Source organism: Pseudomonas glycinis (assembly GCF_054871425.1).
This window is the reverse complement of record NZ_JBTYHF010000007.1, coordinates 1-55,426: the sequence shown is the minus strand read 5'-3', so window position 1 is coordinate 55,426 and position 55,426 is coordinate 1. Positions and strand designations below refer to the sequence as shown.

Below are 55,426 nucleotides of genomic sequence, written 5' to 3'. Positions count from 1 at the left end.
CGCGCAGCAGCCGCTCCGACGCAGTGCTGGCTGGGGCCGAGTGGGACATGACGGCGAAAACCACCGGCAAATTGCGCGTCGGTTACGAGCGCAAGAATTTCGACCAGAGCGGTTCCGACGACCTGAGCAACCCGACCTGGCAAGTGGATCTGGCGTGGAAACCGCGCACCTACTCGACCTTCACCTTTCTCGCCCGCCAGGCCATGGCCGAAGGCGACGACGGGTCCGACGCGGTGAAAGCCACCTTCACCCAGATCGGTTGGCGTCACGGCTGGACCGAACGCATCACCAGCGTTGCCGAAGTCGGCATGGGCCATTACGTCTACGAAGGCCAGGACCGTAGCGACGATCTGCAGGACTACAAACTCGGCGTGAATTACGAAATGCGCCGCTGGCTGGACGTCGAAGTCGCCTACCGCCACCGCGATAACGACTCCGATGCCGACAACGAGAGCTTCACCCGCAATGTTTTCCAGATCACGTTCGACGTCAGTCTGTAGGAGGGTTGGGCCATGCATACGCGCCTGATTTTATTGTTGTTGCTGCTCTGGACAGTGCCCACGGTGGAGGCGGCGGACACCGACACCAATTACCGCCTGGCCGCTGGCGATGTCTTGCGCATCATCGTGTTCGGCGAGCCGGAACTGAGCTTCAAGAAGATCCGCCTCAACGATGCCGGGACCTTCTCCTACCCGTTTCTCGGCGAAATCGTCGCCAAGGGCCTGACGCCCAATCAGGTCGAACAAAAAGTCGTCGACGGCCTCAAGCAAGGCTATCTGGTCGAGCCGAAAGTCAGCCTCAGCCAGATCGAATACCGCCCGTTCTACATCAACGGCGAGGTGCAGAAGCCCGGCAGTTATCCCTTTCAGCCCGGGCTGACCCTGGAAAAAGCCATCGCCCTGGGTGGCGGCCTGACCGAGCGCGCCTCAATGAAACGCGTGACGATTTTGCGCGGCAGTGGCGGCCCGCCGGTCACCGAGAACATCTCGCGCACCACCGTCATCGCCCCCGGCGACACCATTTCCATTGCACAAGGCTTTTTCTGATCATGAACAACAGCCCAAGCACCTACCTCGAACGTCCGCTCCAGGGCCACTTGCCAACGCAAGCCGCCGATGAGTCGGATACCCTTGATCTGCTGCACCTGTGGCGGGTGATCTGGTCGGCGGAGTGGAACATCGCCTGGCTGGTGCTGCTCAGTTGCGCGCTGGCCGTGGCGGCGCTGTCGTTCATCACGCCGCAGTACGTCGGCAGTGCGACATTGCTGATCAAGGACAAGACGCCGCCGGTGTTGAGTTTTCAGCAAGCCGCCGAATCCGGCGGCGCCACCACCACTGATTACTTGCAGACTCAGCAAGCCCTGCTGCAATCGCGGGAGCTGGCCGAGCGCGCCGTGCGCAAACTTGGCCTGACTACCAACCCGATCACCGATCCACGCCAGCAGGCGCAGAGTTGGTTCACCCCGCGCCAATGGCTGGCGGACCTCAATCGTGACCAGTGGCTGCCATGGCTGGATCTGCTGCCGCCGCCGAAGCCGCCAGCGACCGAAGAACAAGTGTTCAACGACGTCACGCAAAACCTGATGCTGCATACCAGCGTCAAGTTTGTCGGCAAAAGTCAGTTGCTGGAAATCGAAGTCGAACTGCCTGACCCCGCGCTCGCTGCGGCGGTGGCCAACGCCCTCGCCCAAGGCTTTATCGACAGCCAGCAGGACACCAGCCTGAAGTCTTCGCAAAACAACACCAGTTGGATGAACACCCGCCTGGTCGAGTTGCGCGACAACCTGCGCGTCGCCGAAAACAAGTTGCAGGCCTATCGCGAAGAACAGGGTCTGGTCGATGTCGACGGCGTCGCCACCATCAGTGCCAACGAGCTGCAGATGACCGGCAACCGCATGATCGATGCGCGCCGCGATCGTGCCGAAGCGGAGAGCCAGTTCCGTCAGGCGCAAGCCTTGAGCAACGGCGACATCAGTCGTTTGTCCAGCGTGCCGGCAGTGCTGAGCAATCCGCTGATTCAGCAGTTCCAGGCCGATCTGGCCAAGGCCCAGGCCAAAGTCGAAGAGTTGTCGGGCCGCTACGGGCCGAAGCACCCGGCGCTGATCTCCGCGCGATCCGAACAACGTACGGCGGCCAACAGCCTGCGCCTGCAAGTGCAGCAAGTGGTTGCCGGTATCGAGCGCCAGTATCAACTGGCAGTGGCCAGCGAAGACGCCTTGCGCAAATCCTTCAACAGCAACAAGGCGCAGATTCAGGACATTTCGCGCAAGGAATTCCAGCTGCGCGAATTCCAGCGTGAAGTCGACAGCACCCGAGCCCTCTACGAAACCTTCGTCACCCGCCTCAAGGAAACCGCCGCCACCTCGGACATGGATTCGGCCAAGGCGCGCATCGTCGACCCGGCGATCGCACCGCTGGAAGCGAGCAAACCGCGCAAGAACCTGATTCTCGCAATTGTCGCGCTGGTCGCAGCGATCGTCGGCATCGCCCTCGCCTTCCTCTTCGATACCCTGAGCAACACGTTCAAGACCGACGACACCGTCGAGAGTCTGCTCAATGTGCCGCTGCTCAGCGTAGTGCCGCTGGTGATGAAAAAGAGCCGGCGGCAGTTGGCGCGGCTGTTCGAGGACAACGACCACCCGCGTTTCTGCGAAACCATCCGCAACCTGCGCACCTGGCTGATGCTGCAAAACAACGAACGCCCGGCGCAGGTGGTGCTGGTCACGTCTTCGGTGTCCGGCGAAGGCAAGAGCACCATCGCCAACAATCTCGCTTCGTCGCTGGCGCCACTGGAACGGGTGCTGCTGATCGATGCCGACATGCGGCAGCCGACGCTGTCGCTGAACTTCGATTTCCCGCCGCAGAGCCCCGGCCTCGCCAACCTCATGGCCGGCAGCGCGCGGCTGGAGGACTGCATCCGCAGCGTCGGCAATCTCGACATGCTCCCGGCCGGCTGCCTGTCGCCATCGGCGCTGGACCCGTTCGAGGCACCGCGTTTGAAAGCCTCGAGCAGTTCAAGCAACGCCGTGGCGCCCGCTCAGGATTTGCTCAGCTCTCCACGCCTCGGTCGGCTGTTGCAGATTCTCAAGTCGCGCTACCGGCACATCATCATCGATTCGCCGCCGGCAGAAATCGTCAGCGACGCACTGTTGCTGGCCCAGCATTCCGATGCGGTGATCTACGTGGTCAAGGCGCAGAGCACGCCGGTCGGCCAGGTGCGCAAAAGCATCGCCGTGTTGCAGCAGAGTCAGGCACCGGTATTCGGCGTGGTGCTCAATCAGGTCGATCTGCGCAAGGCGCGCAAGTACGGCCATGGCCATTCCCGTTCCTTCTACGACTACGACTTCGCCCCGCGCTGATCCTTCGGGCCGTGCCGCCCGGCAACAGCAAATCCTTCCCTGTTCGACGAATCGGAGATCGCGCCGATGACCTCGCAATATTCCGCGCAAATGGCACACCGTCGCGGCCTCACCTTCTGGGTGCAATGGCTGTGCGCAATGACCCTGGTCAACCTGTTGCTGATCGTGCTGGTGCACTGGCGCATCGGCGAGTTGCCCAGTGAATATCGGCTGCTGATCATCCTCACGGTGCTTGGCTCGATGCCGGTCTACGGCCTGGTGCAGGTCTACCACAAGCGCCATGGTCTGCTGGTCGGCCTCGGACGTTTGCTCGCCGGCTGGCTGATTCTGCTCGGGCTGCTGATGAGCATCGCCTTCGTCACCCAGACCAGCGCGTTGTTCTCGCGGCAAGTGGTGATTGTCTGGGCCGTGGTCGGTTTTCTCGCCCAGGCGGCGACGTTTCTGCCGCTGCATCTGTTCGTGCGCATGTACACCAAAATGATTTGCAACGAGCGCCGCGCGGTAATCATCGGCACCTGCCCGACCGCCCATGAACTGGCGCGCAAACTGCTCGACCCGGATCGTGCGCTGCTGCTCGGTTTTGTCGCGGCGAAAGCCGACAGCGGCCCGGCGCCGAGCATCCTGCCGCTGCTCGGTGAGGTTGAGGACATTCGCGAAATCATTACGCGGTTGCAGGCGCGGCGCGTGTACATCGTGCTGCCGATGGCCGAGGCAGCGACCATCGAAGCGCTGTACATCAACCTGCTCGACATGAACGTCGACGTGGTGTGGATTCCCGATCTGGGCAGCATGGTCCTGCTCAATCATTCGATCTCCGAGATCGAGCGGATGCCGGCGATCTATCTCAACGAAAGCCTGCTCACTTCGCACCCCGGCAGCCTGTTCTGCAAGGACCTGTTCGAACGCAGCGTCGCCGCGGTGGCGCTGATTCTGCTCAGCCCGCTGCTGCTCGGCGTGGCCATTGCGGTCAAGCTGACCTCGCCGGGACCGGTGCTGTTCAAGCAGAACCGCCATGGCTGCGACGGCGAAGTGATCCGCGTGTGGAAATTCCGCTCAATGCGCGTGCACGACGATCAGCAAGTACGTCAGGCCACCCGCGACGACGACCGCGTCACACCGCTGGGACGCTTTCTGCGGCGCAGCTCGATCGATGAGCTGCCGCAGCTATTCAACGTGCTGTTCGGCCACATGGCGCTGGTCGGCCCGCGCCCCCACGCGGTCACCCACAACATCTATTACACCGGCAAGGTCCGCGCTTACATGGCGCGGCATCGGCTCAAGCCTGGCATCACCGGGCTGGCACAGATCACCGGGCATCGCGGCGAAACCGAGACCGTGGAAAAGATGCAGCGCCGGGTCGCCCAGGACCTCAATTACATCAATCAATGGTCGCTGTGGCTGGACATCAAGATCCTGCTGAAGACGCCCTTCACCCTCTTCTCGAAAAACATCTACTGACAGCGGCCAGCGCTCTGGCCCACCCCGCCACGCATGAGGTTTTCCCATGAATGTGAGTGTATTCGGTATCGGTTATGTCGGACTGGTCCAGGGCGCCGCGCTGGCCGAGGTCGGCCACAACGTGCTGTGTGTGGATGTCGACGCGGCCAAGGTGCAGGCCTTGAACGACGGCACTCTGCCCATCTACGAGCCGGGTCTGAAGAGCCTGGTGCGGGACAATCATCACAGCGGTCGCCTGCAATTCGGCAGCGATCTGGCCGCCGCCGTAAAGCATGGCGATGTGTTGCTGATCGCCGTCGGCACGCCGCCGGACGAGGACGGCTCGGCGGATCTCAAACATGTGCTCAGCGTCGCCCGCACCATCGGCGAGCACCTGCGCGGCGAGCAGATCATCGTCGACAAATCCACGGTGCCGGTGGGCACGGCGGACCGGGTGCGCGAATGCATCAGCGCCATCCTCGGCGAAAGCGGCCGTGGTGCACTGACCTTCGATGTGGTTTCCAACCCGGAATTTCTCAAGGAAGGTTGCGCGGTCGACGACTGCATGCGCCCCGACCGGATCATCATCGGCACCGATAGCCCGCGCGCCGAAGCGCTGATGCGTGAGCTGTACGAACCGTTCAATCGCAACCGCGAAAAAATCATCGTCATGGATGTGCGCAGCGCCGAGCTGACCAAGTACGCGGCCAACTGCATGCTCGCGACCAAGATCAGCTTCATGAACGAAATGGCCGGGCTCGCGGAAAAGCTTGGCGCCGACATCGAAATGGTCCGCCATGGCATCGGCTCGGATCCGCGCATCGGCTACCAGTTCATCTATCCCGGCATCGGTTATGGCGGTTCGTGTTTCCCCAAGGATGTGCGGGCGTTGATCCATGCCGCCCACGGCGTCGACATCGATGCGCGCCTGCTCCGCGCGGTGGAGTCACGCAACAACGAGCAGAAGAGCACGCTGTTCCACAAGATCGCCGAGCACTTCAACGGCGCGCTGGAAGGCAAAACCTTCGCGCTGTGGGGCCTGAGCTTCAAGCCCAACACTGACGACATGCGCGAAGCCCCCAGCCGCGTGCTGATGGAGGCGTTGTGGCGAGCCGGCGCCAGCGTGCAGGCGTTCGACCCGAAAGCCATGGAACAGGCCCAGCAGCTTTACGGCCCGCGCGATGACCTCTCGTTGGCGGGGACCAAAGAGGCGGCGCTGAAAAATGCCGACGCGCTGGTGATCGTCACCGAATGGCAATCGTTTCGCGCACCAGACTTCGAACTGCTCGCCCGCCAGTTGAAAAATCCGCTGATCTTCGATGGCCGCAACCTGTTCGATCCGCAACGCCTCAGCGCACGCGGCTTCACCTACATCAGCGTCGGCCGGCCAACCTGCGCCGCTGAAGCACAGGATCTCGCATCATGATCCGCCTGGAATTGCTCGACCGTTATTCGCCGGCCCTGCTGGACTCCAACCGGGCCTTCTCCTTTCTCAACTTCGCCTCGATCGGCAGTTTCATCCGCCAGCCGCCGCCGTCGCTGGCGTATTTCTGCGACGGCATGCTGATGTCCGGGTTCATGTCGCGCATCACCGGGCGCGCGGTGCAGCGGGTCAGTTTCGATTTCACCTCGATTGCCGATCCGGTGTTGCGCGAGTCCGAGCAGCGCGGCAAACGCGTCTACGTGGTCGGTGCGCGGCAGGCCGAGCTTGATCGTTTCGTTGACAAGCTCGGTATGCAGTACCCGCGCCTGCAACTGGTCGGCGCGCACAACGGTTACTTCGACGCCGAACAAGGTGCGGCAATTCAAGCTGACATCCGCCGACAGCGCACCAACCTGCTGCTGGTCGGCCTTGGCGCCGGTCTGCAGGAGCGCTTTATCCTCGAAGCACTGCGCGGTGGTTTCAGCGGCGTGGCGTTCACCTGCGGCGGTTTCATTCGTCAGGAGGCCAATGCCAGCAAGCGTTACTACCCCGACGCGATCAATCGCCTGCACCTGCGCGCCTTTTACCGCATGTACCGCGAGCCGCACACGATCAAGCGTTACCTGCTCGACTACCCGAGCAATGCCCTGCGCCTGACCGAACTGATTCTGCGCCAGCAAGTGGCAATCAATGTCACTGCCCCATGAGGATTGTGCCGATGCATATTCTGTTCACGCTCAAGGATTACCAGACTGGCGGCGGCGTCGAGTGCGTGCAGCAACGCCTCGCCGAGCAGTTTCTGGCGGACGGTCGGCGGGTGAGTTTTTTCGTCATGAACGGCGACTCGCCCAACGTCGACGGCGCGCCGAGCATGGCCGGTGGCGGCAGTGGGCTCGCGGGCTGGCTGAAATCGATCGTGCTGCTGCGCCGGCTGATTCGCCGCGAAAGCGTGACGCACCTGATTGGCGCCAAGGAGCAGGCCAATCTCTGCACCTGGTTCGCCACCCTGGGCAGTCCCTGCAAAGTCATCTACACCCGCCACGCCGCGCTGGATTGCGCCGAGCAGAACACCGGGCGCGCCAGCCTGCGGCTGTTGTACGCGCTGTACCTGTGCGGCAGCGGCAAGGTGGTCGCGGTGTCCCACGGTCTGCGCCAGTCGCTTGCCGGGTTGATGCCGTGGGGGCGACCGCGTATTCGTTATTGCCCGAACGCAGTGATCAGCGAACAACTGATGCGTGCGGCACAAGCGCCGTTGCCCGGTGGTGTGCCCCATCATTACTGGCTGGGCATCGGCCGATTGGTGCACACCAAGGGCTTCGATCTGCTGCTCGACGCCTACGCGCTGGCGGCGCAACAACGCCCGCTGCCGTATCTGGTGATTGCCGGCGACGGCCCGTTGCGCGCTCAGCTTGAAGCGCAGGCGCAACGGCTGGGCATCGAACGTCTGGTGCATTTCACCGGGCATCTGCGCAATCCCTATCCGCTGATCCGTCATGCGCAGCTGTTGGTGCTCAGCTCTTTGCACGAAGGCTTGCCGACGGTGCTGGTCGAGGCGCTGGCGCTGGGCACTCCGGTGATCTCCACCGATTGCGGCAGCGGGCCGCGCGAGTTGCTCGATGATGGGCGCCTCGGGCGTTTGGTCAAGGTCAATGATGTGCCGGCCCTGACCGAGGCAATGCTCGACAGTCTGGCCAACCGCAAACCGGCAGCTCCAGCCCGACATTCAGTCAGCGAAGCGATCCTGCCCTATACCAGCCAGTATGCCGCCCAGGCCTATTACCAGGTATGGAACCGATGAAAAAGCTGCTGATCATCCTCCAGGACCTCGGCGCCGGTGGCGCGGAGAAAATGATGGTGCGCCTCGCCGGCGCCTTGGTTGAGGCCGGCAACGAAGTGACGCTGCTGATGCTCACCGGTGCCGGCATCAATCAACCGGCGCTCGACCCACGGGTCAGGCAAGTGTTGCTCGACAGCCCGCGCAGCGCCGCTGCCGTGCCCGCGCTGATGCGCTTTTTGCGCAGCAATCGCTACGACGCGCAACTGGCGGTGCTCACTCATGTCAACGTCGTGGCGATTGCCGCCGCCGCGTTGTCCGGTACCTTGGCGCGGCTGCATGTCAGCGAGCGCAATGCCTTTTCGCGGGACAAGCACGTCAACCCGGCCCTGTCGGTCAAGCTCGCCTACTGGCTGGCGCCGTGGCTGTACCGGCTGATTCCCAACCCGGTGATCTGCGTGTCACAAGGCGTCGCCGAGGATCTGGTCGACACCACCATCGCCCGCCCGCGCGATGTGACCACCGCTGACAACCCGGTGCTCGACAACGATTTTCGCGACAAACCCGCCGCCGCGCCCAGCCATCCCTGGCTGAAGGACAAAACCACTCCGGTGATCGTCGCTGTAGGACGCCTGGCGCAACAAAAAGGCTTCGACACCCTGATCGACGCCTTCGCCCGCCTGCCGCAACGTGATGCGCGGCTGATCATCTTCGGCGAAGGCGCCTTGCGCGGCGAACTGCTGGCCCAGGCGACAGCGCTCGGCGTTGCACAGCGTTGCGATCTGCCGGGCTACGCCAGTGATCCAATCGCCGAGATCGCTCGGGCCGATTGCTTCGTCTTGTCGTCACGCTTCGAAGGCAGCCCCAACGCCCTGGTCGAAGCCCTGTCGACCGGCACGCCGGTCGTGGCGACCCGCTGCCCGTACGGCCCGCAGGAAATTCTCGCCGATGGTGCGGTCGCGCCCTTGGTCGAGGTTGACGATCCCGCCGCGCTCGCCGTCGCGATCAGCCAACAATTGGCCTCGCCGCGAGCCGTGCATCGCCAGCGCCGCATTGATGCTGCCGCGCGTTTTGTCAATGCTCGCGCGGTGCAGACCTACCTCAAGGCGTTACTCGGGAGGCGCTGAGATGAACCGCCTGCAAGTGCGTTACTCGACGCTGGCGGACGCCTTCACCCTGTTCGGTGTGCTGTTTTACACCCAGGTGATCGGCTTCTTTCTGCGCCTGGGCAACGTCAGTACGCTGGACGATGCCCAGCAGGATCTGGAAGGCAATCTGGCCAATCAGGTCTGCGGCTTGCTGACCTTGCTAGTGCCGCTGTTCTTTTTCATCCGGCACAAGGTCTTCCTCAGTAAAAGCTTCTACCGGCAGAACCTGTTCTTGCTGCTGTTTCTCGGCTGCGTGGCGGCGTCGATCAGTTGGTCGAGCGAGCCGATGCTCAGCTTCAAGCGTTTCGTCGCGCTGCTCAGTGTGGTGTTCTTCGCCGGTTTCATTGCTTGGCGCTACAGCCTGGAACGCATTGCGTTTCTGTTCGGCTGTGTGATCGGTGCGGCGGCGTTGGTCGGCTTGATCTTCGCCGTGATTCGCCCGGACATCGCCTTTATTTCCGGCGGCATCCGTGACGGTGCGTTTCGCGGGGTGTTCGCAGAAAAGAATGCCGGTGCACGCCTGAACGCTATTGCGATCCTGTTGCTGCTGCCGATGATCCGCCAGCGCAACCCAATGGCCATGCTCTACGGCCTGTTCGCGCTAATTGCCATTGGCCTGGCGCAGTCGGCCACGGCGATTGCGTTGATCGTCGCCGGCACCGCCAGTTACGCCTACTTCATCACCCTGATCCGCTTGCGCATCAACCGCTCACTGTTGGCGTTCACGGCGGCGACGCTGGTGTTCTTCCTTCTGTGTGGCGTGCTCTACGCCAACTACGCGATGCTGCTGGAACTGGTTGGCCGTGACCCGTCGCTGACCGACCGCACGCTAATCTGGGAACTGTTGCAACCGCTGATCGATGCGCAATTTCTCAAGGGCTACGGTTTCGGCGCGTTCTGGGCCAGTGCCGATGCAGATGCGTTCATTACGCGCTGGGGCTACATCGGCAACGCGCACAGCGGCTACGTCGAAACCCTGCTCAATGGCGGCCTGATTCAGTTGATCGCCCTGCTGCTGATGTTTGCCCAGACCCTGAGCAAGCGCTATCGCGCAATCACCGCAGATCAGTCCGCGCGCTATCAGGCCTGTGCGCTGGTGATCATCGGCCTGTTCGTCGTTACCAATTACGTCGCCTACGTGATCCCCAACTATCGCTCGGGTGAGTTCCTGATTTTCTGCGTGCTCAGCCTGACCTTCCGCCACCACCTCGTCGCCCGTCCGCAGCCGCTGCCAGCGGCGAATGCTCGGCCAATGCGCGGCACTTTCCGGGAACAACGCCCATGCTGAATGATCCCTACGCCGTCACCGTGTGCGTGGTGATTCCGCTGTACAACGCCGCCGCCAGCATCCAACGCACACTGGACTCGGTGTGCGCACAGACCCGCCTGCCGGACAAAGTCATTGTCGTCGATGATGGTTCCAGTGATGCCGGTCCAGAGATCGTCAAGCACTACGCCGCGCCCTTGCCCATCGTCCTGTTGCAGCAGCCCAACCAAGGCCCGGCCAGTGCGCGCAATCGCGGTGTGTTCAGCGCCGAAGAAACCTTTATCGCCTTCCTCGATGCCGATGACCGCTGGCATCCGGAGAAACTGCAAAAACAACTGGCGCTGCACGCGGAGTTGACTCGACAGGGACGCAAAGTCGGCTTGATCGATTGCTTTCAGATGAGTGAATTCAGTGATGGCAAACGTCAATTGGAAGATCGCTGCAAACACGGCGAGCACTTTGCCGATTTCATGCGCGAAAACATCATCAACGGCACCTCCGGCGTATTGGCCGTACGCGAGATCATCGTCGCCATTGGCGGCTTCGATCATAGCCTGCGCTTTGCCGAGGATCGCCTGCTGTGGACGCGTATCGCGGAAATCAGCGAGATCCACAGCGTGCCGCAGATTCTCCACTGGCGCGCCGTCAACGCTGCCAACATCACCGCGCAACCGCACAAGTATTACCCGCACAAGCTGCGCTTCATCCAGCTGTATCTGGCGCGTTACGGCACGCGGCTGAACAAGCAGCAGCGGATCTATTTCGTCCTCGCCAATCACGCGGAGTTTCTTAATGCGTTTTCCCGGCGCGGCGATCACCCACGGGTCATCGAGGTGTTCCGGCAGATGCTCGGACATTCGTGGCAGACGCTGTTGTTCTCCCGGGGCAAACCGACCCTGCGCTACCTCTACGCCTGCTTGAAAAACCTGGGCAACAGCCGCTGAATTCAGGGATCGCGCCATGGCCAACCGTCGCCTGATGACCCTCGTATGGATTTTCACCGAGAAGTTCGGCCTGATCTTTCTGTCGATGATTACCTTTGTCGTCTACGCGCATCTGCTGACGCCGACGGAGCTGGGCATCGGCACGCTGATCATCGCTGTGGTCGAAGTGGTCGGCATTCTGTTTTCGTCAATGTTGGAAGACCCGCTGGTGCGCCTGCAACGTGTCGAGGACAAACACATCAGCAGCGTGTTCTGGTTTGCCGTGCTGGTCAGTCTGCTATCGATTGCTTTGATTTCGCTGGCGGTGGTGCTGTATACGCCGTCCACCGCGCTGCGCTGGATGACCGCCGTGGCCTCGGTAAAAATCCTCTTCACCCTGATGGCGCGGGTGTATGTGGCGCAGATGCGCCGCAGCGGCAATTTCAAGTTGCTGGCCTCGCGTACCTTGCTCGGCAAAGTCGCGGGCGGGGTTGGCGGTGTGGCTGTGGCGATGCTGGGTTTCGGCCCGTGGGCGGTGGTTGCCCAGGCGCTGATCATGGACGGCGTTTCCACACTGGTACTGATGCGCAGCGAGCGTCGGCGCATTCCCTTTCTTATCGACCGCCAGGTGTTGGGGGAAGTGCTGCGCGCCGGCCTCCCGGTCTGTGTCAACGTGATGAGTTCGCAAACCCTGCAACGCGGCGTCAACCTGATTCTCGGCCTGACTGCCGGGGCGCATGCGGTGGGCATGTTCAACCTGGCCATGCGCATCATCGACCTGCCGCGCTCGGCGATCTACAACGGCTTGATGAGCTACGCCTTGCCGGTGTTCGCCCGGCGCAGTGCCGAACCGGCGCGCCTGATCGGCGTGATAGGCGATTCCACGGCGATCAGCGGTTTCGTACTGACACCGCTGTTCTTCGGTATCGCCCTGACCGCCGAAGACATCATCCTGCTGATCTTCGGCGCGAAATGGGCTGACGCGGTTCCCTTGCTGCAAGTGCTCGCCTGCACGGCAGCGCTGGGCAATCTGGCGCTGTATGCGACCACCGCGCTGGTGGCGGTCAATCGCACGCACTTGACCCTCAAGGCGGAAGTCGCCACCACCTTGCTCGCGCTGGCGCTGGTGTATCTGCTCGGGGCGACCTACGGCGGCATGGCGGCGGCGCTGGCATTGCTGCTGCGCATGCTGCTGATCACGCCGCTGCAGGTACGCGGCCTGCACGCCGCCATCGGTTATGACTGGCGCTGCTTCTTTCAGTCCAGTTACCGCAGCCTGTTCGCCTCGCTGCTGATGGTCGTCGTGGTGCTGTGGACGTCGCGGCAAACGAGCCTGTCCGGCTACGCACACCTGGCCGGCGATATTGCCATCGGCACGCTGACCTATGCCTTGGCCTACAGCCTGCTGCATCCGCGCTGGCCGCAAGAATTCAAGTTGGTGTTTACCGCCCGCTGAGCTGCATTTCCTCGCAATGGAGCACGTCGTCATGCGCAAAACCACGTTGATCACGGGCGGTGCCGGCTACATCGGTTCGCACACGGCACTGCAATTGATCGAGTCCGGGCGCTCGGTCCTGATCCTCGACAACCTGTGCAACAGCAGCCGCGAGGCCATCGCACGGCTGGAGCTGTTGAGTCACTCGCACGTCGATTTCATCGAGGGCGATATCCGCGACGCCGCACTGCTGGACGAGATTTTCAGCACCTACGCAATTGATGCAGTGCTGCATTTCGCCGGGCTCAAGGCCGTTGCGCAGAGCGTACGCCGGCCGATGGATTACTACGCCAACAATGTCTTCGGCACACTGAACCTGTGTCAGGCGATGGCCCGCGCGCAGGTGTTCAATCTGGTGTTCAGTTCCTCGGCCACTGTCTATGGCGAGCCGACTGTGATGCCGATCGTGGAATCGCATGGCACCGGCAAACCGGCGAACCCGTACGGGCGCTCGAAGCTGGTGATCGAAGAACTGCTCAGCGACCTCGCCCTCGCGGATGCACGCTGGAACATCGCTGTGCTGCGTTACTTCAACCCGATCGGCGCGCACCAGAGCGGGCTGATCGGCGAAGCGCCAAACGGTCGGCCGAACAATCTGCTGCCGTGCCTGACCGAGGTTGCCAGCGGCCAGCGCGCTGCGTTGACCGTGTACGGCAACGACTATCCAACCGTCGACGGCACCTGTATTCGCGACTACATCCATGTGCTGGATCTGGCCGAAGGTCATCTCAAGGCCCTACAGGTTTTGCAGGGCGATGAGCATGGCCTGCACGTATGGAATCTCGGTACCGGCAGCGGCTATAGCGTGTTGCAGATCATCAGCGCTTTCGAAGACGTCACCGGCCTGCGCATTCCCTACCGCTTCGCCCCGCGCCGCGCCGGTGATGTCGCCGAGTGCCGCGCCGATGCGAGCAAGGCCGGGCGCGAACTGGGCTGGCGCGCGCAACGCGAGCTGACGCAAATGCTCATCGACAGCTGGCGCTGGCAGACCAACAACCCCTGGGGCTACCGCCCGCAACCGGCGCCGCTGCTGGCGGTGGGCACGTAATAACGGGGCAAATCCACGTTAGGGACGACTCATGAACAGATCACCATGCTTGCTGTTGGTTTTGCTGCTGCTGAGCGCTGGCGCCAACGCCAATATTCCACGACCGGTCACCGATGGACTGGTGCTGTGGCTGGACGGCAATGATCCGGCGGCCATGACCCTCGAAGGACAAAATCAGGTCGTGCGCTGGCGGGACAAATCCGGCAAGGGCAATGACGTGGTCGTCGACAATCGCACGGCGACGACATTGCCCACGCGCGTCGATAACGCCCTCAACGGCCACGGCGTGGTGCGCTTCAGCGGCACGGCGGCATTCATGGGCCAGGCGATTCGCACGAGCAAAGGCCCGGTGACGGTGTTCGTCGTCTCGCGGCGCTTGCCCGCGCAGGCCGGCGGCAAGGCCTGGCAGCGCCTGTTCAGCTCGCGACCGCAACTGGCGGATAACGATAACGTCGCGCCGAATTTCGGCATCAGCGTGCAGCAGACCACCGCGTACGAGCCGGCGCTGGCGTTGCTGGAAACCACTGACGTGCCGATCGGCCCGTTCGCGGTGGCGCGCAATGTGGTGGGCACCTCGGAAATCCTCCGCGGTGACATCGCCGAAGTACTGGTTTATGACCGCCCATTCAGCAGCCAGGAAGAACGCCGCAATGTGTTTGAGTATCTGGCGCAAAAGTGGGCGGTCGCCATTCCGCAACAGGTGGATGCGTGGACTCGCGTCGGCCCATTAGGCCCGACCCCGACGCACGTTACGCCCGACCTGCCGTTATCGGACCAGGCCAATGCCGGCGGTTGGAAACGCGATACGCGGCTGTCCGACGAATTCAACGGCAGCACCCTCGATGCCGAACGCTGGCACGTCAACAACGCCACCGGCACCGATTCCCTCGGGCGCAAACCGGCGCTGTTTTTGCCGGAGAACGCCAAGCTCGGCAACGGCAATCTGAACATCACTTTCCGCAAACAGACCCTCCCGGAAAAATACGTCGCCCTGGGCTACAAGGATTACAGCTCGGCGATGGTGCGCACCAACGAACGGGGGATGTACGGCTATTACGAAGCCCGGGCGAAACCGATGAATTCCGCCGGTTCCAGTGCGTTCTGGCTGGCGTGGACCGGGCTGACGGACAATGCCACGGAAATCGATATCTTCGAAATCGGCGGCAAGACCCGCAATGAAGCCTTCGATCGCCTGTACAACATGAACGCGCATGTCTGGGCCAGACCGCAAGATGATCAACACCTGAGTTCCGGCAGTACCTGGATCGCACCGTGGCGGCTGGCCAATACTTTTCATGTCTACGGCTTTGACTGGCAACCCGAGACTTTGCGCTGGTACGTCGACGGCGTGCTGGTGCGAGAGGCGAAAAACAACTACTGGCATTTCCCCATGCAAATCGTCTTCGACAGTGAAGCGATGTGGGACTGGTTCGGCGTGGTCGACGATGCTGATCTGCCGTCGGTGTTTCGCATCGACTACGTCAGGGTCTGGACGCGCTCAGCGCAATAGCAGCGCGTTCAACGGTTGTGCACCATCGCCTGCATCTGCCACAGCGTGCGGAACCGCCCTTGGCTTTCGCGCAGTTCTTCGGGAGTGCCGTCCTGGACGATCTCGCCGTCCTCCAGCACCAGCACCCGATCGAAGTTGGCGATGGTCGAGAGGCGGTGGGCCACGGCGAGTACCGTGCGGCCGCGCATCAGGTTGCTCAATGCGCGCTGGATGATCGCTTCGGAATCGGAATCAAGTGCCGAGGTCGCCTCGTCGAGAATCAGGATCGGTGCGTCTTTCAAAAACGCCCGCGCCAGCCCCAGGCGCTGGCGTTGCCCGCCGGACAACGTCACTCCCCGTTCACCCACCAGGGTGTGATAACCCTGCGGCAACGCCTGGATGAATTCATCGCAAAACGCTTGGCGCGCCGCCTCGATAATCTGCTGCTCGGTGGCGTACGGTTGGCCATAGCCGATGTTTTCCAGAATGCTGCGATTGAACAGCGCCGGTTCCTGCGGCACCACGGCGATCTGCCGGCGCAGGCTGTCCTGGCTGACGGAGCGGATGTCGCGGTCGTCGATCAGGATCACCCCGCTGCGCACATCATCCAGACGTTGCAGCAAACCGAGCAAGGTCGATTTTCCCGAGCCCGAGGTGCCGGCAATGCCGACGCTTTGCCCGGCCGGAATATCGAGAAAGAAATGCTCGAAGACCTTGCGCCCATCCGGGTAGGCGTAACTGACGTCGAGCATTTTGATGTGCCCGCGCGTCGGCGCCAGTTCCTCCAAGGCGTCGCTGAGCTCATGGGGCTGGGCGACGATGCCCAGGGTTTCGCTGATGACGCCCATCTGCTGGCTGGTTTCCACCAGGGCCAGCGCCAGTTCACGCGAACCGTGCAGGATGCGAAAGGTCAACGCGCTGACCATCACCACATCCCCCGCCGTCACCTGTCCCGCTCGCCAGAGCAGAATCGCCCAGCCGAGCATGCCGCCGGCCATAACGGTCAGGCAGATGTCGTGCAGTACCCGGGCCTTTTCCATGTACATCCAGCTGCTGCGGTGTGAATCGGCCTCGATGCCGATCTCGCGCTCCAGGCGCAGGCGCTCGCGTTGGCGTCCAGAGAAGGCCTTGATGGTCCAGACGTTGGAAACCAGATCGACAATCTCGCCACCGACCCGCGCCGACTGCGAAGCGAAAGCGATGTGCCGGCTGCGACCGCGCACGCCGAATATGGTAATCAGCGCGGCGACGACTATCACGCAACCGACCAATGCCAGCGCCATCGCACCGTGCACCGCCAACAGCAAGGCCACGGCACCGATGAAATCCACGCATGGCGGCACGATACGCCAGGTCAGTCCGCCGTAGACCTTGTCGGCAGCGGCACCGATCGCTGAGACGCGATTGGCCAGCGAACCGGAGAAATGCCGCCGGAAATAACGCATCGGGTGGCCGGTCAGATGATGGAACAGGTCGACGCGCAGATCCGCACAACTGCCGACGATGGTGTGGCAACCGACCCAACCGCCGAGGCGCCACAGCAGGTTTTCCATCACGATCAATGCCATGAACAGGCCGAACGCGTGCCAGACCTGTTCCGCCGCCGACCCGGCGGCCATGGCATCGACCAGCAGTTTCATGCCGTATTGAACCACCACCGCACAGCAAGCCGCGCCGATCACCAGTGCGACCATGGCGACGAAGTGCGCCGGGCGAATTCTTATGTAGCGCCATAGAAACGCGGCGGCTGACGCCGGCAACGGTTCATCGCGCCTGCGCTGGAAGTTCATCTCCCCCGCCCCTCAACACGCCGGCCATTGACCCGGCGCAGACTTGCGGCAATCCGCTCGGGCACTTGCGCCAGCTCGACGTGCAGCGGATGAAACGCTGCGCGCTCACCCTCGCCATCGGGATAGCCAAACACACCTGTGGGACAATACCGGCCATTGTCCCACCCCGGATAATCGAGAAACGGGTACCAGCAAATCCCCTGCACCGGCACACCGCGTTCAAGGGCCAGCAGCGTCTGCTCGACGATGTAGGCCAGCCACGGCAGGCGTTCTTCATCTTCGGCACCGGTTTCAGCGATCAGCACTGGCCGCTGATAACGCTGGTGCAGTTCCTTGAGCATGCCCGACAACGGCCGGAAGTCGCGCTCGCCGCGAAGGATCCGTCGGCCGTGGAAATACCACTGGTTATGCGCATAGAAATTGGCGCCGACGATATCCAGGTAATGCTCCTGCCCACCCAGACCCGGCCATTCGCGGCCGGTGAGCAGATCCCACGCCTGAAATTGCGACAGCCGATAGGCCTCAGCGGCTTCGATATCGTCAGTGCGCCGGGAGCCGGCGATCACATGGATCAACGGATCGCACTGGACAAACCGCGCATTCGGGACCTGTTCGCGAATCGCTTCGATCGCAGCAATGCTCGCCCGCACCAGTTGATGCTTGAGCTCCTGCGCGCGCCCGCGTGCGTTCGGATTGAAATACGCCACCTCGCCTCCCGCCCAACTCCAGAAGGAAATCTCGTTGATCGGCGAGTAGAACGGAACGCTCACGCCCTCGTCGGCCATCAGCTTCGCTGCAGCACCGGCGAAGCGGGCGAAACGCTCGACAAATGCCGGGCGCCAGATATCCAGATCATCCGGGTAGCCGTAATGGCACAGATCCCAGACCACCTGCACTTGCTGCGCTTGTGCCGCTTTGAGCATCGGCAGAAAACTGCTCCAGTCATAGCGCCCGGGGCTGCGCTCGATCAGGTGCCAGCGCAAGCCGTCGCGGGCGCAACGAATGTTCAACTCGCTTAGTCGCTGGTAGTCCTTGGCGGCCCAGCGCGCATGCCCGGTGTCGGCCAGCAGATCCAGGCGCCGACCGTCCTGGCGGCGCTGGCTGGAACATTCGAAACCGGCCATGACGAAGCTGCTGAAGATCGAAGACGCATCTGCGCCGGGCTCGTCGCCTTTCGGCTGCGTGGTCATGAAGCATCGATCTCGGTTTCAGCCGTGGTTTCTGCCTGCGCCGCCTCGATATCCCGATACAAGGCCAGCGCCTGGCCCACCACCTGATCCATGTTGTAGTACTTGTAGGTACCCAGTCGCCCGAGAAACGTCACGTTCGGCGTCTGCTCGGCGAGCGCTCGATAGCGTTTGTACAGCTCGGCATTTTCTGCGCGCGGCACCGGGTAATACGGGTCGCCATCGTCACACGGATATTCGTAAGTGATGCTGGTGCACGGGTGCGTTTGCCCGGTCAGGTGTTTGTATTCAGTGATGCGCGTATACGGCACATCCGGGTGCGGATAATTCACTACCGCCACTGGCTGATAGTGTTCCTGCTCGAGGGTCTGGTGTTCGAAGCGCAAGGACCGATACGGCAAACGGCCCAACTGGAAATCGAAGTATTCGTCGATCGGGCCGCAGTAGATCAGATGCGCGTACTGCACCTCGTCGCGCACAGCCTTGAAATCGGTGCCGAGCAGCAGATTGATGTTCGGGTGATCGAGCATGCGTTCGAACATTTGCGTGTAGCCGCCCGAAGGCATGATCTGGAAGGTGTCACCGAAATAGCGGTCGTCTTCGCTGGTCCGCGTCGGAATGCGCGAAGTCACCGATTTATCCAGTGCCGAGGGATCCAGCCCCCACTGCTTGCGCGTGTATCCGCGAAAGAATTTTTCGTAGAGCTCACGGCCGATCTGATTGACCACGACATCTTCGGACGTGCGAATGGTCGCCACCGGTTCGGCGCGTTCGGCGAGAAACACTTCGGCTTCTTCGGAGGACATCGACAGGCCATAGAGCGAATTCAGCGTGGTCAGATTGATCGGAATCGGCACCAGCTTGCCGTCCACCTGCGCGAGCACGCGGTGTTCGTAGGGCCGCCATTCCGTGAAGCGTGACAGATAGTCGACGATCCGTTGCGCATTGGTGTGAAAGATGTGCGGACCATAGCGGTGCACCAGTACCCCGGCCTCATCGTAATGGTCGTAGGCATTGCCGGCGATATGCGGGCGCCGGTCAACCAGCAACACCCGGCGGCCCAATCCTTCGGCCAGACGTTCGGCGATGACACTGCCGGCGAACCCGGCACCGACGATCAGGTAGTCATAGGCGTGGCCGGACTTGGCGCGCTCAAGGCTTATCGTAGGCATTCGATCTGCTCCTGCATGAAGCGGCTGGTGTTGTCCCACGACATGCCGGCGATCGCGGCATCGGCGCGCTGCAGAAATTCGATGGTGCCTTTGAGTGGCAAAGCTTTTTCGATCGCCTCGACGAAGGCCTCGGCAGTGTCGGCAATGAATACCGCGCCGCTCTCGCCGTAGCCGCTGATCACATCGTGAATCGGCGTCGACACCACTGGGCAACCGCCAGCGAGGTATTCGGGAGTCTTGGTCGGGCTGATGTAACGCGTGGAGGCGTTGAGGGCGAACGGCATCAGTGCCACGTCCCAGCCAGCGAGGTAGTCCGGCAGCTCGGCATATTGCTTGCCGCCCAGATAATGAAGGTTCGGCCGTTGCGGCAGCGTCTGCGGATCGATCTTCACCACCGGACCGATCAGCACGATCTGCCAGTCGGGACGCATCGCCGCCAAGCGATCAATCAATTCGATATCGAAGCGTTCATCGATCACGCCGAAAAAGCCCAGGCGTGGCCGCGCTATGGATGCTTGATCGGGCGGTTCCGGCAGTGCCTGCCGCGCCGCCGCGAAATGCGCGATGTCGACGCTGCTCGGTACCGGATAGGCATTACCGTGCTGGCGCTGCTTGACCTCCCACAGACTGAAGCCGCCGGTAAACACCACATCAGCTCGGGCGAGCAGTTGCTGCTCCATGTCGATCAAGCGCGCCGGTGCGCCCATGAACGCCGACAGTTCATCCATGCAGTCATAGACGGTAACCCGAGCGTCGAGGTGCTCGGTAAACAGCAGGCTCATCGGCGTGAAATACCAAAGGAGCAGATCGCCCTGAACGCGCCCGGCGAGATGTTCATCGAGCAATTGCCTCTGCGCCTGCTCGATCGCCTCGCCACTCATGCCGATCGGCAATTGCGGCACCGCCACTTCTATTCCCGCCGCCGGATTCGAAAGCTCGAGTCTGAGCGTGGCGTCTTCGACAAATACCGGCTCTTCGAAAAACACCACGTCGTAGTGTTTGGCCAATCGCGACATGACGTGCTGCGGCCGTTGATAAACAAATCCCCAGCGCAGATGCGACAGGCACACCAACGTGGGTCGCACCTGAAGGGATGCTTCGACAGCATTTTGCGCGCTCGCCAGTGCAAGCGCCTCGGGTTGTTCTGCCAGGTTCATAGCCAGATCCTCATCAAAAAAAACAAGACGACTCAGTGCCGAGCCACCGGGCCGTCACACTTGTCGACACTGCAAGTGCAGGGCATTTCTCGATGAGGCCGTAAGGCTCTTGAAGGTTGGAATCGCGGCGTTCACACGACGTTCAGCCCAACCTTGAACACAGCCGATGAACTGCACATACCGGCTGGCAAACAAGGTTGAACTTGCCGATCAATCCAGCCCCTACCGTCCAGAACAACCATGGTTTTCGCCGCCGCACAGGCGCATCGAAACCATCTACGAAGCCATCGCCGATGGCGTCACTTGTGAGGGCGGGCGCATGATCTTGATTACGGGTGGTGCGGGATACATTGGTGCGCATGTCGCACTGCAATGGCTGGGCAACGGCGAGGATGTGGTGATCCTCGATAATTTGTGCAACAGCCAGCGCGCGGCAATCGAGCGCATCAGTACGCTGGCCGGGAAACGACCGGAGTTCATCCAGGGCGATGTACGCAATCGACGACTGCTCGACAACCTGTTGCGGGACTACCCGATCGACGCCGTGGTGCATTGCGCCGGGTTGAAAGCGGTCGGCGAAAGCGTGCGTGAACCCCTGCGCTATTTCGACACCAATGTCGGCGGCAGCCTGACCTTGTGCCAGGCCATGGCCCAGGCCGGAGTTTTCCATCTGGTGTTCAGTTCATCGGCCACTGTTTATGGCGACTGCGCCACCCTGCCAATCAACGAAAACTGCGCCACTGGCCAGCCGACCAACCCTTACGGCATGTCGAAACTGATGTCGGAAAACATCATGAAGAGTGTCGCCAGTTCCGACCCGCGCTGGTCGATCGGCCTGCTGCGCTATTTCAATCCGATTGGTGCGCACCCTTCCGGCCTGCTCGGCGAGGCACCCACCAGCACGCCCAACAACCTGCTGCCCTATCTGCTGGAAGTTGCCAGTGGCCAGCGCGCGCAGCTGTCAGTGTTCGGCAACGATTACCCGACCCCGGACGGCACCGGCATTCGCGATTATCTGCACGTCGTCGACCTTGCACTCGGGCACGTCTGCGCGCTCGACGCCTTGCGCGATCGCCGTGGTGTGAGCATCTGGAACCTCGGTACCGGGCGCGGCTATTCGGTGCTGGAGGTAGTCAGCGCCTTCGAGCAAGTGACCGGTATCAAGATCCCTTTGCGGATTGAAGCAAGGCGCCCCGGCGACATCGCGCGATGCTGGGCGGACCCGCAAAAAGCCCTCGAAGAACTGGGCTGGCAGGCGAGCCGCTCACTGCACAGCATGCTCGCCGATGCCTGGCGCTGGCAGTGCAATGAACTCGGCCAGGTTGACGTTCGCCAGGCCAATTGAAAGCTGCGCACGGTCACTCATTCTCGTGGCCGTGCGCATCGGCACAGGACAATCGTCCGGACTCGCCGCCGGCAATTCGTTCTGCCTGATCGATGCCACGTTTGAGCGCGTCCTCGACTTCCCATTCCACGCCGGGCAATTTCCTGATGCGTTCGTAAGCGCATTCGCCGGTCGCGGTGTAAACGCTGATGAACATTTCGACGTCGCCATCATCGGCTTCCCGTGCCCGTACCTCGATATGACAGCCGTTTTCAACCTCTTCGGTATGGCACTTTTCCGCCTTTTCCGTCGCCTTCCATTTGTTGTAGGTTTCGCCGCGTTTGAACATGTCGTACTCCTGAACTCAACTCGCTCACGTCAAAGATCTTTCCTTTGGCGGAATAATTCCACGGATTGCCAAGAGGCATTTTCAGCATAGCGCGTTGATTCGCGCCCGCCGTTTCGCTAGTTCAACCGTTCGTCAGCTTGCGTAACATTCTGTAAAACCAACGTCGCAATGCTCATTCAAAAAGTTCGTGGCCCAGGCGAGCTCAAGTACAACTCGTTATTCAGCCCAGCGTGATTAGCCGGTACAGAAACAGGGTTTTCTGTCCATGGCCAACTGTTGCCCGAAGAAAACAAGGATCGATATAAAGAACAGGAGCATGTATGAAGCGAACAATCAGCTATTGCCTGGTCTATCTCGCTACCAGCGTTCTGCTCGCCGGTTGCAATCTGGTGGTGTTCAACCCCAAGGGCGATGTTGCCCGCGATGAACGCGACCTGATCATTCTCGCCACGGGCCTGATGCTGTTGGTGGTGATCCCGGTCATCGTCATGACCTTCCTGTTCGCCTATCGCTACCGCGCGACCAACAAGAAGGCCCGTTATTCGCCGCGTTGGGCCAGTTCGCACAAGATCGAAGCGGTGGTCTGGGGCGTGCCGTTCCTGATTATTTGCGTGCTCGGCTGGGTGACCTGGGAAACCACCCATGCACTCGATCCCTATCGCCCGTTGGACTCCGACGTGCCGCACCTCAATGTGCAAGTGGTGGCAACGGACTGGAAATGGCTGTTCATCTACCCCGATCTGGGCATTGCCTCGGTCAATGAACTGGCGATACCGGTGAATACGCCGGTGAGTTTTACCGTCACTTCCGACGCGGCCATGACTTCATTCTTTATTCCGGCACTCGGTGGGCAGATATATGCCATGGCCGGCATGCAGACCAAGTTGCATTTGATCGCCAATGAAATCGGCCAGTATCGCGGGATTGCCGCGAACTATAACGGCCACGGTTTTTCCGACATGCACTTCAGCACCCTGGCACTCAACGGCGCGGATTACGAAGCGTGGGTCAACAAAGTCAAAGCGGCGCCCGGGCAACTTGATCAAGCCAGTTATGCCGAGTTGGCCAAGCCTTCAGTGGCGCACAAGATCACTTATTACTCGGCTGTGCAGGAGCGACTGTTTCTCGACATCGTCGACAAGTACGAAGGAATGAACAAAGCACCGCGCAAGAAGGAAACCCAAGTGCAACGCAACAGCGACGATGTGCGCGTCAATCAACAACCGAGTCTGCTGGCCGAGGAGCGTTAAATCATGTTCGGGAAACTTTCATGGGACGCGGTTCCATTGCACGAGCCGATTGTCATGTACACCCTGGCTATCGTCGGCCTGATGGGTTTTGCCCTGGTCGGTACCGTCACCTGGAAGCGCAAGTGGGGCTACCTGTGGCGCGAGTGGTTCACTTCGGTGGATCACAAGAAAATCGGCTGCATGTACATCATCGTCGCGTTGGTCATGCTGCTGCGCGGTTTCTCCGACGCGATCATGATGCGCACCCAGCAGGCCATGGCATCCAGTGGCGGGCCGGGTTATCTGCCGCCGGAACACTACGACCAGATCTTCACTGCCCACGGCGTGATCATGATTTTCTTCATGGCCATGCCGTTCGTGGTCGGCCTGATGAACATCGTCGTGCCACTGCAGATCGGCGCCCGCGACGTCGCCTACCCGTTCCTCAACGCGCTGAGTTTCTGGCTGTTCGTGGTTGGCGCGGCACTGGTGAACATCTCGCTGGGCGTCGGTGAATTTGCCCGCACCGGTTGGGTCGCCTACCCGCCCCTGTCCGAACTTGGCTACAGCCCCGGGGTCGGGGTGGATTACTACATCTGGTCATTACAGATATCCGGCATAGGGACGCTGTTAACCGGGGTCAATTTCTTCGTGACCATTCTCAAGATGCGCACCGAAGGCATGACCCTGTTCAAGATGCCGGTGTTCACCTGGAACGCACTGTGCACCTCGATCCTGATTCTTGCTGCATTCCCGATCCTTACCGCCACCCTGTTGATGCTGACCCTCGATCGATATCTGGGCATGCATTTTTTCACCAACGAGGCCGGCGGCAACCCGATGATGTACGTCAACCTCATCTGGGCCTGGGGCCATCCGGAGGTGTACATCCTGATCCTGCCGGCGTTCGGGATCTTCTCGGAGATCGCCGCGACCTTCAGCAGCAAGCGCCTGTTCGGCTATGTCTCGCTGGTGTGGGCGACGATTGCGATCACGATCCTGTCGTTCATCGTCTGGCTGCACCACTTCTTCACCATGGGCGCGGGGGCCAACGTCAATGCGTTCTTCGGCATCATGACGATGATCATTGCAGTGCCGACCGGGGTGAAGATCTTCACCTGGCTGTTCACCATGTATCGCGGCCGCGTGCGCTTCGAAACGCCGATGCTGTGGACGCTGGGCTTTATCGTCACGTTCAGTATCGGCGGCATGACCGGCGTGCTGCTGGCGGTGCCCGGGGCCGACTTCCTGCTGCACAACAGCCTGTTCCTGATCGCGCACTTCCATAACGTGATCATCGGCGGCGCGGTGTTCGGCTACATGGCCGGGCTGACTTACTGGTTCCCCAAGGCGTTCGGTTTCCGCCTCAACGACCGCCTCGGGCGCATTGCGTTCTGGTGCTGGCTGGTCGGTTTCTACTTCGCGTTCATGCCGTCCTACGTGCTCGGTTTCATGGGCATGACCCGGCGCCTGAACCATTTCGACAACCCGGCCTGGCAACCGTGGCTGCTGCTGGAACTGTTTGGCGTCGGCATCATTCTTTGTGGCGTCTCCGCGCAGGCGTTGCAGCTCTACGTGAGCATTCGCAACCGCGCGAAACTGCGCGACCTCACCGGCGACCCGTGGGACGGCCGCACGCTGGAATGGGCCACGGCCTCGCCGCCGCCGTTCTACAACTTCGCCGAGCAACCGAAAGTCAACGATCTCGACGCCTATTGGGGCATGAAGGAGCGCGGCGTCAGCACCCTCAGTCACACCGACTACCGCGCCATCCATATGCCGCGCAACACCTCCGCCGGCCTGGTGATCAGTGTCTTCGCGCTGATCTGCAGCTTCGCCCTGGTGTGGCATATCTGGTGGCTGGCGATCTTCGGCCTGGTCGCTTCGGTGGTGGCAATGGTCGTGCGCAGCTATGACGAAGACATCGACTATTTCGTCCCGGCGCAGGAAGTGGCGCGGATTGAAAAAGCGCGTCTCAAAGACTTGGCGGAGGCTTGAACATGTCCAATATCGTTCTGGATAAAGACATCGCGCACAGCCATGAACATGGCCATGAAGACGCGGGCTCGATGCGCATTTTCGGTTTCTGGATCTACCTGATGACCGACTGCATCCTGTTTGCGACGCTGTTCGCAGGCTATGCCGTACTGCGTGACAGCGTGGCTGGCGGGCCCTCGACCGTCGACATTTTCGAATTGCCCTATGTCCTTGCCGAAACCGCGTTGCTGCTGCTCAGCAGCATCACATACGGCTACGCGATGCTGGCGATGAACCGCAATGACAAAGCCCATGTGCTGCGCTGGCTTGGCGTCACCTTCGTGCTGGGTTGCGGCTTCATCGCCATGGAAATCAACGAATTCCATCATCTGATCGCAGAAGGCTACGGGCCGGATCGCAGCGGTTTCCTCACCGCGTTCTTCACCCTCGTCGGCACCCACGGCGCGCACGTGCTCAGTGGTCTGGTGTGGATGGCGGTGTTGATGCTGCAAGTAAGCAGCCGGGGCCTGACCAACACCAATACGACACGCTTGAGTTGCCTGAGTCTGTTCTGGCACTTCCTCGATGTGGTGTGGATCTGCGTATTTACCGTGGTTTATCTGCTGGGGGTGGTGTGACATGTATAACCAGAGTCCGATTCATAGCAGTGCCGGCACCAGCCATGGCACTAGTCGTTCATACATGGTCGGTTTCATTATTTCAGTGATCCTGACCGTCATTCCCTTTGGCCTGGTCATGTACCCGACGTTGCCACGCAGCGTCACCGCTTGGGTAGTGGTTGCACTTGGCGTGGTGCAGGTCTTCGCCCACCTCAAATATTTCCTGCATCTGGACACCGCCAAGGAGCAACGCTGGAACCTCAGAGCGCTGATCTTCTCGGTGGTGATCATTCTTCTGCTGGTGGGGCTTTCGCTATGGATCATGGACAGCATTCACCACAACATGCTGGCGCACTGAAGCAATGGCGGCTGTCGCTGAATGTCGGGCTGGAACTGACCAAGCCCGGCATCATCGTCGGCAATCTGGCTTCGGTGTTCGGCGGTTATCTGCTTGCCGCCGGTGGCCGCCCGGTGTCCCTGGCGCATTTCTTGGCCGCCCTGCTCGGCACCGCGCTGGTCATCGCTTGCGGTTGCGTGATCAACAACTGCGTCGACCGCGATATCGACCGGCGCATGGTGCGCACCTGTCATCGGGCGCTGGCCGTTCGCGCTGTGTCGTTGCCCAGTGCGTTTTGCTACGCGACGGTGCTGGGTGTGATCGGCTTCGGTTTGCTGTGGCTCGGCACCACAGCATTGGCCTGCGCCATGGCGGCAGTCGGTCTGATCGTTTATGCGGGCGTTTATACCTGCCTGATGAAACGCCGTTCGCACTGGGGCACGCTGGTCGGCAGCCTGTCCGGGGCCATGCCGCCGGTGGTCGGTTATTGCGCCGTGACCGGCAGCTTCGATGCCACGGCGCTGATGCTCATCGTGGTGTTTTGCTGCTGGCAGATGCCCCACTCCCACGCGATCACCGTCATGCGCCATGAAGACTTTCGTGCCGCCGGATTGCCAACCTTGACGCTCAGACAGGCACGACGCGAGATCAACCTGTACATGGTCGCGTTCCTGATCAGCGCGGCGATATTGGGCTGGGTTGCGGCTATCAATGTTTCTTATCCGCTGGTGGTACTTGGCCTGGGCGGCTACTGGTTTTATCTGACGTTGCGACCGGTGCGAACCACCAATCCGAAAGTCTGGGCGCGGCGCATTTTCAGCGTATCGATCCTGCTGATCCTGGCGCTGAATCTTTCCCTCGCGTTGAACGCCTTACTGCCCTCGCCCTCTGCGCTCTACCACTCATCGGGCGTGGGGGAAAATCATCAAACGCAGGTGCGGGGCGGGTTATCAGAATCGGTAACGACTGCCTTTACAGACCACCTGGAGGAAACCCATGGCTAACGATCCTTCAACAATTGATTGCGCCTGCCCGGGCTGCACCTGCAAATGCAGCGGCGAGCAAACCTTCGAGCGTGACGGCAAGCAGTTTTGCAGTCAGGCCTGCGCGGATCTTCACCCGAAGGGCCAACCCTGCCCGTCCTCGACCTGCCATTGCGAGCAGAACCTTGGGGCCGATGAGCGCAATGTCAGTGACTCGAAACTGGATCAGGCAGTCGAGGAAACCTTTCCCGCCAGCGATCCGATTTCCCCGTGATCCGCCAGGGGTGCTCGCCTTCGAGGCACTTTTTTACATCAGCAGGAGACAACGAAATGGACGAGGAAACCATCCGCAAGATCGCCTACAGGCTTTGGGAGGAACAAGGTCGGCCGCACGGAAGTGATTTCGAGCACTGGTTGCAGGCGCGCGCAGAACTGGATGCGTTCGATTCCGATGGCTTGCCAGGTTCGGTCGCCAGCAGCGTAGCGCCGCCGGCACCACGGAAAAAGGCCAAGCCTGGGACCGTTGCTCCCGCGACCAGAACCCGCAAAAAAACCACGTCTGCTGCTAAATGACCGATCTTCAAAGGCGCGCGCTTGCGGGAGGAATGGGCTCGTGAAGCGCGGCATCAATCTGGTGCTGGCGGCCTTCGCGTTGACGGCGTTGTCCTACGGTCTGGCACGCTTCGCCTATGGCCTGCTGCTGCCACAGATTCGTCAGGATCTGGCACTGAGTGTTTCCGCCGCTGGATGGATCGGCGGCAGTGCATTTGCGGCGTATTGCGTGGGCATCGTCGCGACGTTTGTGTGCAACGGCAAAGTGAGTCCGCGTGGGTTGACGGTAATGGCCGGCGCGGCGGCGGCGCTCGGGATGGGTTTGATTGTGCTCGCGTCGTCGGGATTGACGTTGGGTTGCGGCGTGGCCCTGGCGGGATTGAGCACCGGTTTGACCTCGCCGCCATTGGCCAGCGCAGTGGCGGCGCGTCTTGATGATGCGGATCGACCGCGAGCCAATGGTTTCATCAATGCCGGGACGGCGGCCGGGATTGTCTTTTCCGGCGTGGCAGCGATAGTGGCTGCAGGACAATGGCGCCAGCTCTATGCGCTTTTCGCCTTGATCGGCGTCGGCGTAACGGTGTGGCTCTGGTTTGCGGTACCGCGCCGGGAGGTACATGACGTCGCGCAGAATTTTTCTCTGCCAATGTTGCGTCGGCCGGGCGTACTGCCGCTGTGCGTCAGTGCCTTTCTGATGGGGTTGGCGAGCACGGCGATCTGGACATTCGGTGCCGACATTCTGCGCAGCGAGGCTGGATTTTCCGATCAGTCGATTGCCTGGGCCTGGATCGTGTTGGGCGCCGCGGGCATCAGTGGTTGCGCAACCGGTGTGCTTACAGACCGCTTTGGTGTCGCACGCATGCAGCATTTGGCGCTCGCAGGGATCGCGGCCGGCACGCTGGGACTTGTCACCACTGGCGCTTCTGCCATTTACGGCCTCGCCGCGATGAGCCTGTTTGGCGCGGCCTACATCGTTTCTTCAGGCGTTTATCTGTTGCAAGGCATCCGCTTGTTCCCGGATCGCCCGGACTTGGGATTGGGCATTCCGTTTCTGGTGCTGGCACTCGGTCAGACCGCCGGCACACCGATTTTCGGTGCAGTGCTGGAGGCGACGGGTGTGACCGTTGCCCTTTGTGTTTTCGCGGCGGCCGCCTGCGTCGCCATGCTGCTGAGCCCCCGAGGTGGTGAAAGTCCGCGCAGGCAAATGTGCGGATCAGGAATGGCCTGAGGCTTGGAGCGCCAATGATTTTTATCGTCAGGAGTAGAAACCATGGCCGTAAACATCAGCAATCTCACCCTCTCCACTCCGGTTCCCGTCTCGGCGACCAATCCGGTCGCACTGGAGCTCAACGGAGCCCAGGCGATCGCGCAATTCCCCAGTATCGTCACGATCCTGCCGGACGGATCACTGCAACTGTCCGCCCCCACCAAAGGCGCCTCGAGCAAGAGCACTCACCGCACCCGCTGCGAATGGAAGGAAGCGACCTACTGGTCGCTGGCCAGCGCCGCTGACCACCTCAACTATCAGGAGATGAGCGTGACCAAGGTCAACTCAGCGCAGAAAGTGGTGATCTCGCAAATGCATGTGAAAAACGACGACAGCCCGGCCATCAAGGTGTTCTGGCAAAAAGGCAACATCACCATGGGCTTCCGCCAGAGCTTCAATCAGACCACTCCGGTCAACACCACGGTGCTCAAGGGCGTGCCGCTGGGGGCGAAGTTCAAGATCACCATTCGCGCCAACTCTGCCGGCGTAGCTCGAGTCACCGTTGACTACAACGGCGTTGTCGGTACATCAGGTGATTTGCAGCTCGACTCAACCTGGAATTCGCAGGTGTTCAATTTCCACGGCGGGGTCTACAACCAGATCGACTACACCGACGCCACGCCGCCAGAGGATGGCTCGATCTGCATCATCAGTGATTTGTTGATTTCGCATACTTAGGCGCTGAAACGAGCAAGGGCCTGCGTCAGCTTTCGCTGGCAGGCCCTTGTCAGAGCTGAGCTTGATGTTGGGTTTTCAGCCTCCTCTTCGACTTCGAAATTGCCTGCGTCCTAACGTCGCAGCCTTCAGCTATTGGCAAATCCTGCGCAAGCCGTAGAATCCCGCGCGCTCTTGCAAGCGCGCGTCTGGTCACAGACGCGAACTTGCAGGGCTGGCCATGTCGTCCGACGCCACCGCCCTGCCCGATCGGCAGACATTTGCACAACACCTGTTCCAGCCTGGCAACCGCATGCGCAGAGGCGCACGTTGCGCTGTTCGATTTCTTGAGGTTTTTATGTCTCCGCGTTTGCTGGCCATGGCGCTGGCGCCCCTGCTCGGGCTGTTCATTATTGCTCTGGGCAACGGTTTTCTGTCTTCCCTGACCACCCTTCGCCTGGACGCCGCCGGCGCCTCGGCGACGATGATCGGAATTGTTTCGTCGGCCTATTTCATCGGCCTGACGCTGGGCGCGGTGTTCAACGACCGGCTGATTCTGCGCATCGGCCATATTCGTGCCTACGGCAGCTTCGCCTCGCTGATTGCCGTGACGATCCTGTTGCAAGGTCTGTTTTATGACACCTGGGGCTGGCTGGTCCTGCGCCTGATCAACGGCTGGGCGACGGTCGGTGTGTTTCTGGTGATCGAAAGCTGGCTGCTGCTGGCCGGTGACGAGAAGATTCGCGGGCGCTTGCTCGCGCTGTACATGATCGTGCTTTATGGCGCTGGCGTTCTGGGCCAGGCGACGCTGGGGACCATCACCGGCATGAGCGACAGCGCGCCGTTCATGGTCGCTGGCATGCTCGCTGCGTTGTCGGTGCTGCCGATCGTGATCCTGCCGCGCGTCTCGCCGCTGCTCGATCAGGTCGAGCCACTCAAGCCCCGGCAACTGCTGGGCGTGACGCCGACCGGGCTGGTCGGCTGTTTCGGTTCGGGCGTGACCATCGCGGCGATCTACACCTTGTTGCCGCTGTATCTGCAACGCAGAGGTCTGGACGTCGGTGAAGTCGGCAGCATGATGGCCTGGACGATTCTCGGCGCGATGCTGCTGCAGTATCCGGTCGGACGCTGGTCCGACCGCACCGATCGCTTGCAGGTGCTGACGCTGCTGACGGTGGCGTGCACCGCGTTATCACTGGTGATTGTGCTGCTGCCGCTGTCTTCGACAATGCTCGCGGCGATGCTGTTTCTGCTCGGTGGCGGCGTCTTCGCGCTGTACCCGGTGGCCGTCAGCCACGCGGCCGACCGCGCCCCGGCCGAAGCGCTGGTGCCGATGATTCAGGGTTTGCTGCTGATCAACTCGCTGGGCTCGGCCATCAGCCCGATGATGATCTCGCCGGTGATGAACTCGTTCGGCGCCAACGGCCTGTTCTGGGTCTTCGCAGTGGTCAATCTGAGCATGGTCAGCTTTTTCTTCTGGCGCCGCGGCAAACGCCCGGTGCCAGCCAACCCCGCCCCGTTCACGGCGGCAGCCACCTATTCGCCGACGGGTGCGGAGTTGCGGGTCACCGAGGATTTGCGCGTCGCCGCTGAGGAGCACCCGGCGATGATGGATGCGATCAGCGGAGAATTGGTGACGCAACCGCGGTGACCGCTGATCAGCAACTGCCCGGCGGGATGCCGTCCTTGTTGAAGTCCTTCAAGCGCTCGCGCTCTTCCTCGGTGGAATGCGCCGGGGTTGTTTGATCCGGTACTTCTTCCGGCACTTCGGTTTTTTCTTCAGTCATGGCTTTGCCCTCGTTGTCGATGCTATTTCGGCATCGGCGAGGGCTGGCAGTTCCGGATTTTCAGCTCCACCGCAGCCATGCGCTTGAGTTGCGGCGAACATTCCCTTCGACGAACAGCGCAAGATGCCTGCCTCAAGAGCGGGCACGCTCGATCAGCATCCTCTGCAACGTGTTGTCCTTCACCCAGTAATGGTGGAACAGCCCCGCCAGCGCGTGCAGGCCGATCAGCCAGTAGCCGGCACTGCCAATCCATTCGTGCCAGTACTTCAGTTGTTTGGCCAGGTCCGGATCAATAGCCACCGGCGCCGGCACATGGAAGCCGAAGTACGGAAACGGCTTATCGCCCGCCGCGAGCATCAGCCACGCGAGGAGCGGTGTGACAATCATCAATCCATACAGCGCCAGGTGTGTCAGGTGCGCGATTGCGGTCTGCCACGCCGGTGGCTTGGGGATGATCGGCGGACGCGGAGTCAGGCGGCCGATCAGGCGAATCCACACCAAGGCGAAGATGCTGGCGCCAAACAGGCCATGCAGGCCCATCAGCATGCTGCGCCCCTCACTGCCCTTGGGCAGATAGCCCTTGATTTCGACGCACGCATACACCCCGACGAACAACGCCAGCATCAGCCAGTGCAGAATGATTGAGAGTTTTCCATAACGGGTTACAGCGGTGTCGCGGATCATAGGAAACGCCTCGTGTTTGTTGTGGAGCGACGATCATCTCGCTGGCCTACCGTGCTTGCCCAGCCTTAAGACAGTCTGAAGATTGGCGCTGCGCTTAACGGTTTTTCATCTTCAGACTTCGTTAAGAAATGGCTTGGATACTGCGCTCAAACCCATTGAGGGAGGCGCTCTGCCCATGCCCGAATTCGACTGGAACATCCCGCTGCCCTTGCGCTTCGGCGAGGCCGAATCGTTGCCGATGACGCTGAGAAACGCGTTGCCGGTGGACGAGTTGCGCGCGCCCTTCGAAGCCTTTATCCAGCAGCGTTTCCGCACCGCTCACGGTGCCGAAATCCGCCATTTCATGCCCGAGCTGTTCGGCATGCACAACAGCGACGGCCAGTTGTGCGCCGTGGCCGGGGTCCGTCGAGCGCATCAACAGGCACTGTTTCTCGAGCGCTATCTGGATGAACCGATCCAGTCGTTGATCAGTGCCGCCGGTCGTGCAGTGGATCGCAAGGTCATTGTCGAAGTCGGCAACCTCGCCGCCAGCGATACCGGCAGTGCGCGCCTGAGCATCATCGCCATCACCTATCTGCTGGCCATGGGCGGCCTGGAATGGGTGACCTTCACCGGCAACATCGGGCTGGTCAACAGCTTCCATCGCCTGGGTTTGAAGCCCGTGACATTGTGCGCCGCTGATCCACAGCGACTGGGTGACGAGCGTCAACACTGGGGCAGTTATTACGAAAGCAAACCCTGGGTGCACGTCGGCAACATTCGCGCGGGATTTGTTCATCTGCGCAATATTGGCCTGTTCACTCGCCTGGGTTTGCCGACTTCCGTTGAAGGAGCCTGCCATGTCGCTTGAAATGCAGCGCTTCCAGGAAACCCTGCGCGACCATGCCCGGCGCAATGACAACGCCTCAGCCCTGTGGGGCGACACGCTGAGAATAGATTACGCCACGCTGTATGCCGAGGTGTTGTATCGCCAGGAGCGGCTGCGCGATGAGCAGGTGCGGGTGATCGCGCTGGCGCTGGACAACGGCGTCGACGCGATGCTGTGGGATCTGGCTGTGTTGTTCGAAGGCTTGACCTGCGTAACGCTGCCGCCGTTTTTCAGTGCCGCGCAGCGCGCCCATTGTCTGGAGCAGAGCCAGGCCGAACGGGTGATCGCCGAGCCGGAACTGCAAGCCGAGCTGCTGGCGGCGGGCTATGAATTACGAGGTGAATTCTGGTGTCGCTCGTTCAATGGCCCGAGTCGCATGCCGGCGGGCACCGCGAAACTCACGTTTACCTCCGGGACCACCGGCACGCCGAAAGGGGTGTGCCTGAGCGCCGACAGCTTCCTGCGCGTTGCCCGGGAGCTTGATCAGGCAAGCGCAGCCACTGGACCGGAGCACCATCTGGCGCTGTTGCCTTTGGCGATCCTGCTGGAGAACCTGGGCTGTTATGCCGCGCTGTACGCCGGTGCGGTGTTGAGCCTGCCAAGCCAGACAACCCTCGGCATTCAAGGCGCCAGCGGCATCGACGTTGCGCGCCTGCTCGGTTATCTGGCCAAGCGTGCGCCGGAGAGCCTGATACTCGTACCACAGCTTCTGCAAGTTCTGGTCAGCGCCGCTGAACAGAACGCTTTCGATCCGCAAACTTTGCTCTTCGCCGCGGTCGGTGGCGCGCGGGTGTCAGCGGATCTGCTGCACCGCGCGCAACGGGTCGGGTTAGCGGTTTACGAGGGATACGGCTTGTCCGAATGCGCCTCGGTCGTATGCCTCAATCGCCCCGGCGCGCGCCGTCCGGGCAGCGTCGGGCGCCCTCTGCCTCATATTCAGGTTCGGTTGGCCGAAGACGGTGAAGTGCTGATCAAGGGTTCGGTGTTGCTCGGTTATCTGGGGGAGCCGGCGTATACAGATCAATGGTGGCCGAGTGGCGATCTGGGCGAGTTCGATCCGGAAGGCTTTCTTTATCTCAAGGGCCGCAAAAAACACCAATTCGTCACCAGCTACGGGCGAAACGTCAACCCGGAATGGGTCGAGTCGGAACTGACCCAGCGCCGCCACATCGCTCAGGCGTTCGTCTATGGCGAGGCGATGCCGCACAACCACGCCCTGCTCTGGCCGCATCGTCCCGATTGCACCGACAGCGAAATGGCCGCCGCCGTCGCCGAAGCGAACGCGGCCCTGCCCGATTACGCCCAGGTGCACCAATGGACGCGCCTGTCGCAGCCCTTCACTGCGGCCAACGGCCTGCTCACCGCCAATGGCCGGCCGCGCCGTGACGCCATCATCGCGCAGTACCGCACGCAACTGACCGAATCCGCCACTTCCGAGGAATCCGCATAATGAGTTTTTTCGACACCCTGCAAGAAGCCACGCAACGGGAACGCCACGAGCTGTTCAACCTGCCGATCATCGTCGATGCGTTGCAAGGCAAGGTCAGCCTCGACAGCTATCGGGCGTTTCTTGCCCAGGCTTACTACCACGTGCGCCACACCGTGCCGCTGATGATGGCTTGCGGTGCACGCCTGCCGACACGCCTGGAATGGCTGCGCAAAGCGGTGTGCGAGTACATTGAAGATGAATACGGCCACGAGCAGTGGGTGCTCAACGACATTGCCGCCTGTGGTGGTGATCGCGACGCCGTGCGCGATGGTCAGCCGTCGTTATCGATCGAGCTGATGGTCAGTTTTCTCTACGATCTGATCGCCCGGGGCAATCCGGTGGGTCTGTTCGGCATGGTAAACGTGCTCGAAGGCACCAGCATTGCCCTGGCCACCCACGCGGCGGGGAGCATTCGCGATCGCCTGGCGCTGCCGGAAACGGCATTCAGCTATCTGAACTCCCACGGTTCGCTCGACATCGAGCACATGCAGACCTATCGGCGGTTGATGAATCAGCTGCAAGACCCTGACGATCAAGCGGCGGTCATTCATGCCTCGAAAGTCGTCTATCGCCTTTACGCCGACATGTTCCGTGGTCTGCCGCGCGACGCTGAGGTTCAACATGCAGCTGCATGAAGCCCGCGTGGTGCTGACCGGTGCCAGTGGCGGCATCGGCCTGGCCATCGCCAGTGCCTTGTGCGCCGCCGGTGCCAGGGTATTGGCCGTGGCGCGGCATCAGGAGGCGCTGCTGCCGCTGCTTGAGCGATATCCGCAGAACCTGTGCTGGGTAGCCGCCGACCTGACCTTCCTCAGCGATCGGCGCAAAGTGTTGGCCGCCGCCGACGCCATTGGCGGCATCAACCTGCTGATCAACGCTGCCGGGGTCAATCACTTCGCCATGCTCGAACAGCTCGATGACGGTGACATCAACGCGATGCTGGCGGTGAACATCAGCGCGCCAATCTGCCTGACCAAGATGCTGTTGCCGCAGCTCAAGCAGGCTGACAGCGCGATGGTGGTCAACGTCGGCTCGACCTATGGCTCGATCGGTTACCCCGGTTACGCCAGTTATTGCGCGAGCAAATTTGCCCTGCGCGGATTCTCCGAGGCATTGCGCCGCGAGCTGGCCGACACGCGGGTCAGCGTGTTGTATGTCGCGCCCCGGGCCACCCGCACCTCGATGAACAGCGCCGCTGCGCAAGCCTTGAACGATGCCCTCAAGGCCAGCGTTGACGATCCGCAGACCGTGGCGTCGGCAGTGATGCATGCGATTGCCGGCGATCGTCGTGACCTGTACCTAGGCTGGCCGGAGCGGTTTTTCATCCGTTTGAACAGCTTACTGCCGCATCTGGTGGATCGCGGCTTGCGCAAGCAATTGCCACTGATCCGCCGTCTCAGTGAAAAACCTGATAACGAGGCTCCAACGCCATGAAAAAACTCTCCACATGCCTGCTGTTTGCCGCCCTCAGTCAAAGTGTCTGGGCGCTTGAGCCGGCTGATCAGCAACGTCTCACCGGAATCCAGCAGAACTGGGCGCACATTCAATACGAGGTCGCGGAAAAGCAGCGCGCCGCGGCGTTCGAGCAATTGGCCAGCGAAGCCAACGCGTTCACCACGCAACGTCCGAATGTGGCCGAAGCCTGGATCTGGAAAGGCATCGTCACCAGCAGTTGGGCCGGTGCCGAGGGCGGGCTCGGTGCCCTGGGCAAAGCCAAGGACGCCAAGGCGGATCTGGAAAAATCCCTGACGCTTGACCCCAAGGCCCTGCAAGGCTCGGCCTATACCAGCCTCGCTGCACTGTACGACCGCGTACCGGGCTGGCCGATCGGCTTCGGCGACAGCGACAAGGCCGAGCAATTGCTCAAACAAGCCCTGCAGCTCAACCCCGATGGCATCGACAGTCTGTACTTCTGGGGCGACCATCTCTACCGTCAGAAGCGCTACGCTGAAGCCAAGGCAGCGCTGATCAAGGCCAGACAAGCCGCACCTCGTGCGGGCCGCGAAAGTGCCGATGCCGGGCGTCGTAAAGAGATCGACACCTTGCTGGTGGACGTGAACAAGAAACTCGACTGAAAGGAGTGCGCGTGCGTTTATTACTGATCGAGGATGACGTGGCGCTGGGTGAAGGCATTTACCAGGCGTTGGGTCGCGAGGGTTACACGGTCGACTGGCTCAAAGATGGCAGCAGCGCCTTGCACGCGCTGCTCAGCGAAACGTTTGATGTCGCCGTGCTGGACCTCGGCCTGCCGCGCATGGATGGCCTCGAAGTGTTGCGCCGCCTGCGTGACAGCGGTTCGAACCTGCCGGTGTTGATTCTCACCGCGCGCGATGCCACCGAAGACCGCATTGCCGGACTCGACGCCGGTGCTGACGATTACCTGGTCAAGCCCTTCGACCTCGCCGAACTCAAAGCCCGCCTGCGTGCCCTGTTGCGCCGCAGTGCCGGGCGCGCCCAGGCGCTGATCGAACACGCCGGCATCAGCCTCAACCCCGGCACCCAGCAGGTCAGTTATCAAGGCCAACCGGTCGCGCTCACCCCCAAGGAATATCAGCTGCTGCACGAACTGCTGTCGCCGCCGGGCCGGGTGATGACCCGCGATCAATTGATCCAGTTGCTTTACGGCTGGAATGAAGAAGCGGAAAGCAACACCCTCGAAGTGCACATTCATCACCTGCGCAAGAAGTTCTCTACCGACCTGATCCGCACCATCCGCGGCGTGGGTTATCTGGTGGAGGAACGTCGATGACCTCGATCCGCCGGCGCACGCTGACCCTGATCATCGGCCTGTTACTGGCCGGTCTGGCGGTACTCAGCCTCTTCAATGTGCATGACAGCAACCACGAAATCGCCGAGGTCTACGACGCGCAATTGGCGCAGAACGCACGCCTGTTGCAGGGCGTAATGCGTATGCCGATGGCGAGTACCGAGCACGCGCAGTTGTATCAGGCGTTCAATCAGGCTCTCGGGGAAGCCAAGCCCCGGGTTGACGGACATCCTTACGAAAGCAAAATCGCCTTTCAGGTGTGGAACCCGCAAGGCGAGGTGCTGGTACATACCGCCAGTGCGCCCTCCTTCACTGCGCCGCCGACGAGAACGGGGTTCAGCGATGTGGTCGATCTGAAAGGTCGGCAATGGCGAGCGTTCATGCTGGAAGACAAGCAGAACGGCCTGCGCATCTGGGTCGGCGAGCGCGACGATGTGCGCACCGACCTGGTCGACCGCATCGTACGCCACACGCTGTGGCCGAACATGCTCGGCAGCCTGATCCTCGCCGCGATGATCTGGCTGGCCATTGGCTGGGGGCTCAAGCCCCTGGCAGACATGGCGGCGACTCTGCGCGCCCGTCACAGTGGTTCACTTGAGCCGCTGCAACTGACGCCCCTGCCCAGTGAGCTGGAGCCAATGCAGGCAGCGCTCAATCGCATGCTCGCGCAGATTCAGGAAGTGCTCGGCCGGGAGCGTCGCTTTATCGCCGATGCCGCGCATGAAATGCGCACGCCGCTGGCGGTGCTGCGGGTGCATGCGCAAAATCTGCAGGAGGCCGGTACCGAAGAGGAGCGTCGTGAGTCACTTGAGTTTCTGATCTCCGGAGTCGACCGCACGAGCCGACTGGTCAATCAGCTGCTGACCATGGCGCGTCTTGAACCCAAACCAAATCCGCCGCCACTGCAACGCATTGATCTCAGCGAAACCGTACGCAACAGCCTGGTGCAATTGACACCGTGGTTGCTGAGCAAACACCTTGAGTTGATCTTCGAGGTCAGCGACCAACCGTTTCATGTCCTCGCCGACCCCGCCGCCATCGATATCGCGCTGAATAACCTGATCACCAACGCGGCGAATTTCTCCCCCGAACACGGTGCGATCACCGTGCACCTGAGCAAGTCTGATGGCTTCTGTCATTTGACGGTCGACGATCAAGGGCCGGGAATCGATGAATCGGACAGAGAGCGATTGTTCGAGCGTTTCTACAGCCGTGGCACGGCGCATGGCGCCGGGTTGGGGTTGACCATTGTCAACACCATCGCGGTGCGACTGAACGGACGGATTGAACTGACAAACCGCGCAGAGGGCGGTTTGAGGGCGACGTTATCGATTCCGGCGGGGGAATGATCATCCGATTGATTCAGCTGTATGCCGCCGGCCCCAAATACCTGCTGCTCAGCGCTCTGCTCTACGCGCCTGGCTCGTTGATTCAGCTGGGCACGTTGAAAACGCGCCAGGGCCAGCCGCTCAGCGGTCCGGAAACGGGTGTGTTGATCATCATCTGGGCCGTCGCGATTTACGCTGGCCGGATGTTGTGGGCCGGAACGCTGACTTTGTAAGGTGCACCAGCGTTTGCGCTAGACCGCCAGTACGCTGCAGGGAACCTGGTACAGAATATGTTCGGTGGTACTTCCCAGCAGTTTTTCCAGCCCGTGACGTTGAACCCTGCCCATCACAATCACGTCCACATCGTGCTCTTCGGCAAACTCACTGATCGCCGCCACGGGATGTCCCTCCCTGCTATGCCTGTGCTCGGCCATCACACCGAATTTCCTCGCCAAAGCGCTGTAATGCACTTGCAGTTCCTGGCGCCGGGCATTCATCAATTCCGAAACCGTCCAGTTGTTCACCACTTCCTCCAGATAGTTTTGCGAGACGTCATAGGCATATAACAGGTGCAACTCTGCACCAAACTGAGTGGCGAAGGATGTGGCCTGTTCGACGATCCGGTCATTGAGAGCGCCCCCATCATCTTCGCTTGCAGCTACATCCACTGCCGCTACGACCTTGCGCGGCAGACCCGGGCCAGCAGCGCCCAACAAGTAGACCGGCACCGGACAATCACGCAGCAGCTGCCAATCCAATGGGGTAAACAAAGCGCGTTTGAGTAAGGATTCGTGCTGCTCTTCCTTGATCAGCAAGTCGGGCTGGTTCACGGTGACGTGATCGAGGATCTCCCGTTTCATGTCTTCGGACCAGCCAACCTCCGTCGTCACCCGCAAACCTTCGGCTCGCAGGCTGGCAGCCTGGCTTGCCAGCCACTCGTGATGGTCCTGCAAATAGGCCGCACGGGCCCTTGCCCGATCCCCTTCCTCCAGCAGCGACAGGAAATCCCACCATTTGATCAAGGCTGCGATGTGCAGCGACGCGCCGCTGGCTTTAGCCAGGGCGGCGGCCTGGCTTATCGCCGGGGAATGGCGCAGGGCCGGGTTGATGATCAGCAACAAGTGTTGATATTGGCTCATGTTTGTCTCCAGAGAGATGGACGTCTGCGCTCATGTCACACGCAGCTGACCCGGGCCGAAAGAACCGGACAACAACGTCAACCCAAGTTGCGCCATAGCCCGGCGACTTCCTTGATAAATGTCATATGCAAGGCCCCTGGTGCTCGTCCTCCCCCTGAAGAACCTGAATATCGAGGCTTGTCCACCACCCTTGCGCAAGCGCCTGGAAAACCGACAAAGCGGCGATGAAACTGGCGAGCGACATTGATCTGGATCAATCGCTGCGACGACAAACTGGATCGAAATAGAGTCATGACTCGGCTGCGCCCGCATCTCGGATCAGGGACAGTCACAAGCTGCTCGAACGCGTGAAAGTTACAGATGCGGCCACAGGGTGACAGGTCCGCAACCCACCCTCATTCTTGCTTTGCGAGGTTCACGATATGGTCATCCATGATTCAGCCATGACAACCGCCAATGTCCCCGACGCGATCGATGACAGTGGCGCACTGTTTCACGAAGCCGATCGGCTCAGCGAACGGGCCTATGCCGTCCTTGAAGAGCCGTTTTCTCCAGACACCATGCACAAGTTCACTGAAGCGAGGAAACGTGCCGATGAGAAATATCGGCACGCCTGGCAACAATGGCATTACGCACACGGCGGGCGCAGTCACTGATTGATTACCCCCAACCGAATACCATCAACTGCTGCGATGACCGGTCAGGCTGTGGCAGGCATTGCCTTGACCATCATCAAACTGCAAGGAGCCCGGTTCATCAGGCATTCGGCCGTGCCGCCGATAAAGCCGTCCAGCGCTTGATGGTGACAGATGCCGAGCACCAGCAGGTCGAACGCGTTTTGCCGGGCGAAGTCTTCGATCACCCGGTACGGGACACCTGAGAGCAGGTGGCTATGCTGTTCATCGAGACCATAGCGCTCGGCCAGCGTATCGAAGGCTTCCTGCTGAGTGTCGTTGATCGCATCGCACAAGCTGTGGTCCAGGCTCAAGTTCGGCACGCTCATCGCCGCATCACCCACCACTGACCAATTGCTCACATTCAACAAGTGCAGCGACGCATCGCATTTAGCTGCCAATGTCGATGCAACGCGAAGTATCCGGTCATTGAGCCCTTGGGTCAGATCCTCGAGATGCGACAGGTCAATGGCCGCCAGTATCTTCAAGGGTTTCGGATGTGCGGCCTCGGTGACCAGATGCACGCAGGCGGGACAATCTCGTACCAATAGCCAGTCCAACGGCTGGTGAAACGTTTGATTGAGTGCCGAAACATGGTGAGCGTCCTTGATCACCAGATCGACATGAAAGTCATTGATGTATTCAAGTACATGCGCCGGCGTGGCCCTGGCCCAGACCACTTCGGTGCTGACTTGCACGCCGGCGCCACGTTGAAACCGGACCTGCTGTTCCAGCCACTTGCGATGCATCTGCAAATAGCCTTCACGCGCTTGCGCCATGGAGTCGTGATCGAACAGACCGGCCAACGCCAGGGACTGGACATGATCGAACGCCACGATGTGCAGCAACGCGCCACTGGCCCGAGCAAGTGCCTGGGCGCGATCAAACGCCGGGGTGCGGGTCATTTCGGCAGGTGCGATCAACAGAATGCGTTTGAGCCTGAACATCACGAGTGTTTCCAGTCAGCGCCATCGGACGATTCTGCAACTCTGCCAACCGCCACGCTTGATATGCATCAAGTCTCCCCATTAACCCTGCAATACAAGAGCGGCGAAGAGCCCGACGCTTCTGTGAGTTCCCTCCCCGCCGTTCGTCCGTAATCACGCTGACACGCCAAACGAAAAGTACATGCGCTGCGAAGACTTCTATGCTTATCACACTCATTGGAGGCTGCTAATCCATGCTTGAAGCCCACTCGCCCCCGCCGATTCTCAAAACTGCCTGTTCCAACTGCAGTGTGGTCGAGTTATGCCTGCCGCTTGGTTTGACGGGCCCGGAGGTCGAGCGGCTCGACACGCTGATCGTGCAGCGATACAAGGTGAAGAAAGGTGCCGCGCTCTACCGGACCGGGGACCCGCTGCGCTCGCTGTACGCCGTGCGAATAGGTTCGTTCAAGACCAGCGTGGTCTCCGTCGATGGCCGCGAGCAAGTGACCGGTTTTCATATTCCCGGCGAAATGCTCGGGCTCGACGCCATCAGCATCGATCAACACGCGTGTACTGCGTATGCGCTGGAAGACAGCGAAGTCTGTCCGATTCACTTCGCACAGCTGGAAAAACTCGCGCAAAGCCTTCCCTCCCTGCAGCACAACCTCAACAAGTTGCTGAGCCGGGAAATCGTGCGCGATCACAGCATGTTGATGCTCATGGGCAACATGAACTCCGATGAGCGCCTGGCGGCTTTCCTGCTCAACCTCTCGCAACGCCTGAGCTCCCGTGGCTATTCCTCGAAAGAGTTCGTGCTGAAAATGCGCCGCGAAGAAATCGGCTCCTACCTTGGGCTGCGTCTGGAAACCATTTGCCGCGGCATTGCCCACTTGCGCGATCAGGGTTTGGTGGAAATCACCGCACGCGACGTAAAAATCCGCAACATGGACGGCCTCAAGCAGATGGTGTCGGGCTGCAACCGCCAGACTCATTGAGCCCGTCCATGCCCGCCTGAGAAGGCCCGTACTGCCATGGCTGTGGCAGCCATCACAACAGGCAAGCGGTCATGTATCAGAACCTCGCCCTGCTTGCCGCTTTTCTTCTGACCTACAGCATATTTGCCGGGCGATTCGAGTCACGTCTGCTCAATGGACCACTGATGTTCATGCTGGCGGGTCTGATTCTCGGCCCGGCGTTTCTGGGCATTCTGCAACCACGGATCGACAGTCACGGTCTCAGGATCCTTGCTGAACTGACATTGGCGATCGTCCTGTTCAGTGATGCAGCCAATGCCGATCTCAAGGTGCTCAAGGCGCACGAAGGATTACCGCTGCGCTTGCTGTTGATCGGTCTGCCGCTGACCATGCTGAGCGGCTGGCTGCTGGGCATCTGGCTGTTCCCGCAGGCGCCCTTGATCGAGTTGGCATTACTGGCAATCCTTCTGGCCCCCACAGACGCAGCGCTGGGCAAGGCTGTCGTGAGCAATCCCAAGGTTGCGGCGCCCGTGCGCGAGGGATTGAACGTGGAAAGCGGGCTCAACGACGGCATTTGTGTTCCGGTGTTGTTGATGTTCCTGGCCTTGTTGATCGAAGAGCATACGCAGTCCCCCCTCTCGCTGGCGATAGAGCTGTTTTTCGAGGAGCTTGGTATCGGCGCGCTCATCGGCGGCACCCTGACTTTCATGGCCTGGCTGATGCAGCGCTACTCTGGAAAACATCACTGGCAGACACCGATGTGGTCGCAGCTGACGCTGCCCGGGTTGGCGGTGCTTTGCTTTGCCACCGCACAGACACTGGGTGGTAGCGGGTTTATCGCCGCATTCGTCGGCGGGCTGCTCGCCAGCTATCTGTTTGCTGAACAAAAACATGACCTGCTCAAGGCCAGTGAAGAGTTCGCCAGCCTGCTGTCGATCATCACCTGGGTCGTGTTCGGCGCGCTGGTGATCCCTTCGGTCTGGAGCAGTTTCACGGTCGATGTCTGGCTGTATGCGTTGCTCAGTCTGACCGTGATTCGCATCGTGCCGGTACTTGTCAGCCTGGCGGGAACCGGCTTCGATTTCGAAACCCGCCTGTTCATCGGCTGGTTCGGCCCGCGAGGTTTGGCCAGCATCGTCTTCGCCATAATGATTTTGGACTACCCTCTGCAAACCGGTCGGACGTTGGTAGCCGTGGCGGCCTGTACCGTTTTACTCAGCGTGCTGCTCCATGGCTTGAGTGCCAATCCATGGGTGTCACGGCTGGCAAATCGGATTGATTGATAATTGTCAGAAATGCCACCGTCTGCCGCGACTAGGGTTGTGAGGAAAACGTGATCAAGCGTCTGCCCGAACACCCCTGACAGCAAAAGGAATGGGCAGGCGCATGAGCCTTTTCAGGCGGTTGCTCAGATAGCCCGTCGCCATTTTCGTCGGCAGCCTGAGCCTGTCTCCCAGTGCGTTCGATGGCTGAGCGGTGACGCGTTGCGCAAATCGAGGGAACTCCGATGGCCGACTCAAGCAAGAAAATGAGCCTCATGGGGCTCACCACACTGGTGACGGTGAACATGATGGGCTCAGGCATCATCATGTTGCCGACGAGCATGGCCCAACTCGGGGCTGTTTCATTGCTGTCATGGATCGTCACCGCTGTCGGCTCGATGGCTATCGCGTACTGCTTTTCCCAATGCGGCATCTTCTGCCTGCGCTCAGGCGGGCTATCCGCCTACACCGAAGAGGCGCATGCAAAGTCAGGCTTTTTTCTGTGCTCTTACCTGTACTTCCTGTCGCTGGCCATCGCCAACGTGGCGGTGGCCATTTCGGCAGTGGGCTACATGACGTCGTTCATGCCCTGGCTGGGAAGCGGCGCCATTCCTTTATTCGTTGGAACGGTCGGCCTGCTCTGGCTGACCACCGTGGCGAATTTCGGCGGCCCAGGCATCACCGGCAGGATTGGCGCGGTTACGGTGTGGGGGGTGATCATTCCTGTAGCGGGCTTGAGCATCATCGGTTGGTTCTGGTTCAAACCCGAGCTGATCATCGCCGCCTGGAACCCGAATCAGCTACCGATATCCGAGGCCATCAGCAAAGCGATTCCCCTCACGCTCTGGGCGTTTCTCGGCATGGAGTCGGCAGCCCAGGCCTCAGATGCGGTGGAAAACCCCAAGCGCACCGTACCGCTGGCCTGTCTGTTCGGCACATTGGGCGCAGCGGTGGTCTATGTGCTCTCGACGACGGTCATTCAGGGCATTATTCCCAACGCCGAACTGGCCAACTCGTCAGCGCCTTTCGCGCTCGTTTATGCGCACATGTTCAATCCCCTGGTCGGCAACATCATCATGGCGCTCGCGGTAATGGCCTGTGTCGGCTCGCTGCTGGGCTGGCAGTTCACCTTGGCGCAAACGGCCAAGGTGACCGCTGATCAGGGCATGTTTCCAAAACTGTTCTGCAAGGTCAGCGCTCGCAACGCCCCCATCGTCGGGATGCTGGTCTGCAGCGTCCTGCAGACCTTGATGGCGCTGTCGACCATTTCGCCGAACGCGAGTGCGCAGTTTGGAAAACTCGTCAGCCTCGCCGCGGTGACCAACCTGATTCCCTACGTGACGGCAGCCACCGGGCTGCTGGTCATGATGTACAAAGCCAGAGTCAGCGCCGCCGTATACACGCGCAATACCCTGCTGTTAGTGGTTGCCGTGGCCTATTCCTTGTATGCGCTGTATGCCTGCGGCAAGGACGCGGTGTTCGGCGGCATCCTGGTCCTGGTGTTCGGCTACCTGCTTTACGGTTTCCTTGCCAAACGTTTTGTCGATGCCCCTGCGCCTGTCGGCCCCCGGCCTGATAACCCTTGATCGAAGTCTTCGGTACAGCACAGAAATCTGAATTCGAGGAACCGCGCGCATGAACGTGAAACTGATCAGAGCCCACCACCTGCTGCTCGCCTGCGTCCTTGCGCTGCTACCGGTAGTGACCCATGGCAACACGCTGGAGCGCATCCGTGCCAGTCAAGCGATCACCCTTGGCTACGTGCCTGACTTCATGCCGTTCAGTGATCAGGCCGCCGATAAAGCCAGCGGCTATGCCATCGATCTCTGTCTGAAAATAGCCGAGAGGGTAAGGATCGATCTGAATCTGCCGGCGCTGAAAATCCAGTACCAAGCGGTCTCGCTCAACGACGAGATGAGCGCTGTCAGTTCCGGCAGGATCGACATTCTTTGTACTCCGACCCCACCCACGCTGGCGCGGCGCAGGATCGTCAGTTACTCGGTGCCGATTTACACCGCTGGCCTCTCGGCTGTGGTGCGCCAGGATGCGTCCGAAACCTTGCTCAATGTGCTGAATGGCAAAGTGGCCCATACCGGGCCAACATGGCGAGCCACGGTGAACCGTGGTCTGGCCAATCAGACCTATGCCGCCATCGCCGGCGGGGTCACGGAGACGTGGATACAACAGCAGATGCGATTGCTGGGTGTAGTAGCCGCGCTGGTCACGGTAGAGAACGCAGAAGCCGGTCTGAATCTGGTTGCCAATGGCAAAGCCGATGCGTTTTTCGCTGAACGCATGATGCTCAAGCATCTGCTGACCAGAAATTATCCATCGGGCAACCTGGTGCTGCTGGAGCGGATTTTCGAGTACGCACCGACGGCGATGGCAGTGGATCGAGAGGATGAGGATTTCCGTCTGCTGGTCGACACGGCGCTAAGTGAAATGTACCGATCCGGCGAAATTGAACAGGCATTCGACAAACATCTGGGCGGCGCCAGCAGTGCCGCCAAAAAGCTCTTCAGGATCTATGCAATACCCTAGCGAGCCAGCGAACAGGCCGGCTCGCTACGCTGCGATCATGCTCACCGCACAGGCTCTTTCCTCACCGCCAGAATGCTCCCCGGCACCGAATACAAGGCGCGCTCGGTGGTGCTGCCGATCACGCGTTCGATGCCCACGCGATGAACCGTGCCCATCACCACCACGTCGGCCAGGTACTGCTCGACGAACTCATTGATGACCTGCACTGGATGGCCCATGACGAAGTGTCGACGCTCAGGGGGCACACCGTGGCGATCGGCAAGGGCGACAAAAGCCTGATGCAGTGTCTGACGCAGTTCGTTCGCCAAATCTTCGTTCCAGCCACCGTTGACCACTGGCGCTTCGCCGTTGAAGGCAGCGGACAAATCGTAGGCACAGAGCAGGTGCAACGGCACGTCGCATTGCAACGCCAAAGCGTTCGCCGACCGTATGATCACGTCGTTCAAGCCACTGATTTGGGTATCCGGATCGAACGGGTCCACGGCTGCCACGACACGATGCGGCAACGCATAGCGAATCTGATTGACCAGATGCACGGGAATCGGACACTCACGCAGCAGGTGACAATCGAGCGGCGTGATGAACACGCGCTTGAGCGCTGGTTCCAGTCGCACATCCTTGATCAACAGGTCGGGCTTGAGCACATGGACGGTCTTGAGGATGTCCAGCAGCGGATGGCTGGAAAAGACCACATCAACCGTGCCGTCCAGCCCCTGGTTGCTGAGTTGCTCGAGCTCATCGGCCACCCAGCGACGGTAGCGCCGCTGATAGCGCTGAGCATCCACGTCATCGATTTTTTCCTCCCACAGATGGGTGATCGGCACCGGCGAAACAAAGGCCCGCACATCCAGCGCCGCCCCGCTCGCCTTGGCCAGCGCGATGGCACGCAGCATCGCCGCCGATTGATGCAGCGTCTGGTCGGCGACCAGCAACAGACGTTCATATTGGCCCATCACACACCTCCGCTCGGCACCGGCGCGGTGGGCCGGCAGGCTTCAAGACTGCGCCCGCTCGCCCTTGCCCGGCGTTGATTTACATCAAGCCCGGGTCAATGAAAGAGGCGTCTGATGTAGATCAGATGTCGCCGTGGGCAACCGCGTAGAAGGAAGGCAAGCGGACGCTTTTTCAGCGTCCGCCAGCCTTTCGAACCGGATGGAGAATGATCATGCTCACCGTCAAAGACCACAACGATCAGGCCGTGGCCGCTTATGCGGCGGTCGCCGGACAATACTGGATTGAGGCGCTCAAGGACGGCCGCCATGTATTGATCCGGCCCCTCACGGAAAAGGATCGCCTGCGCGAATACGACTTCATCAAGCGCCTGTCGCCCGAATCCAGGCACATGCGTTTTCTCGCCCAGATCAGCGAACCCGGCACCGCTCTGCTAGACCAGTTGATGGACACCGATAACAAACAGCGCACCGCCTTCATTGCACTGGTTCACGAGAACGGCAAGTTGATCGAAATCGGCATCAGCCGCTATGCCGGCACAGGCGCCCATCAATGCGAGTGCGCGGTGACGGTCGCCGATGAATGGCAGCACTTGGGGCTGGGCACGTTGCTGATGGAGCATCTGATCAAGGCAGCCCGCCGCAACGGATTCCGCCAGATGTACTCGGTCGATGCCGCCAGTAACGCGGCGATGCGCGATCTGGCCAAAAGCCTGGGCTTCGAAACCCACAATGATCCGGACGACGCACGCCAGGTCATTCATCGTCTTGACCTGTAAATGAATCGCCCCGAGGTGAGTCGGCCAACGACGCACCTCGGGGCGATCGTGTTTCAGGATTGCAGTGTGGGTTGCGGCTTGATCGCCAACACACTGCAAGGTGCCCGATGCAGCAGCTGTTCGGCGGTGGTGCCTAACAACTTGCTCAAGCCGTGGTGCTGCACTGTGCCCATGACAATGACGTCAATCTGCTTGTCGATGGCGAACCCGCAGATACTGCGCACCGGTGCGCCCTCGATGAAGTGCCGGCATGAGACCGGCACGCCGTGGCGCTCGGCCAAGGCCGTAAATGCCTCACGCTGCGCAGTGCCCAGCGCTTCATGAATCCCGGTGGCCAACGGCAATGCGCCGAACCCCATTTCCGTGGCGCAAACCGCCGTCCAGTCGTAAACATGCACCACATCAAGACCGGCATCGCACTGCGCGGCCAGTTGGGCGGCGGCATCGATGATTTGATCGTTGAACAGGCAGTCCTGCTCTTCGCTGCGCAAGACATCGACGATGGCCAGCACACGGCGCGGGCGCGGATGGGTGTCGTCGGTCGCCAGATGCACCGGCACCGGGCAATCGCGCAACAGTTGCCAGTCCAGCGGGGTGTAGAAAATACGCTCCAGCACGGACTCGTGCTGCACATCCTTGATGATCAATAGCAACGGCATTTCGTTGATGAACTGCAGGATCTCGGCGAAGGGATCCTGGACCCACATCACTTCGCTGGTGACCATGATCTGATGCCTCGCCAGCAATGAAGCCTGCTCTGCGAGCCACTGCCGGTGAGTGCGCAGATAACCATCGCGGGCGAGGCGGATCTGCTCGGGGGCAAACAGCCCTGCCACGGCCAGCGCCTGCAAGTAGTCGAAGGCCACGATGTGCAGCGGCAACTGCATGGCCTGGGCCAGCGCAGCCGCGCGCTCGAACGCCGGCGTGCGCTCCATGGCTGAAGGAGCGATCAACAGTAAACGCGGAGTCTGTGACATGGGATACCTCGGCATGCGGCCAGCCAGGAGAAACAGACTTCAGGGTGAATGCTGTGGCCATTGGCAGCTTGATCTTTATCAGCAAGAGCACCGATTGCGCTCAAAACAGCACAGTGCCCGCCCACATGGCCAAGGTCAGCAATATCTGGCCCGGGATCACGCAGGCAGCGAAACGCCTGCCGCCGCTGACCCACGCCACCACGCATTTGCTCACCGAGTTACTGCTGACGGCAATCAGCGCTGGCACCGCTATCGAGTCATAAGGCACCTGGCCCGCCTTGGCCAGGCTGGCGATGGACGCTGTGGCAGAGTGCGCATCGGCAAAGCCCGAAAGCATTGCGGTCAGCCACAAGCCTGCCTGACCAAAGTGGCTGAGCATGGCCGAGGAGACGAATGTGATGCCGGTAAGGGTCAGTGTCACGATGACCGCGAGTTTCAGATTGAACGCTCCTGCCGTGTCGACCGGCTTGCTGCGGCTCCCTCGCGTGGGGTCGGGGAATATCAGGCAGGCGCCGTACAACATCGTAGCGATCAAGCCGAAGAGCAGTGGCGCCCATAAACTGTTCAGCAGATCCGCATCAACCATCGTCAGGATCAGGCCGATCTGTATCACCGTCGCGAGATTGGAAAAAATCGCCGCCGCGCTGAGGATGCGGATGTTGTCCGGCTCATGGGCAAGGCGTTGGCCCATGGTCGCGATCGTCACGGTACTGGAGGCGAAGCCGGATGCAATCGCGCTGATGACGTAGCCATAGCGCGAGCCCAGGGCGCGCACGGCAATGTGGCCGAACGCGCCGACCAGCATCAGCAACACCGTCACGGTACAAATGGTGCGCAGATTGATCGCGGCGTACGGGCCGATATATCGGTCCGGTGCCAAAGGCAGTATCACCAGCGCTGCGATCAGCAGGATCAGGCCATCACGCATTTCCGTTTCGGACAACTGGCTGTTGGCAAAGTGATGCAGCGCCTGGCGATACGCCAAAAGGCCCGCGATCACCACGCCAAGGGCAATGGCCAGCGCCGGCGCGGTTGCGCACAACGCGCCCAGAACCAGCACCGCGATCAATGCCACCTCGCTGGTCACCCCGGGATCGTCGCTCTGACTGCGCCAGTACGCGACGCTGGTCAGCAACGTGACACAGACAGCGATGATCCCCAGCAGCAGGCCACCGCCGACTTGTAGCGCGACATATCCCAACAGCGCGGTAATGGCGAACGTGCGCAAGCCGGCGCAGTGTCGCGCATCGCCAGTACCCTTGTGCCGTTCACGCTCAAGACCGATGAGCATGCCGATCCCCAACGCCGCAGCGGCGCCGGACAGATCAAAAACCTCATTCATGGGTAGCGTCCCGCAGGGTTTGCGCACCCTGCTCGGCTTATGGCGAGCATTCAACACTTGCGCTGATGCGGCGAGCCGTTGCCGGCCTTGCTGGCAACGGCTGGGCAAACGCATTCGGCCACTCGTGAGGGGCGTTGATACGGGCCTCAAGCACCTCGACAAATTCCTGCGCAGCCTTGAGGCTCATGAAGCCCACATCCCAGTCATCCATGTGCACGACCCAGCCGTGGGGAGCGTGTTTTTCAGTGATCTTGATGTTCATGGAAACCCCGGTTTCAGCGGCACGCCAAGGTGCTTTCAAGGAGTGATTGCGACTTTCATGACCCCGTCGCGTTGATGAGCGAACAACTCATACGCCTGCTCGATGTCGTCCAGTCTGAAACGGTGAGTCACCAGCGGTGACAGATCGACGGCACCGCTCTGCACCACGGCCATCAGTCGACGCATGCGTTCCTTGCCGCCCGGGCACAGAGTGGAAACGATGCTGTAATCGCCCAATCCGGCGGCAAACGCGCCGAGCGGGATGTGCAGATCGCTGGAATACACCCCGAGGCTGGACAAACGCCCGCCCGGGCGCAGCACCCGCAATGCCGACTCGAACGTGCCTTGGGTGCCCAGCGCTTCGATGGACACATCCACGCCACGGCCATCGGTCAACGCCATGATCTGTTCCACCACATTGCCGTCCTTGAAATTGACGGTATGGGTCGCGCCCAGTCGGTGCGCCATGGCCATGCGTTCGGCCACCGCGTCGACACCGATAATCGTGGTGGCGCCCTTCAGGCGTGCTCCGGCCACGGCGCAGAGGCCGATCGGGCCCAATGCAAATACCGCGACAGCGTCGCCGATGGCGATCTCGCCGCGCTCCGCCCCCGAGAACCCGGTGGACATGATGTCCGGGCACATCAGCACCTGTTCATCGCTCAACTCATCGGGGATCGGGCACAGGTTGGCCTGTGCATCCGGCACCAACACGTACTCGGCCTGGCAACCGTCGATCGTGTTGCCAAACTTCCAGCCGCCGATGGCCTTGAAGCCGTGCCGAGTGTCGGGGCCGTCCTGCGAGCCGCAGCCACACAGGCACGCGTAACTGTGCCCGCTGGGGGTGATGGCCCCGGCGATCACCCGCTGCCCTTCGACAAAACCGCGTACTTGCGAGCCCAATCGCTCAATGATGCCGACCGGTTCGTGGCCGATGGTCAGTCCTCTGGCCACAGGGTATTCGCCGCGCAGGATATGCACGTCGGTGCCGCAAATGGTTGTGGTGGTCACGCGGATCAACGCATCCAGCGGCCCGACCTCGGGAATCGGCTTGTCATCGAGCACGATGCGGTTTTTTTCAACGAATATTGCGGCTTTCATGGTGGCCATGATGGCTTTCCCTACGCCGACAGGTGAGTGCAGAGCAGAGCTTGAGCCGCGGCGGCAGGGTCGTAGTTGATAATGGTCAACTATCCGCGGATCAGTGGTCTCGCTCGACCGTACATCCGCTCACGACTACGCGGTGATGTCTGGTTGATAAATATCAACCCCGCCCTGCTGGCTCGCTCCAGGATAAGCGCATGCCCCACTACTCACTGATTCCAGGCATGCAGCGCAATGCCTGGGTGACCACCCACGGGAGTCCAGTCATGTCTGAGCAATCGCGGTTGATGCTGGTCGTGTCGCCGCTGATGAAAAACAGTCCGGCGTTCGACCGCGCCGCCGCACTGGCCAAAGCGTCGGATGCCGCACTGCATATTGTCGCGTTTGATTATCTGGAGGGCCTGGCGACCGCAGGAATGGTCAACGAGCAAGCCCTGGAGCAGATGCGCCTGGGCTATGTCGAACGCCATCATCAATGGCTCGAAGACCAGGCCCGGCCGCTGCGCAAGATCGGAGTGACCGTCACCACGGAAGTCGTCTGGGTGGACAATCCCTTGAAGGAAATCCTCATTCATTTGAAGGAACAGCCGATGGCTGTCCTTATAAAGGCTCTGGAGCACGAATCAGTTCTGTCGCGACTGATGTTCACCCCGCTGGACATCCACCTGTTGCGCGAATGCCCGGTGCCGCTGCATTTTGTCAGCCACGCTCAAAACGCTCTGCCACGCCGAATCGTCGCAGCGGTCGACCCCTTCCATCGTGATGGCCAATACCAGGGCCTCAACGATCGGATCCTGCGCGAAGCAGCAAGACTGGCCAGTGTCTGCAATGGCAGCCTGGACGTGATTTATGCCCATGACCTGTCATCGATCAGCGCTGCCGAGTTCGGCTTCAATAACGCGTCCGCGATCTTTTCTTCCACCGCAGCCAAGAAACTGTTCGACGCCCAAGGCGAAGCTTTCCAGGCGGTGGCTGAACGTAACAACATTCCGGCAGAGAACCAGCACATGATTGTGGGCGATCCCGCCAAGGTGCTTTCCAGCTATGCCGATGCGTACGACATCGATGTGATCGTAATGGGCCGCGTCACTCACCGAGGAATCGCCCGACTGGTTGGCAGTACGGTCGAGCATCTGTTGTACAAAATGCCTTGTAGTGTGTGGGTGGTGGCGCCGGAAACGCTTACTCGCTGATGGATGCAGTCGACGCTGAAGAAAGGAGTGGATTTCCAAGCACCAGACGGTGACGGAATGGCCAGTCAGGAGCGTGGAAAACATTTCCATTGCACAATAAATAAGGGCTTGCATGACATATGTCATGCAAGCCCTTGATATTTATGGTGCCCGAAGCCGGAATCGAACCGGCACGCCCTTACGAGCGGGGGATTTTAAGTCCATTATTTTTTCCTTATAAATCATAACCTTATGGTGATGATTTTTCCGCACCACACAAATTCTCTGTTCGTTTTAGGGTAGTGAAACCAGGACCTCAAAACAAATTGCGGAAAGAATTCGGGCCGCCGGAAGCCCGTATTTCAAGCAAAGGCAGTCGGATGTAGGTCTGTAGAAATGGCCTTGAAGCTATTACCGGTTACAGGTCTACACTGAATCCGCTGAGGCCCACGCCTTCGGCAAAACGTCCCACGGCGGTCAAGCTGGCCCAGGTGCGCAGTGACTCACGTCGCGAGCGCACCGGCACCCAGCGTGCGCCGCGTGTTGTTCGACCAGGGCGCGCAACACTTCTTCGTGAATACCTTCAATGATCACTGCTCGCGCTCCTGACGCCGCGCCGTGGCCTCTGCCTCGAAGGTCTTATACAAACCTTCGATACTGGCCGCGTTCAGCACCTTGACCCTCTCCAGGCCCAGCACGAAACCTTCGGCACGATCACTGGCGCGAAACAGGTCGTCAGCCGTGTGTGCCAGTTCAATTTGGTGCAGCAGTTTCAGGGTTTGCACCTCCACTGCGTTCGGCAGTTTCAGTGCCGCCAATGCATCAGTCATGCGTACTCCCACGTCCAGAGATCAACCAGATATAGAGGGAATGGTAGACCAGCCCTGGGGGGACCGGCTTCCACGGCCACAAAAAAAGGCCCCCACACCGGGGTCGGGTGTGGGGGCCGATTGAACATAGGCTGGAATTCTGCCTATCGGTAGGCCACTACGAATTTCTGAGTCGCATGATCGCGTCGGTGAGCGCTTGTGCATTTCTGTCCAATGTTTCCAAGGCCGCGACGGCGTTATCGGCAACATCGTCTGCGCCAGTTCCTGAGATCCAATGGGTGATCTCTTCGATCGCTGCACCGAGGGCATGCTGGTTGTGCAGTAGTGATGTCAGGGCATCTGCCGTGGCGATATTGCAGTCTGATGCATATGACATGGATTCGTCCTTGAGCGAGAGATTTGGAGATCCTAGTTCATATCGCCATTGGCTCAAGCTAGGTAAGTCTCGTCGAGCAGCCTATTGAGCTACCCTCAGTCGGTGCTAATGAAGTGTGATGGAAGCTCTATCCAAATGGCAGCTCTCTGTGTAAAGCGGTCATCCTATGTCTATAGCAGCTATGGTGGTTCACTACTCATGCCAACCCAGAAAGATAAACTTGAGGCTCACGCATCTCACTTGCTCGATGCCTTTATTCAGATGCGCCAAAGGTACTCGATCCTTGCCCCGATGCTTTACGACGACGCTGTAGTAGCCAATCGTGGCTCGGGAAAGCGGGGTATGGGATTTAGCATCCTCAAACACTCATTATTCCTTTCATGCATACAGGACATAGCAAAACTGACGCTTGATGACGACCGGCGAACTCCGAGCCTACACAATCATATTCGGGAGCTAGCCGACGATGGGGTGAGACAGACACTGCGCGAACAGTTTGCTGCTTGGCAACTTCCTGCGGCTGAGGGCGAAAGTGACCCGGAGATAATTGAAGCTCTCAGACGCATTGAGCTGAGTGAAGAGGCCGAGCGTGGAGCCCAATTCGATGAACTGTATTGCGAGGCCACTGGCCTATGGGCAGCGTTGTCTACTAGCCCAAAGATGAAGTCATTCCAAACCATCCGCGACAAGGTTTCTGCGCATACAGAAGTGCGCTGTGTGGCAGACAGATATCAGTTTGTTGACATCAGCAAATTAGGCATTAAGTGGAGCGACATAAAGGAAACCATCGAGCAGATGCAAAGGCTTGTGGAGATTATTGGGATGCTAATCCGCAATGCCGGATTTGCATGGGAATCGCTCGATGAGCAATTGAACCGTGCGAGCGAATGTTTTTGGAGCGTCGACGAAAGCGGACGTTGATCGCGCGGCGAGTTGAAGTTGGGGACAGCTTTCCAGCTGGCACTGACCGAAAGACCCTGCGCCTTTGAATAATTTGAAGGCGGCCGATTGAGATTGAACTGCTCACTTACAAGCCCCCCTTTTCCGCACCAGAACAGTGCGCCAGTCCCATCTCAGTCCCATATGGCCATTTTTGAGACGCAAAAAACCACAAACCCCCGACTTTCTCTAGGAAAATCAGGGGTTTGCGTTTGTAGAATATGGCGATGAAGGAGAGATTCGAACTCCCCCCTAACGACTGCCAACATTCATTGCGATATCTTGGCAATGGCAGCTTTC

57 protein-coding genes (1 of these 57 cut by a window edge) are annotated in these 55,426 nt (G+C 60.5%); 40 read left to right on the top strand and 17 right to left on the bottom strand.

The window, feature by feature from the left end; all coding sequences use genetic code 11:
- The 13 genes from ACYSTU_RS17570 to ACYSTU_RS17510 all read left to right on the top strand — a co-directional run.
- Positions 1–500: the final stretch of an outer membrane beta-barrel protein gene (locus ACYSTU_RS17570; protein WP_499000445.1), read on the top strand. 661 nt of this gene lie to the left of the window's left edge; 500 of the gene's 1,161 nt are visible here — the last part of the coding sequence; its start codon lies off the left edge, out of view; its stop codon occupies positions 498–500.
- 12 nt (positions 501–512) lie between these two features.
- Positions 513–1,046: a polysaccharide biosynthesis/export family protein gene (locus tag ACYSTU_RS17565; protein ID WP_499000442.1), complete on the top strand. Its 534-nt coding sequence runs from the start codon at positions 513–515 to the stop codon at positions 1,044–1,046.
- Positions 1,047–1,048: 2 nt separating this feature from the next.
- Positions 1,049–3,358 carry a GumC family protein gene (locus tag ACYSTU_RS17560; RefSeq protein ID WP_499000440.1) on the top strand — a complete coding sequence of 770 codons (2,310 nt, stop codon included), beginning with the start codon at positions 1,049–1,051 and terminating at the stop codon, positions 3,356–3,358.
- A 66-nt stretch (positions 3,359–3,424) separates the two neighbouring features.
- Complete coding sequence (locus ACYSTU_RS17555) at positions 3,425–4,816, top strand: undecaprenyl-phosphate glucose phosphotransferase (RefSeq protein WP_122704523.1); 1,392 nt, start codon at positions 3,425–3,427, stop codon at positions 4,814–4,816.
- Between the two features lie 46 nt (positions 4,817–4,862).
- Complete coding sequence (locus tag ACYSTU_RS17550) at positions 4,863–6,221, top strand: UDP-glucose dehydrogenase family protein (protein WP_264365181.1); 1,359 nt, start codon at positions 4,863–4,865, stop codon at positions 6,219–6,221.
- Positions 6,218–6,925 (top strand): WecB/TagA/CpsF family glycosyltransferase, encoded by a 708-nt coding sequence (locus ACYSTU_RS17545; RefSeq protein WP_499000435.1) that lies wholly within the window; start codon positions 6,218–6,220, stop codon positions 6,923–6,925. Before ACYSTU_RS17550 ends, ACYSTU_RS17545 begins: the two co-directional genes overlap by 4 nt.
- An 11-nt stretch (positions 6,926–6,936) precedes the next feature.
- Positions 6,937–8,016, top strand: a complete 1,080-nt coding sequence (locus tag ACYSTU_RS17540) for a glycosyltransferase (protein ID WP_499000432.1) — start codon at positions 6,937–6,939, stop codon at positions 8,014–8,016.
- The gene (locus ACYSTU_RS17535; RefSeq protein ID WP_499000429.1) at positions 8,013–9,119 is read left to right on the top strand and encodes a glycosyltransferase; all 1,107 of its coding nucleotides are present in this window, start codon (positions 8,013–8,015) and stop codon (positions 9,117–9,119) included. Before ACYSTU_RS17540 ends, ACYSTU_RS17535 begins: the two co-directional genes overlap by 4 nt.
- Position 9,120: 1 nt before the next feature.
- The gene (locus tag ACYSTU_RS17530) at positions 9,121–10,428 is read left to right on the top strand and encodes an O-antigen ligase family protein (RefSeq protein ID WP_110646539.1); all 1,308 of its coding nucleotides are present in this window, start codon (positions 9,121–9,123) and stop codon (positions 10,426–10,428) included.
- Positions 10,422–11,351, top strand: coding sequence for a glycosyltransferase family 2 protein (locus ACYSTU_RS17525; protein ID WP_499000426.1), 930 nt, complete (start codon positions 10,422–10,424; stop codon positions 11,349–11,351). Before ACYSTU_RS17530 ends, ACYSTU_RS17525 begins: the two co-directional genes overlap by 7 nt.
- Positions 11,352–11,367: 16 nt before the next feature.
- A complete protein-coding gene (locus ACYSTU_RS17520) occupies positions 11,368–12,786 on the top strand; it encodes an oligosaccharide flippase family protein (protein ID WP_499000423.1) in 1,419 nt (472 codons plus the stop codon).
- Between the two features lie 31 nt (positions 12,787–12,817).
- Positions 12,818–13,873, top strand: coding sequence for a UDP-glucose 4-epimerase GalE (gene galE / locus ACYSTU_RS17515; protein WP_136493446.1), 1,056 nt, complete (start codon positions 12,818–12,820; stop codon positions 13,871–13,873).
- A gap of 31 nt (positions 13,874–13,904) precedes the next feature.
- Entirely contained in the window at positions 13,905–15,383 is a 1,479-nt protein-coding gene (locus tag ACYSTU_RS17510; RefSeq protein WP_499000419.1) for a family 16 glycosylhydrolase, read from the top strand.
- A gap of 8 nt (positions 15,384–15,391) precedes the next feature.
- On the opposite strand, the gene ACYSTU_RS17505 is transcribed toward ACYSTU_RS17510, so the two are convergent.
- From ACYSTU_RS17505 to ACYSTU_RS17490, 4 genes are read right to left on the bottom strand one after another with little or no spacing between them, the layout of a single operon-like run.
- Positions 15,392–17,152 (bottom strand): ABC transporter ATP-binding protein, encoded by a 1,761-nt coding sequence (locus ACYSTU_RS17505; RefSeq protein WP_217878063.1) that lies wholly within the window; start codon positions 17,150–17,152, stop codon positions 15,392–15,394.
- Positions 17,149–18,342 (bottom strand): glycoside hydrolase family 1 protein, encoded by a 1,194-nt coding sequence (locus ACYSTU_RS17500; RefSeq protein ID WP_499000416.1) that lies wholly within the window; start codon positions 18,340–18,342, stop codon positions 17,149–17,151. Before ACYSTU_RS17500 ends, ACYSTU_RS17505 begins: the two co-directional genes overlap by 4 nt.
- A complete protein-coding gene (glf, locus tag ACYSTU_RS17495; protein ID WP_499000413.1) occupies positions 18,339–19,511 on the bottom strand; it encodes a UDP-galactopyranose mutase in 1,173 nt (390 codons plus the stop codon). Before glf ends, ACYSTU_RS17500 begins: the two co-directional genes overlap by 4 nt.
- Positions 19,499–20,668: a glycosyltransferase family 1 protein gene (locus ACYSTU_RS17490; RefSeq protein WP_499000410.1), complete on the bottom strand. Its 1,170-nt coding sequence runs from the start codon at positions 20,666–20,668 to the stop codon at positions 19,499–19,501. Before ACYSTU_RS17490 ends, glf begins: the two co-directional genes overlap by 13 nt.
- A 319-nt stretch (positions 20,669–20,987) precedes the next feature.
- Between ACYSTU_RS17490 and galE (ACYSTU_RS17485) the strand changes: the two genes are divergently transcribed.
- Positions 20,988–22,013 (top strand): UDP-glucose 4-epimerase GalE, encoded by a 1,026-nt coding sequence (gene galE, locus ACYSTU_RS17485; protein WP_499000903.1) that lies wholly within the window; start codon positions 20,988–20,990, stop codon positions 22,011–22,013.
- A 13-nt stretch (positions 22,014–22,026) separates the two neighbouring features.
- Here galE (ACYSTU_RS17485) and ACYSTU_RS17480 read toward each other — a convergent pair whose 3' ends face one another.
- On the bottom strand, positions 22,027–22,341 hold the full coding sequence (locus ACYSTU_RS17480) for a hypothetical protein (RefSeq protein ID WP_016774554.1): 315 nt from the start codon (positions 22,339–22,341) through the stop codon (positions 22,027–22,029).
- 320 nt (positions 22,342–22,661) lie between these two features.
- Here ACYSTU_RS17480 and cyoA point away from each other — a divergent pair, with 320 nt between their 5' ends.
- The 10 genes from cyoA to ACYSTU_RS17430 all read left to right on the top strand — a co-directional run bounded on the left by cyoA (position 22,662) and on the right by ACYSTU_RS17430 (position 31,611).
- Positions 22,662–23,591: a ubiquinol oxidase subunit II gene (gene cyoA / locus ACYSTU_RS17475; protein WP_499000407.1), complete on the top strand. Its 930-nt coding sequence runs from the start codon at positions 22,662–22,664 to the stop codon at positions 23,589–23,591.
- Positions 23,592–23,594: 3 nt separating this feature from the next.
- Complete coding sequence (gene cyoB / locus ACYSTU_RS17470) at positions 23,595–25,568, top strand: cytochrome o ubiquinol oxidase subunit I (protein ID WP_016774552.1); 1,974 nt, start codon at positions 23,595–23,597, stop codon at positions 25,566–25,568.
- A gap of 2 nt (positions 25,569–25,570) precedes the next feature.
- Positions 25,571–26,185: a cytochrome o ubiquinol oxidase subunit III gene (locus ACYSTU_RS17465; protein ID WP_110599448.1), complete on the top strand. Its 615-nt coding sequence runs from the start codon at positions 25,571–25,573 to the stop codon at positions 26,183–26,185.
- Position 26,186: 1 nt separating this feature from the next.
- Positions 26,187–26,525 (top strand): cytochrome o ubiquinol oxidase subunit IV, encoded by a 339-nt coding sequence (gene cyoD, locus ACYSTU_RS17460; protein WP_016774550.1) that lies wholly within the window; start codon positions 26,187–26,189, stop codon positions 26,523–26,525.
- Positions 26,483–27,508 carry a heme o synthase gene (cyoE, locus tag ACYSTU_RS17455; protein ID WP_499000402.1) on the top strand — a complete coding sequence of 342 codons (1,026 nt, stop codon included), beginning with the start codon at positions 26,483–26,485 and terminating at the stop codon, positions 27,506–27,508. Before cyoD ends, cyoE begins: the two co-directional genes overlap by 43 nt.
- Complete coding sequence (locus tag ACYSTU_RS17450) at positions 27,501–27,761, top strand: metallothionein (protein ID WP_024012801.1); 261 nt, start codon at positions 27,501–27,503, stop codon at positions 27,759–27,761. The genes cyoE and ACYSTU_RS17450 overlap by 8 nt, the downstream gene beginning before the upstream one ends.
- Before the next feature lie 56 nt (positions 27,762–27,817).
- Positions 27,818–28,060, top strand: a complete 243-nt coding sequence (locus ACYSTU_RS17445; RefSeq protein ID WP_136493453.1) for a DUF2934 domain-containing protein — start codon at positions 27,818–27,820, stop codon at positions 28,058–28,060.
- Positions 28,061–28,100: 40 nt separating this feature from the next.
- The gene (locus ACYSTU_RS17440; protein ID WP_499000398.1) at positions 28,101–29,267 is read left to right on the top strand and encodes an MFS transporter; all 1,167 of its coding nucleotides are present in this window, start codon (positions 28,101–28,103) and stop codon (positions 29,265–29,267) included.
- Between the two features lie 42 nt (positions 29,268–29,309).
- Positions 29,310–29,984 (top strand): polysaccharide lyase family 7 protein, encoded by a 675-nt coding sequence (locus tag ACYSTU_RS17435; protein ID WP_499000395.1) that lies wholly within the window; start codon positions 29,310–29,312, stop codon positions 29,982–29,984.
- 289 nt (positions 29,985–30,273) lie between these two features.
- On the top strand, positions 30,274–31,611 hold the full coding sequence (locus ACYSTU_RS17430) for an MFS transporter (RefSeq protein ID WP_323167399.1): 1,338 nt from the start codon (positions 30,274–30,276) through the stop codon (positions 31,609–31,611).
- A gap of 7 nt (positions 31,612–31,618) precedes the next feature.
- Here ACYSTU_RS17430 and ACYSTU_RS17425 read toward each other — a convergent pair whose 3' ends face one another.
- Positions 31,619–31,747 carry a hypothetical protein gene (locus tag ACYSTU_RS17425; RefSeq protein WP_256205753.1) on the bottom strand — a complete coding sequence of 43 codons (129 nt, stop codon included), beginning with the start codon at positions 31,745–31,747 and terminating at the stop codon, positions 31,619–31,621.
- Between the two features lie 132 nt (positions 31,748–31,879).
- Complete coding sequence (locus ACYSTU_RS17420; protein WP_110599435.1) at positions 31,880–32,431, bottom strand: cytochrome b; 552 nt, start codon at positions 32,429–32,431, stop codon at positions 31,880–31,882.
- 175 nt (positions 32,432–32,606) lie between these two features.
- Here ACYSTU_RS17420 and ACYSTU_RS17415 point away from each other — a divergent pair, with 175 nt between their 5' ends.
- From ACYSTU_RS17415 to ACYSTU_RS17380, 8 genes are read left to right on the top strand one after another with little or no spacing between them, the layout of a single operon-like run.
- Positions 32,607–33,281 (top strand): thermostable hemolysin, encoded by a 675-nt coding sequence (locus tag ACYSTU_RS17415; RefSeq protein ID WP_207807853.1) that lies wholly within the window; start codon positions 32,607–32,609, stop codon positions 33,279–33,281.
- Positions 33,271–34,749 (top strand): AMP-binding protein, encoded by a 1,479-nt coding sequence (locus tag ACYSTU_RS17410; RefSeq protein ID WP_499000391.1) that lies wholly within the window; start codon positions 33,271–33,273, stop codon positions 34,747–34,749. The genes ACYSTU_RS17415 and ACYSTU_RS17410 overlap by 11 nt, the downstream gene beginning before the upstream one ends.
- Positions 34,749–35,423: an iron-containing redox enzyme family protein gene (locus ACYSTU_RS17405; RefSeq protein WP_130900931.1), complete on the top strand. Its 675-nt coding sequence runs from the start codon at positions 34,749–34,751 to the stop codon at positions 35,421–35,423. Before ACYSTU_RS17410 ends, ACYSTU_RS17405 begins: the two co-directional genes overlap by 1 nt.
- A complete protein-coding gene (locus ACYSTU_RS17400; protein WP_110599427.1) occupies positions 35,410–36,219 on the top strand; it encodes an SDR family oxidoreductase in 810 nt (269 codons plus the stop codon). The genes ACYSTU_RS17405 and ACYSTU_RS17400 overlap by 14 nt, the downstream gene beginning before the upstream one ends.
- Entirely contained in the window at positions 36,216–36,860 is a 645-nt protein-coding gene (locus ACYSTU_RS17395; protein WP_016774539.1) for a tetratricopeptide repeat protein, read from the top strand. The genes ACYSTU_RS17400 and ACYSTU_RS17395 overlap by 4 nt, the downstream gene beginning before the upstream one ends.
- 11 nt (positions 36,861–36,871) lie before the next feature.
- Positions 36,872–37,534, top strand: a complete 663-nt coding sequence (locus ACYSTU_RS17390) for a response regulator (RefSeq protein ID WP_016774538.1) — start codon at positions 36,872–36,874, stop codon at positions 37,532–37,534.
- Positions 37,531–38,901 (top strand): ATP-binding protein, encoded by a 1,371-nt coding sequence (locus ACYSTU_RS17385; RefSeq protein WP_110599423.1) that lies wholly within the window; start codon positions 37,531–37,533, stop codon positions 38,899–38,901. The genes ACYSTU_RS17390 and ACYSTU_RS17385 overlap by 4 nt, the downstream gene beginning before the upstream one ends.
- Positions 38,898–39,113: a hypothetical protein gene (locus ACYSTU_RS17380; RefSeq protein ID WP_264365164.1), complete on the top strand. Its 216-nt coding sequence runs from the start codon at positions 38,898–38,900 to the stop codon at positions 39,111–39,113. Before ACYSTU_RS17385 ends, ACYSTU_RS17380 begins: the two co-directional genes overlap by 4 nt.
- 18 nt (positions 39,114–39,131) lie before the next feature.
- On the opposite strand, the gene ACYSTU_RS17375 is transcribed toward ACYSTU_RS17380, so the two are convergent.
- The gene (locus ACYSTU_RS17375; RefSeq protein WP_499000384.1) at positions 39,132–40,019 is read right to left on the bottom strand and encodes a universal stress protein; all 888 of its coding nucleotides are present in this window, start codon (positions 40,017–40,019) and stop codon (positions 39,132–39,134) included.
- A gap of 443 nt (positions 40,020–40,462) precedes the next feature.
- On the opposite strand from ACYSTU_RS17375, the gene ACYSTU_RS17370 reads away from it, so the two are divergent.
- Positions 40,463–40,675 (top strand): hypothetical protein, encoded by a 213-nt coding sequence (locus tag ACYSTU_RS17370; RefSeq protein WP_225914367.1) that lies wholly within the window; start codon positions 40,463–40,465, stop codon positions 40,673–40,675.
- 44 nt (positions 40,676–40,719) lie between these two features.
- Here ACYSTU_RS17370 and ACYSTU_RS17365 read toward each other — a convergent pair whose 3' ends face one another.
- Positions 40,720–41,640: a universal stress protein gene (locus ACYSTU_RS17365; RefSeq protein ID WP_217878049.1), complete on the bottom strand. Its 921-nt coding sequence runs from the start codon at positions 41,638–41,640 to the stop codon at positions 40,720–40,722.
- A gap of 233 nt (positions 41,641–41,873) precedes the next feature.
- Between ACYSTU_RS17365 and fnr the strand changes: the two genes are divergently transcribed.
- The 4 genes from fnr to ACYSTU_RS17345 all read left to right on the top strand — a co-directional run bounded on the left by fnr (position 41,874) and on the right by ACYSTU_RS17345 (position 46,396).
- Positions 41,874–42,614: a fumarate/nitrate reduction transcriptional regulator Fnr gene (fnr, locus tag ACYSTU_RS17360; protein WP_499000381.1), complete on the top strand. Its 741-nt coding sequence runs from the start codon at positions 41,874–41,876 to the stop codon at positions 42,612–42,614.
- Positions 42,615–42,685: 71 nt separating this feature from the next.
- Positions 42,686–43,876 carry a cation:proton antiporter gene (locus ACYSTU_RS17355; RefSeq protein ID WP_499000378.1) on the top strand — a complete coding sequence of 397 codons (1,191 nt, stop codon included), beginning with the start codon at positions 42,686–42,688 and terminating at the stop codon, positions 43,874–43,876.
- A 224-nt stretch (positions 43,877–44,100) separates the two neighbouring features.
- Entirely contained in the window at positions 44,101–45,441 is a 1,341-nt protein-coding gene (potE, locus tag ACYSTU_RS17350; RefSeq protein ID WP_499000376.1) for a putrescine-ornithine antiporter, read from the top strand.
- A gap of 49 nt (positions 45,442–45,490) precedes the next feature.
- Positions 45,491–46,396 carry an amino acid ABC transporter substrate-binding protein gene (locus ACYSTU_RS17345; RefSeq protein ID WP_350483352.1) on the top strand — a complete coding sequence of 302 codons (906 nt, stop codon included), beginning with the start codon at positions 45,491–45,493 and terminating at the stop codon, positions 46,394–46,396.
- A 41-nt stretch (positions 46,397–46,437) separates the two neighbouring features.
- Here the strand turns inward: ACYSTU_RS17345 and ACYSTU_RS17340 are convergent, their stop codons facing one another.
- Positions 46,438–47,349 (bottom strand): universal stress protein, encoded by a 912-nt coding sequence (locus ACYSTU_RS17340; protein WP_024012774.1) that lies wholly within the window; start codon positions 47,347–47,349, stop codon positions 46,438–46,440.
- Between the two features lie 212 nt (positions 47,350–47,561).
- Between ACYSTU_RS17340 and ACYSTU_RS17335 the strand changes: the two genes are divergently transcribed.
- Positions 47,562–48,125 carry a GNAT family N-acetyltransferase gene (locus tag ACYSTU_RS17335; protein WP_024012773.1) on the top strand — a complete coding sequence of 188 codons (564 nt, stop codon included), beginning with the start codon at positions 47,562–47,564 and terminating at the stop codon, positions 48,123–48,125.
- Positions 48,126–48,178: 53 nt separating this feature from the next.
- On the opposite strand, the gene ACYSTU_RS17330 is transcribed toward ACYSTU_RS17335, so the two are convergent.
- From ACYSTU_RS17330 to ACYSTU_RS17315, 4 genes are all read right to left on the bottom strand, one after another.
- Positions 48,179–49,102, bottom strand: coding sequence for a universal stress protein (locus ACYSTU_RS17330; RefSeq protein ID WP_217878043.1), 924 nt, complete (start codon positions 49,100–49,102; stop codon positions 48,179–48,181).
- Positions 49,103–49,202: 100 nt separating this feature from the next.
- Positions 49,203–50,444, bottom strand: a complete 1,242-nt coding sequence (locus tag ACYSTU_RS17325) for an MgtC/SapB family protein (RefSeq protein WP_499000370.1) — start codon at positions 50,442–50,444, stop codon at positions 49,203–49,205.
- A gap of 37 nt (positions 50,445–50,481) precedes the next feature.
- Positions 50,482–50,706 carry a hypothetical protein gene (locus ACYSTU_RS17320; RefSeq protein ID WP_024012770.1) on the bottom strand — a complete coding sequence of 75 codons (225 nt, stop codon included), beginning with the start codon at positions 50,704–50,706 and terminating at the stop codon, positions 50,482–50,484.
- Between the two features lie 35 nt (positions 50,707–50,741).
- Positions 50,742–51,815, bottom strand: a complete 1,074-nt coding sequence (locus ACYSTU_RS17315) for an NAD(P)-dependent alcohol dehydrogenase (protein WP_122610502.1) — start codon at positions 51,813–51,815, stop codon at positions 50,742–50,744.
- 260 nt (positions 51,816–52,075) lie between these two features.
- On the opposite strand from ACYSTU_RS17315, the gene ACYSTU_RS17310 reads away from it, so the two are divergent.
- On the top strand, positions 52,076–53,002 hold the full coding sequence (locus ACYSTU_RS17310) for a universal stress protein (protein WP_499000899.1): 927 nt from the start codon (positions 52,076–52,078) through the stop codon (positions 53,000–53,002).
- Positions 53,003–53,571: 569 nt separating this feature from the next.
- Here the strand turns inward: ACYSTU_RS17310 and ACYSTU_RS17305 are convergent.
- Entirely contained in the window at positions 53,572–53,811 is a 240-nt protein-coding gene (locus ACYSTU_RS17305) for a hypothetical protein (RefSeq protein ID WP_123442612.1), read from the bottom strand.
- A gap of 157 nt (positions 53,812–53,968) precedes the next feature.
- Entirely contained in the window at positions 53,969–54,187 is a 219-nt protein-coding gene (locus tag ACYSTU_RS17300) for a hypothetical protein (RefSeq protein WP_123442613.1), read from the bottom strand.
- A 198-nt stretch (positions 54,188–54,385) separates the two neighbouring features.
- On the opposite strand from ACYSTU_RS17300, the gene ACYSTU_RS17295 reads away from it, so the two are divergent.
- Positions 54,386–55,108 (top strand): AbiU2 domain-containing protein, encoded by a 723-nt coding sequence (locus ACYSTU_RS17295; RefSeq protein ID WP_123442784.1) that lies wholly within the window; start codon positions 54,386–54,388, stop codon positions 55,106–55,108.
- Positions 55,109–55,214: 106 nt separating this feature from the next.
- Here ACYSTU_RS17295 and ACYSTU_RS17290 read toward each other — a convergent pair.
- Positions 55,215–55,426, bottom strand: a 212-nt coding sequence (locus ACYSTU_RS17290; RefSeq protein ID WP_499000366.1) for a hypothetical protein, incomplete at its 5' end; no start/stop codon positions are given.

What these genes read in the sequence shown, in the direction of transcription:
- ACYSTU_RS17415 (WP_207807853.1), top strand. Translation starts at nt 32,607, where the DNA reads ATGCCCGAATTCGACTGGAACATCCCGCTGCCCTTGCGCTTCGGCGAG.
- ACYSTU_RS17550 (WP_264365181.1), top strand. Translation starts at nt 4,863, where the DNA reads ATGAATGTGAGTGTATTCGGTATCGGTTATGTCGGACTGGTCCAGGGC.
- potE (WP_499000376.1), top strand. Translation starts at nt 44,101, where the DNA reads ATGGCCGACTCAAGCAAGAAAATGAGCCTCATGGGGCTCACCACACTG.
- ACYSTU_RS17305 (WP_123442612.1), bottom strand. Translation starts at nt 53,811, where the DNA reads ATGACTGATGCATTGGCGGCACTGAAACTGCCGAACGCAGTGGAGGTG.
- ACYSTU_RS17345 (WP_350483352.1), top strand. Translation starts at nt 45,491, where the DNA reads ATGAACGTGAAACTGATCAGAGCCCACCACCTGCTGCTCGCCTGCGTC.
- ACYSTU_RS17370 (WP_225914367.1), top strand. Translation starts at nt 40,463, where the DNA reads ATGACAACCGCCAATGTCCCCGACGCGATCGATGACAGTGGCGCACTG.
- ACYSTU_RS17425 (WP_256205753.1), bottom strand. Translation starts at nt 31,747, where the DNA reads ATGACTGAAGAAAAAACCGAAGTGCCGGAAGAAGTACCGGATCAAACA.
- ACYSTU_RS17435 (WP_499000395.1), top strand. Translation starts at nt 29,310, where the DNA reads ATGGCCGTAAACATCAGCAATCTCACCCTCTCCACTCCGGTTCCCGTC.
- galE (WP_499000903.1), top strand. Translation starts at nt 20,988, where the DNA reads ATGATCTTGATTACGGGTGGTGCGGGATACATTGGTGCGCATGTCGCA.
- ACYSTU_RS17410 (WP_499000391.1), top strand. Translation starts at nt 33,271, where the DNA reads ATGTCGCTTGAAATGCAGCGCTTCCAGGAAACCCTGCGCGACCATGCC.
- ACYSTU_RS17335 (WP_024012773.1), top strand. Translation starts at nt 47,562, where the DNA reads ATGCTCACCGTCAAAGACCACAACGATCAGGCCGTGGCCGCTTATGCG.
- ACYSTU_RS17530 (WP_110646539.1), top strand. Translation starts at nt 9,121, where the DNA reads ATGAACCGCCTGCAAGTGCGTTACTCGACGCTGGCGGACGCCTTCACC.
- ACYSTU_RS17500 (WP_499000416.1), bottom strand. Translation starts at nt 18,342, where the DNA reads ATGACCACGCAGCCGAAAGGCGACGAGCCCGGCGCAGATGCGTCTTCG.
- cyoE (WP_499000402.1), top strand. Translation starts at nt 26,483, where the DNA reads ATGGATCATGGACAGCATTCACCACAACATGCTGGCGCACTGAAGCAA.
- ACYSTU_RS17340 (WP_024012774.1), bottom strand. Translation starts at nt 47,349, where the DNA reads ATGGGCCAATATGAACGTCTGTTGCTGGTCGCCGACCAGACGCTGCAT.
- ACYSTU_RS17365 (WP_217878049.1), bottom strand. Translation starts at nt 41,640, where the DNA reads ATGTTCAGGCTCAAACGCATTCTGTTGATCGCACCTGCCGAAATGACC.
- ACYSTU_RS17505 (WP_217878063.1), bottom strand. Translation starts at nt 17,152, where the DNA reads ATGAACTTCCAGCGCAGGCGCGATGAACCGTTGCCGGCGTCAGCCGCC.
- ACYSTU_RS17545 (WP_499000435.1), top strand. Translation starts at nt 6,218, where the DNA reads ATGATCCGCCTGGAATTGCTCGACCGTTATTCGCCGGCCCTGCTGGAC.
- ACYSTU_RS17375 (WP_499000384.1), bottom strand. Translation starts at nt 40,019, where the DNA reads ATGAGCCAATATCAACACTTGTTGCTGATCATCAACCCGGCCCTGCGC.
- ACYSTU_RS17445 (WP_136493453.1), top strand. Translation starts at nt 27,818, where the DNA reads ATGGACGAGGAAACCATCCGCAAGATCGCCTACAGGCTTTGGGAGGAA.
- ACYSTU_RS17320 (WP_024012770.1), bottom strand. Translation starts at nt 50,706, where the DNA reads ATGAACATCAAGATCACTGAAAAACACGCTCCCCACGGCTGGGTCGTG.
- galE (WP_136493446.1), top strand. Translation starts at nt 12,818, where the DNA reads ATGCGCAAAACCACGTTGATCACGGGCGGTGCCGGCTACATCGGTTCG.
- ACYSTU_RS17405 (WP_130900931.1), top strand. Translation starts at nt 34,749, where the DNA reads ATGAGTTTTTTCGACACCCTGCAAGAAGCCACGCAACGGGAACGCCAC.
- ACYSTU_RS17330 (WP_217878043.1), bottom strand. Translation starts at nt 49,102, where the DNA reads ATGTCACAGACTCCGCGTTTACTGTTGATCGCTCCTTCAGCCATGGAG.
- fnr (WP_499000381.1), top strand. Translation starts at nt 41,874, where the DNA reads ATGCTTGAAGCCCACTCGCCCCCGCCGATTCTCAAAACTGCCTGTTCC.
- ACYSTU_RS17450 (WP_024012801.1), top strand. Translation starts at nt 27,501, where the DNA reads ATGGCTAACGATCCTTCAACAATTGATTGCGCCTGCCCGGGCTGCACC.
- ACYSTU_RS17535 (WP_499000429.1), top strand. Translation starts at nt 8,013, where the DNA reads ATGAAAAAGCTGCTGATCATCCTCCAGGACCTCGGCGCCGGTGGCGCG.
- ACYSTU_RS17310 (WP_499000899.1), top strand. Translation starts at nt 52,076, where the DNA reads ATGTCTGAGCAATCGCGGTTGATGCTGGTCGTGTCGCCGCTGATGAAA.
- ACYSTU_RS17560 (WP_499000440.1), top strand. Translation starts at nt 1,049, where the DNA reads ATGAACAACAGCCCAAGCACCTACCTCGAACGTCCGCTCCAGGGCCAC.
- ACYSTU_RS17420 (WP_110599435.1), bottom strand. Translation starts at nt 32,431, where the DNA reads ATGATCCGCGACACCGCTGTAACCCGTTATGGAAAACTCTCAATCATT.
- ACYSTU_RS17490 (WP_499000410.1), bottom strand. Translation starts at nt 20,668, where the DNA reads ATGAACCTGGCAGAACAACCCGAGGCGCTTGCACTGGCGAGCGCGCAA.
- ACYSTU_RS17525 (WP_499000426.1), top strand. Translation starts at nt 10,422, where the DNA reads ATGCTGAATGATCCCTACGCCGTCACCGTGTGCGTGGTGATTCCGCTG.
- cyoD (WP_016774550.1), top strand. Translation starts at nt 26,187, where the DNA reads ATGTATAACCAGAGTCCGATTCATAGCAGTGCCGGCACCAGCCATGGC.
- ACYSTU_RS17315 (WP_122610502.1), bottom strand. Translation starts at nt 51,815, where the DNA reads ATGGCCACCATGAAAGCCGCAATATTCGTTGAAAAAAACCGCATCGTG.
- cyoA (WP_499000407.1), top strand. Translation starts at nt 22,662, where the DNA reads ATGAAGCGAACAATCAGCTATTGCCTGGTCTATCTCGCTACCAGCGTT.
- ACYSTU_RS17385 (WP_110599423.1), top strand. Translation starts at nt 37,531, where the DNA reads ATGACCTCGATCCGCCGGCGCACGCTGACCCTGATCATCGGCCTGTTA.
- ACYSTU_RS17325 (WP_499000370.1), bottom strand. Translation starts at nt 50,444, where the DNA reads ATGAATGAGGTTTTTGATCTGTCCGGCGCCGCTGCGGCGTTGGGGATC.
- ACYSTU_RS17400 (WP_110599427.1), top strand. Translation starts at nt 35,410, where the DNA reads ATGCAGCTGCATGAAGCCCGCGTGGTGCTGACCGGTGCCAGTGGCGGC.
- ACYSTU_RS17480 (WP_016774554.1), bottom strand. Translation starts at nt 22,341, where the DNA reads ATGTTCAAACGCGGCGAAACCTACAACAAATGGAAGGCGACGGAAAAG.
- ACYSTU_RS17465 (WP_110599448.1), top strand. Translation starts at nt 25,571, where the DNA reads ATGTCCAATATCGTTCTGGATAAAGACATCGCGCACAGCCATGAACAT.
- ACYSTU_RS17395 (WP_016774539.1), top strand. Translation starts at nt 36,216, where the DNA reads ATGAAAAAACTCTCCACATGCCTGCTGTTTGCCGCCCTCAGTCAAAGT.
- ACYSTU_RS17355 (WP_499000378.1), top strand. Translation starts at nt 42,686, where the DNA reads ATGTATCAGAACCTCGCCCTGCTTGCCGCTTTTCTTCTGACCTACAGC.
- ACYSTU_RS17380 (WP_264365164.1), top strand. Translation starts at nt 38,898, where the DNA reads ATGATCATCCGATTGATTCAGCTGTATGCCGCCGGCCCCAAATACCTG.
- ACYSTU_RS17555 (WP_122704523.1), top strand. Translation starts at nt 3,425, where the DNA reads ATGACCTCGCAATATTCCGCGCAAATGGCACACCGTCGCGGCCTCACC.
- ACYSTU_RS17565 (WP_499000442.1), top strand. Translation starts at nt 513, where the DNA reads ATGCATACGCGCCTGATTTTATTGTTGTTGCTGCTCTGGACAGTGCCC.
- glf (WP_499000413.1), bottom strand. Translation starts at nt 19,511, where the DNA reads ATGCCTACGATAAGCCTTGAGCGCGCCAAGTCCGGCCACGCCTATGAC.
- ACYSTU_RS17540 (WP_499000432.1), top strand. Translation starts at nt 6,937, where the DNA reads ATGCATATTCTGTTCACGCTCAAGGATTACCAGACTGGCGGCGGCGTC.
- cyoB (WP_016774552.1), top strand. Translation starts at nt 23,595, where the DNA reads ATGTTCGGGAAACTTTCATGGGACGCGGTTCCATTGCACGAGCCGATT.
- ACYSTU_RS17510 (WP_499000419.1), top strand. Translation starts at nt 13,905, where the DNA reads ATGAACAGATCACCATGCTTGCTGTTGGTTTTGCTGCTGCTGAGCGCT.
- ACYSTU_RS17300 (WP_123442613.1), bottom strand. Translation starts at nt 54,187, where the DNA reads ATGTCATATGCATCAGACTGCAATATCGCCACGGCAGATGCCCTGACA.
- ACYSTU_RS17295 (WP_123442784.1), top strand. Translation starts at nt 54,386, where the DNA reads ATGCCAACCCAGAAAGATAAACTTGAGGCTCACGCATCTCACTTGCTC.
- ACYSTU_RS17430 (WP_323167399.1), top strand. Translation starts at nt 30,274, where the DNA reads ATGCGCAGAGGCGCACGTTGCGCTGTTCGATTTCTTGAGGTTTTTATG.
- ACYSTU_RS17520 (WP_499000423.1), top strand. Translation starts at nt 11,368, where the DNA reads ATGGCCAACCGTCGCCTGATGACCCTCGTATGGATTTTCACCGAGAAG.